This is a genomic window from Shinella sp. HY16 (assembly GCF_028534175.1).
Classification (GTDB): Bacteria; Pseudomonadota; Alphaproteobacteria; order Rhizobiales; family Rhizobiaceae; genus Shinella.
Genome location: NZ_JAHYXL010000001.1, coordinates 1,546,475 through 1,601,326, shown reverse-complemented (window position 1 = coordinate 1,601,326; position 54,852 = coordinate 1,546,475). Strand labels below are relative to the sequence as shown.

The window sequence follows — 54,852 nt, the reverse complement described above, 5'->3', positions numbered from 1 at the left end:
GGACGACCTGATGGGCACCAAGCCGGAAGCCCGCTTCCGCTTCATCCAGGAACGGGCCGTCTTCGCCGACAATCTCGACATCTGAGGTTGCGGCGCCATATTTTCGCGGCAATGCGTTCCTCTAACCGTCAGGAACAAACCCGGAAAGGACGGCCATGAAAGCTGCGCTCATCGTCATGACGATCATGGGCTGCGACGACAGCGCGACCCAGTGCCACTATATCGACACGGTCGGCAAGAGCTGGCAGACCGTGGCGCTGTGTGATGCGCAGGCCGAAACCTTTATCAACCGCCACCAGGACAAGAACTATCCGGTCATCGTGGCGGTTTGCGAAAGTTCCGGCGATCGGATCACCGCCGATGCTGCCGAACCGTCCCCCGACGAGATGCCGGCCGCGACCACGGCCGAGGTTCCCGTGCCCGCCCAGACCGCCGAGGCCAAGCAGGGCCTTGCCACCCGCGCCCTGAACTTCGTGAAGCAGGCCATTCCCGACAAGGCCGCCCTGAAGACCGCCGTCACCACCCCGGTGCGTTACGCCGAGGATGGTTATTCCTGGGTGGTCAAGCGCTTCGCCGATTAGAGCGATTCCAGCAAAAATGCCAGGCGAATTTTCGTCATTAACTGCGTAAAAACAATTGGTTATAACAATTCCCAGTTCAGGGAACTGCGGAAATACGCCGGGGATTTTTCGAATACCGCCCTGGCCTAAGCCGCTTCGCGTGCGGCGATGAGGGCGTAGCTGCGCGCCGTCTGGCGCTGCTCGGCGATGGCCAGCCGCTCGACGAGTTCCAGCATGGACTGGCAGGCGGCATCGTCCGCCGCGCGGGCTCGGGAGAGCAGGCGTTCGGAAACCGACGGCCCGTCGTCCTCGCCCTTCGCCTCGCGCCGCCAGAGCATCGTCGCCTCTGCAAAGAGTGCGCTGACGTCCCGGCCGAGGCCGGCGGTCTCGTAGAGGGCACGCACTGCCGCCTCGCGGCCGTCGGAAAGGATGGAGCGGACGCGCCGCTCCGCCTGGCCGGAGAGATCGGTGATGGCGGCCGCAAAGAACTCGACTCGCCCCGTGCAGAGCGCGTGCATCAGGAAGACCGGCGTCAGCCGGCCGGTCAGACGCAGGTGCTCGACAAGTGCCGGCATCTCGGCAGCCGGGACCTCGCCGGCCATGCCGATCGTCGCGACATCGCAGGCCTCGCGCGTGATGCGCTCGACACGGCTCGTGCCGACCGCCGCCTGGATGAGCCCGAAACCGGCCAGCGCCGTGCCGATCTTCTCCACCAGCGCATGGCGCGCATCGCTCGGCAGGTCGTCGCGGTCGAGCAGCAAGGCACGGATTTCCGCATCGTCGCCGAGGCGGTCCACGATGCGCGTCAGGCTGCGCCGGGAGAGCACGGCGCCCTCGTTCTCCAGCAGCGCCAGCACGTCGGCCCCATCGCCGATTTCCGCCAGCGCCGCCGAAACGGCGCGCGAGACAAAAGCACGATGGGCGATCAGCATACGCGTCGTCGCGCTGCCCTTGGCAGCGAGATCGACAAGGTCGGCATCCGTCAGCACCGACGAACGCAGGATGATATGGGCGGCGATTTCCGGCTGGTCTTCCGCCAGCGGCAGGATGACGGCGCGCGGCGCCTCCTCGCAGTCGGCAAGCGCTTCCGCGAGGGCCAGCCGTACCTTCGGCGCTGGATCGTCAAGCAGGAAGATCATCGCCATCTCCGCGCCGTGGCGGTCATCCGCCGAAATGCGCGCCCGTGCGTAAGCCCGCGCCAACACGCTGGCCGCCTTGGCCCGGTCGGCTGCCCGTGCGGTCTCGACCCAACGGAGAAAAGCATGAACGATCAATGGACGCCCCAAACGCCTGCAAAACGCTACTGGAAACACGCTAGCGCCAAAGTGTTTAAGATTGGTTCACCATACCCGTTAACCGGTTCGTCATTGCCATTCCCAGGCGCAAAGCCCTATGAAAAGACATGGTACCGCTGCCCCACGCCCTTTTCGAAGCGACCGAAACGCCCTTTCCCCTTCCCAAAGGGTGCGGCGTACTGGTGCGCGCCGGCGACTCACAGACAAAAGGCAACATCGTCATCGTCGATACGACGATCGATCTCGCAACCCTCCGCTACATCATCGGTAGCGGCGCTGCCGCCATCGCCCTCGCCGGCTGGCGAACCGGCGCTGACCTCCAGCGCCTCGCCGCCCTCCTGTCCGTCGCAGAAGCCGAGGAAGGCCGGGGGGACGGCGCCACCCCCGTCCTGGCGATCACCGACGGCATTCTGCCCGCCCCCGTCTCGCGCGAGGGCGTTGCGGGCAAAACCATGCGGCTTGCCGCCCTGGTTTGGGACCAGCGCGCGCTGAAGCGCACCCTCGGCGCAACCTGTGCCCTCACCGCATCAGACGAATGGATCGCCCCCTTCGCCGCAGCCCGCGCCGCAACCCTTCTCACCGCCGCTGTCGCCGGCGTTCCTGCCTTTGATTCGTTTCCGGATCTGACGGGAGCAGCACTGGAACGGGCCTGCGAACACTCACGAGACGAGGGCTTCTTCGGTGGTTTCGCGGTCGATACGGCGCAAGTTGCGCCGATCGGGACGATTTACGGCCGCAACCGCTGAGGCTCAGGCCTCACCCCGCCTTGGGCCGCATCATGGCAAAGACATCCGCTCCGCCGTCGCTATAATCCATATAGCCCATGCGGGCGAGCGGGCGCGCGGCGGCCATGTCGATCATGCCGTCGCGCAGGATTTCCGGGCTGATATGGATGCCGACCACCTGGCCGAACACCACCCAGTTGTCCGTCTCCCGCCCATCGGTATCGACGGGGCGGAAGGACTGCGTCATCCGGCACTCCAGCGCCGCATGGGCCTCGCCGACATAGGGCGCATCGACAAGGCGGCCGGTGACGGGCGTAAGGCCGGCGAGCGCGAATTCGTCGACGCCTCGCGGCACGGCAGCAGAGCTGGCATTCATCGCCTCGGCGAGATGCCGGCCGGCCAGCGAGCAGGTGAAGACGCCGGTTTCCTCGATGTTGCGCACGCTGTCCTTGTGGCCGCTCGAGGAGAACATCACCAGCTTCGGCCTGTCGCTCACCGCGTTGAAGAACGAATAGGGCGCCAGGTTGCGCCGCCCGTCCGCCGCCTTGGTGCCGATCCAGCCGATCGGGCGCGGCGCGACGATCGCCTTGAACGGATCGTGCTTCAGGCCGTGGGCGTTTTCCGCCGTCTCGTAGAACAGCGCGTCAGGTGTCATCGCCGACCCATGTGACGATCTCGGCAAGCTCCGGCCGCGGCCGCTCGGTCGGCGGCACGGTGGGCGTGCCGATATGGATGAAGCCGGCGACCTTCTCACCCTCGGCAACGCCGAGGATCGGATAGGCGCGTTCGTCGAAGGCGTACCATTCGGTCAGCCAGTTCGAGGCGAAACCATGTGCATTCGCCGCCATGACGAGGTTGAGGCAAACGGCGCCGGCCGACATCACCTGCTCCCATTCCGGGATCTTGAAATGCGGCGCGGCGCGGCTGACGACGGCGACCACCACCGGCGCGCGGCTGAGCCGTGTGTTCTCCACCTTGACCATCTCCTCGGAAAGGTCCGGCTTGTCCTCCATCGCGATCCTGGCAAGTGCCTCGCTGATGCGCCAGCGCGCCGCGCCGCGATAGACGATGAAGCGCCAGGGGGCGAGCTTTCCGTGATCCGGCACGCGCGAGGCGAGCGTCAGCATCGCCTCCAGCTCGCCCTTCGAGGGGCCCGGCTCGCTCATCTGGAAGGCGGGGATAGACCGGCGGGTCGAAAGATAATCGATCAGCTTGATTTCGGTTTTCATCGGGAGGGAGTTCCAATACCTTGGCGCGCGACGCGGCCTTGAAAATGCCATTAGCCGGGTCTCCAAGTGGAGCCTTACAGTCAGGAAGTCAACCGTCCCCATGCGCATGCCCCTCCCTCCCGCCCTTGTCGCGAGCCTTGCCGTGGCCGGCCTTGTCCTGTCGCTCGCCCCGGCCCGCGCGCAGGAGGCGCTGGACAGCTTTTCGCAGGTCACCACGCCCATGAAGGGCGGCAAGCTCACCTCGTTCAACCCGATCGTGACGGGCGAGGCGACGCCGGCGAACCTTCGGGACGTAACCTGCGAGGCGCTTCTGACCCGGGACGGCAGCCCCATGCAGCACGGGCTGACCTGGCGCGTCTTCTCGCCGATCCCCGGCGCCGACGGCAAACTGCCGCTGCTCGCCACCTCCGAGGGCGGCTCGGCCGCCTTCCAGCTGGTGCCGGGCGAGTATTTCGTCAACGTCGCCTTCGGCCGCGCCGGCGCCACCAAGAAGCTGGTCGTTCCCGATACGGGCGATGTCGACAAGCAGGTCATGGTGCTCGATGCCGGCGGCATCATGCTGAACGCGGTTTCCGGTTCGGACGTGCGCATTCCCCCGAAGGAGCTCAGCTTCTCGATCTTCGCCGCCGAGGTGCGCGAGGACGGCGAGCGCAACCTCGTCGTTGCCGAGGTGAAGCCGAATTCCGTCGTGCGCCTCAATGCCGGCACCTATCACGTCGTTTCCGACTACGGCACGGTCAACGCCGTCATCCGCGCCGACATCCAGGTCGAGGCCGGCAAGCTGACGCGCGCCACCATCCAGCACCGCGCCGCAAAGCTTACGCTGAAACTCGTCTCCGAGCCCGGCGGCGAGGCTATCGCCGATACGGCCTGGTCGATCCTGACCTCCTCGGGCGACACGGTCAGCGAAAGCGTCGGCGCGTTCCCGACGCTCGTCCTTGCCGAAGGCAGCTACATCGCCGTCGCCCGCAACAAGAACCGCATCTACCAGCGCGATTTCGCGGTAAAGGCCGGCGTCAACACGGATGTGGAAGTGCTGCTCGACGAGAACGCCAACGAGCAGAAGGCGGCGGCGGAAGACGTCGTGGACTAACCAGCGCGCCGCAAGAACGGCTTCTGCCGCGGCGCCATCGCGAACACGGCCTCGTAGAGCCGCGCGGTAATGTTCTTCCGGTCGCCCGCATCCAGCTCCGCCCAGGCAATGACGCCGCCGATGCGCGCGGCGATCGTCGAGCCCGAAAGCTTGCGGAACTCGCGGATCAGCAGCGACAGGCGCAACGTCAGCGAGACCTTGCTGACGAGGTGGAAGAGCCGCCCGTTCTGCCCCTCGAAATAGACGGGGATGACATTCGCCTTGGCCGACTGGATCAGCTTGGCCGGAAACATCTTCCACGGCAGGTCCTCCGCCCGCCCGAACACCTTCTTCGCCGTCGCAACGCCCCCCGCCGGGAACACGATGACCGTCGTGCCCTCCTTCAGGAGCCGCACCGCCTCCGCACGCGTCTTCATGTTGAGCGCCAGCGCCTCCTTCGTCTCCTCGAAGGAGACCGGCAGCGCATAGGGCTGCATTTCCGGCACTTTCAGGAGGTCGTTGTGGATCATCACCCTGAACGGCCGGCCGAGCTGTTCGGCAAGCGCCAGGACGGCAATGCCGTCGCCGATGCCGAAGGGATGGTTGGCGACGATGACGACCGGCCCCTCGGGCAGGTCCGGCGGCGGCCAGGAGCCCTCCACGCGCAGCCCGACATTGATGAGGTCGAGCATGTCGCCGAACACCCGCGCGCTCTGCCCGACGACGGAGCTGCGCCAGATGTCATAGAGCCGGGCGTAGCGGTTGCGGCCGCCAAGACCTTCCATGGAGCGGATGAACCACCGTTTGAGGCGCGGATCGTTTTCGTTGGCGTAGGAGAGTTCCCTGAACCGCACGGCGTTCCCCAAAAAAATAATCCCGCGCTTACTAGCACGGGATCATTGCAGTTTTCCGACAGTCCTTTTGGCGCGTCACGCCTTGCCGAGCTTGCGCTTGACGTCCGGCGGGGTCGCCTCCAGTGACAGCATCGCGATCGCCTCGTCGAGCGACATTGCCGTCTGGTTCTGCGAACCGAGGCGGCGGATGTTGACGGAGCGTTCCTCCGCCTCGCGCTTGCCGCAGACGACGATGACCGGCACCTTGGTCACCGAATGCTCGCGGACCTTGTAGTTGATCTTCTCGTTGCGGAAGTCGGTCTCGACGACCAGGCCGGCATCCCGCAGCTTTTCGGCCACCTCGCGGCCATAGTCGTCCGCCTCCGAGGTGATGGTCGCCACCACCACCTGCATCGGCGCGATCCACAGCGGCATGTGCCCGGCAAAGTTCTCGATGAGAATGCCGAGGAAACGCTCCATCGAGCCGCAGATGGCGCGGTGGATCATCACCGGCTGCGTCTTGTCGGAGTTCTGGTCGATATAGAAGGCGCCAAAGCGTTCCGGCAGGTTGAAGTCGACCTGCGTGGTGCCGCACTGCCATTCGCGGCCGATGGCGTCCTTCAGCGTATATTCGAATTTCGGCCCGTAGAACGCGCCCTCACCCGGCAGGATGCCGGTCTTGATGCGCCCGCCGGACTGCGCCTCGATCTCCTTCAGCACGTCCATCATGACGCTTTCCGCCCGGTCCCACAAAGCATCGGAACCGACGCGCTTTTCCGGCCGGGTCGAAAGCTTCACGACCACCTCGTCGAACCCGAAATCCTTGTAGACCGAGAGGATGAGGTCGTTGATGCGCAGGCATTCCGCCGCCATCTGCTCGTCGGTGCAGAAAACGTGCGCATCGTCCTGCGTGAAGCCGCGCACGCGCATCAGCCCGTGCAGCGCACCCGAGGGTTCATAGCGATGCACATTGCCGAATTCCGCAAGCCGCACAGGCAGTTCGCGATAGGACTTCAAGCCATGCTTGAAGATCTGCACATGCCCCGGGCAGTTCATCGGCTTCAGCGCGAAGACGCGCTCGTCGTCGGTCTCGTCGCCGGCAACGGTCACCTTGAACATGTTGTCGCGATACCAGCCCCAGTGGCCGGAGGTTTCCCACAGCGACTTGTCGAGCACCTGCGGCGCGTTCACCTCTTCATAGGTGCCGGCAAGCCGGCGGCGCATATAGGCGACGAGCGTCTGGAACATGCGCCAGCCCTTGCCGTGCCAGAACACGACGCCCGGTCCCTCCTCCTGGAAATGGAACAGGTCCATTTCGCGGCCGAGCCGGCGATGGTCGCGCTTTTCGGCCTCGGCGAGGATGTTGAGATAGGTGTCGAGCTCCTCCTGCGTGCGCCAGGCGGTGCCGTAGATGCGCGTCAGCATCGGATTGTTGCTGTCGCCGCGCCAATAGGCGCCCGCGACCTTCATCAGCTTAAAGGCCGTGCCGATCTGGCCGGTCGCGGCCATGTGCGGCCCGCGACACAGGTCGAACCAGTCGCCCTGGTAATAGATTTTCAGGTCCTGCCCCTCGGGGATCGCATCGACCAGCTCGACCTTGTACTTTTCGCCCTTGGAAGCAAAAACCTCCTTCGCCTTGTCGCGCGACCACACTTCCCGGGTGAAGGGCTTGTTGCGCTGGATGATCTCCTTCATGCGCTTTTCGATCTTCGGCAGATCGTCGGGCGTAAAGGGCTCGTCCTTGGCAAAGTCGTAATAGAAGCCGTTGTCGATGACCGGGCCGATGGTCACCTGCGTGCCCGGCCAAAGCTCCTGCACGGCCTCGGCCATCACATGGGCGGCGTCGTGACGGATCAGCTCCAGCGCGCGGTCGTCCTCGCGGGTGACGATCTCGATCCGGCCGTTCGAAACGGTCTCGGAGAGATCGCGCAGCTCGCCATCGAGCGCAATGGCGATCGCCTTCTTGGCCAGCGACTTGGAAATCGCCTCGGCCACATCACGGCCCGTCGAGCCCGCGGGATAGTCGCGGACGGAACCATCAGGGAAAGTGAGGGAAACGGGTGCAGACATCAAAAATCTCCTATCCAGTCCCGCCAACGAATGCGGGTGGTATGCGAGGGTAAGTGGCCGGATGCGCCGGCGCGTTGCGGAGGGCGGTATACGGGGATTTTTTGGGGATTGGAAGGGGCACGAAATAAAGGGAGTGGGGTGGCCCAAACCGAGCTTGGACTATTGCAAATTAGCTAATTGTGCATTCCTCAAAGCCAGAAAAACAACTGTACCTTCAAGCAAAATCTTCAGGTCATCATTATCAATCTCGCTTTTCGCAGTGAATCCTGTTTTTTTCAAACTGCGGCGGGCGCTCGAACAATGTAAGTAATTATTGATATTTTTTTGCGTAAAGAATGAATTTGGAAACATCACATCCAAGGATTTTCAGCGTAGTTTCAAAAGCCGTAAATCCACTCCATAAGGGCATTAGCTTGGTCGGGCGCACCCTTATCATCATCCGAGTAGACCAAAACCAAGACTGGTGATAGCGCCTTTGAAGTATCGCACTTAAACTGATCGTATTTTTTATATTCCAAAAAATTGTCATCACAACCATCTTCAGAGTAATCAGGCTGAAAGACAAATACATAATTCATGTATCCTCCAGGCCTGCCAAAATAACATGGCTCAGATACCTTAAAAGCATACCTAGCATGCCCCTCACCGATAGTTTCCGAACCGCAAAGATCCGGCATATCTTGGAATTTTATATCACCAAGATTGTAAAAATACTCATAATTCCCACGAATCTCCCTCCCCATGTTCAGCATCGGGACTCGTGCTTTGTCGAGCTTCTCGCTTGCGTAAACCGCCACCCAAGATATTTCCCCCGACTTTCCTTGGCTTACAAAAAAATCAACCTCTTTTCCTTCAAACCAATAAACGTCATCTATGAATTTTGCAGGGGCACCAAAGACCTCCCTTACCTTCTCAATAGTTGTAGTGAAATCAAACCTATCAAGAAAATTTCTTTGGATTTCAGCTTGCCCTTCACTGGGATTTGAGACGATCGATTTAATGCATTCGGTGTATAGACGGTAGCCTTCGAGTTTATCCTTCTCGGGTAGAAGCTCCATAAACCCGGTTTGCGTCTTAAGTTTTGCGAAACCTTTACTTTGCTGCCCTTGATAGAGCCCTTTTATTGAGCCTACGAGGTCAGCGTCAAACTCGGTGGATGCGCCGCTGGCACATGCAGTCAGCATGCCCATAAAAACTTCTGTATCAGGCATCTGAGCTGACACCTGCCGCACTACCATCAAGGATGGAATTATAAAAGTAAGAGCGAGGATAAGCCAGCGCATCGATCAACTTGCCAATAAATTACTTATACAGCCTAGATACTGTTTGTAATTATCACCATCCGGAAGATACTTCGCTATGCTGGGAATTATATCCTGAACAGCTTTTCCTTGTGTCGCTTCACCTTCATATAATGATTTTAGGGAGCCTTTGAGATTTGCGTCGATTTGCACAGAGGAACCAGCTCCACATACCGTCATCGCGTTCATAAAGTCCGCTGTACTTGGCGCAGCTATAATTTTATTAGGAGACAAGGCGACTGTGAGCACTATCAAAATCCTTCGGCTACTTAGCATTTGTTGTACCTCCACCCAGTATTGCCGAAAGTGCACCAACCAAAGCTGCAACACCTATTTTAAAGCCCTCAGTTGCAGCACCGACCAGATGGACGCTCGCGTTCGGTCCAAGAAAATCGCCGACAATGATGAGCGCAGCGCACAAAGAGATGATAATAAAAAAAATTGTCACAACTGATCGTTGCCTGCCGCTCACGCCTCCCCCCCCTTTATTAAGCACGCCTAGATTGAATAATATACTACGAGGGCGTATCGTCAATAGATACCATCAGTCGGCTTTGAGATTGAAATAAGAGATGCCCTTTTGGTCTACTTCCGAGAAAACCGGGAATTTAACGCTCGAAATCCGCTTCGATTTTCCCCACCCCCAAAACCCCGCATATCCTAAACCTCCTTCCGCCGCCGGACGGATCGCGTAACGTGTCGATGCGGGCGGGAGGAGGCGCTTTCGTTTTCGGCCGAAACGTACGGCAGGGGCGGAAGAGGCGCGAAACGCTGCGGAAATGCGAATTTCCGTCGTGACAGGCTTCCCCCTTCCCCGGGTCTTGCGGGGTCGGTTTGGGTCCGCCATGCAAGCAGGATGGCGGCGCATGTCCCCGAAAAGCGCCAACACACTGCGCAGCGAAGCCGTTTTGCGCCTGAAGGAGACCGGACCGTCTCCGAAGAACGCCTTGGGCCGCGCGAAAGCGATGCCGCACATCCCATATCCCTGAGGCATCGCTTTCGCGCGGTTCTCCGGACATGAGCAAACCCGAGGGAGCGCCTGCGGGGCGTTTTCGCACGCCCGCAGGCAAGGCCGGAATGGCCGCGACATGAAAGGCAGGAGCGATGGACGAGCTGAAGGACGTAGCGACCACGATGAGCGCGCTGGAGCGCCGGCACATACGGCGCGTCCAGCCGGAACTTCGCGCAGCGGCGACGGAAGCCGGCCACCACCGCACCTGCCGCCTGCCGAAATGCCGGCGGGCCAAGCGCTGCACCGGTTGCTATCCCGCCGACGAGATCGCCACGACCTTCTTCAAGACCTTTCCGCCCTGCGTGCGCGACGACGCCACGCAGGCGAGCCTGCTTGCCGGCTGGGAAGTGCTCTGCGAGCGCTACGAACAGGCAATGCTCGCCGCCGGCCATACGCAGGAGGCGCTGGACCGGCTCGGCGAAGAGCGAAACCGCGCCCTGGAGGAGGACGACGACTGGCCGGAGGATCCCCTCTGCCCGCCGCCCCGCAACGCCGTCGCGTGAGACGGGATCAGGAAACGCCGAGCGCTTCGGCGGAAATCCAGAAGACCGCGTCCTGCGATTGCTCCGTTTCCAGCCAGATGAACTCCAGATGCGGGAATTCCTCCTCCAGAATCTCGCGGCCCGAGCCGATCTCGCAGATCATGCCGCCGCCGGGATTGAGGTGATCGGCCGCCCCGGCAAGGATTCTTCGCACGAGGTCGAGCCCGTCTTCGCCGCCGTCATGCGCCATGACGGGCTCGGCGCGGAATTCCGGCGGGTAGCCGGCAAGCGCGTCATGGTCGACATAGGGCGGATTGGTGATGATGAGGTCGTAGGTGCGGCCGGAAAGCGGGGCGAAGAGATCGCCCTCAAGAAGCGTCACCTGGTCCTCGACGTCGTGTTCGGCAAGGTTGCGCTTGGCGACCTCCAGTGCATCGGCCGACAGGTCCACCGCATCGACGCTTGCCTGCGGGAAGAACTTTGCCGCGAGCACCGCAAGGCAGCCCGAGCCCGTGCAGATGTCGACGGCGCTTTCCACCAGCATCGGATCGGGCAGGAAGGACGAGCCGTGTTCGCCGAGATATTCGGAAAACAGGATCTCGCCGATATGCGAGCGCGGCACGATCACCCGCTCGTCGACAAAAAAGCGCACGCCCTGAATATAGGATCGGCCGGTGAGGTACGCCGAGGGCTTGCGCGTCGCAACGCGCGCCTCGATGCGGGACGCAAGCAGGTTCCGCTCGGCCGGCAGCAGGCGGGCGTCGAGGAAGGGATCGAGCGTGTCGATCGGCAGGTCGAGCGTGTCGAGAAGCAGGAAGGCCGCGTCGTCGCCGGCCGTCGTCGTGCCGTGGCCGTAGCTGAGCTCGGCCGCATTGAAGCGGGAGATCGCGTAGCGCCAGTAGTCGCGCAGCGTGACGAGTTCGGATGTGATGTCGTCCTGGGTCAACGGCGGCCTCGCTTCGGATATCCTGTTGGCGGGCGCAATTCCGGCAAAAACGTGCAACGGTCTTGTCTTTGGACTTGCGCAGGAAACGAACAGGGCCTTCCGCCAGCCGCGGGCGAGCGGAAAGGCTCTGGACGAACCCGGCTTTAGAATGGCATGGGCAGGCCGGTCAACCGCGACGATCAGGGGTTTTGCACGCAGCATGGCGAAAGACAGAGGCAAAGGGCAGAAACCGGCGCCCGCCCGCAAGGCAGCGGCCGCCCCGATGGCGCGCGCGCCCGCGCGACCCGCCGCCCCGCCCGCCGGCAAGCGTGCCACCCTGCCCCGCGCGCTTTCCAAGCTCGGCTTCTGTTCGCGCACGGAGGCGGAAGCGCTGATTTCAGCCGGCCGCGTCGCCGTCGCCGGCCATGTCGTCACCGATCCCGAAACCTGGATCGACCTTGCCGACGCGCGCATCACGGTGGACGGGACGGCGGTCCTTGCGGAAAAGCCGGTCTATCTCATGCTCAACAAGCCGCGCGGTCTCGTCACCACGCGCAGCGATCCCGAGGGGCGGCCGACGGTGTTCGACTGCCTGAAACATCTCGATCCCGCGCATCTCTCCCCCGTCGGCCGGCTCGACAAGGCGAGCGAGGGCCTTCTGCTCTTCTCCAACGACACGGACTTCGCCAACGCCCTGCTCGACCCGAAGACGCATGTCGCCAAGACCTATCACGTCCAGATCGACCGCCTCGCCGACCAGCCGATGCTCGACGCGCTCATCGCGGGCGTCCACCACGACGGCGAGTTTTTGCGCGCGAAGGCCGTGCGCAGGCTCCGGGAGGGCGAACGGAACGCCTGGCTGGAAATCATGCTCGACGAGGGCCGCAACCGCCAGATCCGCCGCATGCTGGAAGCGCAGGGCATCGCGTGCCTGCGCCTCGTGCGCGTCGCCATCGGTGACCTGGCGCTCGGCGATCTGGAAAAGGGCGCCGTGCGCGCGCTGACGGAGGCGGAGGTGAAGGGCCTCAGGCGGCTCGTCCGGCGCTGAGCGCGGCGACGGCTGTTTTCCCCGCACCGCCAGTTGGCCGCATACTGGGCGCGGGGCGCCGGCCTTGACTCTCCAGTCACTGGAGGTTGCAGACTGGTCGAGGCCAAGCCCGGAGATCCGACATGCCGTCCCTGCCCCTTCTTTCCGCGACCCTCATGGGCGTCTATCTCGCCGCCTTCCTCGCCCTGACGGCGCGTTCGGCGCGGGCAGCGGAGCGGCCGGCCTGGCTGTTCGGCCTCGGCGGGCGCCAGGGCCTGCCCGCCTTGCTCTTCCGCCTGAGTTTTGCCGGCGCTCTTGTCTATCCCGCGCTTCTGGCCGCAGGCCTGCCGCCGGCGCCGGCGCTTGTCGATCCGTCCTTGCCGGTCCGCCTCGCCGGCCTGCTGCTGGCGCTCGGCGGCGGCGCCTTCGCCGTCCATGCCCAGCACCATATGGGCACGTCCTGGCGCATCGGCTCAGCGGCGGGCCATTCCGGCGCCATCGTCGATACGGGGCCGTTTCGCCTGTCGCGCAATCCGGTCTTCGTCGGGCAGGTGATGCTCCTTGCGGGCTTCGCCATCACCCGGCCCGATGCGGTCCAGCTCGCGCTCACGGCCGTGCTGGTGCTCGCCGTCCGGCTCCAGGTGCGGGTGGAGGAGGATGTGCTGGCCCAGGATCTCGGCGCGGCCTATCGCGCCTACCGGCAGCGTGTCCCCCGGTGGCTGTGAGGTCAGGCGAGCATGGCCGCAAGGCCGTTGACCGTGTTGGCATTGCGCAGGGTGCCGATACCGAGCTTCTTCGTCGTCAGATGCGACAGGAGCCTCGTCTCGCTCGGCTTTTGCGAAAAGTCGATCCAGAGATCGCCGTCGACGATGGCGAGGCGGATGCCGGGCGCTGCAATGCCTTCGAGTTTCGGCAAGATCTCCAGCCCCAGCGGCTTGCGCATGACGCGGATGCCGACATCCGCTCCGTTGCCGTCGGCAAAAGGATTGCCGGCCGCGACGCGCCGCCAGTCCTCCGCGCTGCGCAGGATGATGTCGACATGTTTTCCGAAGCGCGCATGGAACGCCGTTTCCAGCTGCTCCTCGATGGCGGAAAGCGGCGCATCGTCGCCCTCGAAGATCAGGTTGCCGGTAGCAACCAGCGTGCGCGTGTTGCGAAAACCGAGGCCTTCCGCCATGGCCCTGAGATCGGCCATGACAAGCCGTCGGTCCGGGCCGAGCACGATGGAATGCAGGAGAGCGACATAGACCGTCATACGTGCCAGAACTCCCGTACGGCATGTGGCGGGCAGTCGATCACATGGGGATCGACGAAAACGGCGTCGAAATCGCGCGAGGCCTGGCGGTATTCCATCCGAACCGACATGGCGTCACCCTCTCCCGGCCGATATGCGCCACAGCCGCCACGGCGCCCACCAGCGCAAACGCGGCTCCAGCACCTCCGGTACGGGATCGAAACCATGGGTGCCGCCGGGGCCGCAGCGGGCAACGCGGAACAGCGCCAGGAAGCCACCCCGCCACAGGCCATGGCGGGCGACGGCCTCATAGCCGTATTCCGAGCAGGTCGGCAGGTGGCGGCAGGCATTGCCGATGAAGCCGGAAAGCGTCAGCTGGTAGAGGCGGATGAAGCCCATGCCGACGAGGCGGCCCGGCGTCCGGCGGAACGGCCCCTGCCAGTTGCGGCCCCGATGGACGGGCCGCGCGCCGGCATGCCGGCAGTCGGGCGCATCGCACATCGCCTGTCACCCGGCCTTTTCCAGCCGCTTCGCCTCGATCTGGCCGATGGCGTCCACCACGGCGTCGAATGTCAGCATGGTGGAGGCATGGCGGGCCTTGTAGTCCTTGACGGGTTTCAGGAACCGCATGTCCTCGAAGCGACCGTCCGGCCCCTCGCCGTCGGCCTTCAGCATGGCGAGCATCTTTTCGCGCGCATCCCGGATTTCCGCCGCCGTCGCGCCGATGACGTGGCGCGCCATGATCGAGGAGGAGGCCTGGCCGAGCGCGCAGGCCTTTACCTCATGGGCAAAATCCATGACGCGGTCGCCCTCGAGCTTCAGGTAGACCTTGACGCGCGAGCCGCACAACTTGGAATGGGCGCCCGCCTCGCCATCGGCATCGGCAAGCGTGCCGATGCGTGGAATGTTGCCGGCGAATTCGAGGATACGGCTGTTGTAGATATCGTCCATCATGGCCCCGTTTTCCGCATTTTTTGCGGAATCTTCAATGATCCGAGGAGATTATTCCGGCCTCGTCGGTAAAAAAGCACCGCGTGTCGTCTCAAGCCTCTTTCGCAGGCCTCGCTCGATACTATATGATAACTCGTATTGGGGTGAGCGTTTTGCAAGAAGCGGGCAATTCCAGGGAAAGCGTGAAGCGGTTTTCCGTCTGGAATTGCAAGAAGCAAAAAGCAGATCGTTCACCTGTTGTTTGGGAAACCGTGCCGGATGGTCATACGCACTGAGAAGCGAAGACCCGAAAGCCCCGGAGCCCGCCAACGGAACCCAAGCCTGCAGGGTTAGGCGAATGGCCAGTGGCGAGTCCGATAAACACGTCAGGTAACCTGCAGAAAGGTCAATGGGTCCATGGACGCCATAGTCACCAATTTTCCGCGTGTCGACGATCCGTCGGGCCGTCCTTCGCAAAAAGAGGCGGAGGATGCCGTTCGCGTCCTGCTTCGCTGGGCGGGCGACGATCCGGAGCGTGAAGGACTGCTCGATACGCCCAAGCGTGTCGCAAAAGCCTATCGCGAACTGTTCTCCGGTTATGACCTCGCCGCCGAAGACGTGCTCGGCCGCACCTTCGAAGAGGTCGCTGGCTATGACGACATGGTGCTGGTGAAGGACATCCCGTTCTTCTCGCATTGCGAGCACCACATGGTGCCGATCATCGGCAAGGCGCATGTCGCCTACCTGCCGAACGGCCGGGTGCTGGGCCTCTCCAAGATCGCCCGCGTGGTCGAGATCTACGGTCGTCGCCTGCAGACGCAGGAGACGATGACGGCGCAGATCGCCAGGTCGATCGACGAGACGCTGAACCCGCGCGGCGTCGCCGTGATGATCGAGGCCGAGCATATGTGCATGGCGATGCGCGGCATCCAGAAACAGGGCTCGACAACGCTCACCACCACCTTTACCGGTGCCTTCAAGACCGAACCGACCGAGCAGGTACGGTTCATGACGATGATCCGGAGCTAGGCGAGGCCGGCTCCCTTTCGACGGAGCCGACCGCCATGCCGATCACCTTCCAAAGCCCCTCCAAGGACAAGGCCGAGCTCGAAACGGGCCCGGCCTTCACGCCGCGTTTCGACGAGCACGGCCTGGTGACGGCCGTGGTGACGGATGCGAAGGACGGCGAACTGCTGATGGTCGCCCACATGAATGCCGAATCCCTGGCCCTGACCATCGAGACGGGCATCGCGCACTATTGGAGCCGTTCGCGCAAGGCCCTGTGGAAGAAGGGCGAAACCTCGGGGAACCTGCAGACCGTCGTGGAGCTGCGGACGGATTGCGACCAGGACGCCGTGTGGCTGAAGGTCTCGGTCGCCGGCCATGACGCGACCTGCCACACCGGCCGCCGCTCCTGCTTCTACCGCACCGTCTCGAACGGCCCGGACGGCGCCGTGCTGGCGATCACCAGCGGCGCGCCACAATTCGATCCGGCGTCGGTCTACGGGAAAAATTAAGCATCCCGGCGAAATCCGTCCGGTTTCGGCACGGATTCATCAATTGGCAACCGGTGGCGACGCCTAATGCCCCCCATGGCGGCCTCTACCCCCGCCATTGGATCAGGACATGGAACCCTATCGCTCTCGTGCGTCACGACCGGTTTCCAAGGCCACCCTCACCGGGGTGCCGATCCTGCGGGCAAAGGCCCTCCTCCAGCTGCGACCGGACGCACACGGGACAACCCGCCGGGAGATTATCTTCGGCAAAGTTCCCCGCGTCACAGAGTGCTTCTATCCTGTCATCTATTGTGTTGCCGAGGGTGCCGAGGCACCGGAACGGATTGCCTCGCTGCGAATTCCTCTTGGTAATGGAGGTCCGGAATGTTGAACTGGAGTTTCAATCGTAGTCTCGTAACGGCGGATGCATCCGACCCCGGCGGCCCTTCCATGAACGACATGTCCCATATTCCCGCGCCGGCCACGCCGCGCAAATCCAAGATCGCGCTGGCGCTGGGCGGCGGTGCTGCCCGCGGCTGGGCCCATATCGGCGTGCTCCGGGCGCTGGACGAGGAAGGCATCGAGGTCTCGATGATCGCCGGCACCTCGATCGGCGCTCTCGTCGGCGGCTGTTATCTCGCCGGCAAGCTAGACGAACTGGAGGCCTTCGCCCGCTCGCTCACCATGCGGCGCATCGCCAGCCTTCTCGATTTCACCATTCGCGGTTCCGGCCTCTTCGGCGGCATGCGGCTGACCAGACGCATGCAGGAGCATCTGGAGAATCTCTCGATCGAGAGCCTCGACCGCCCCTTCGTCGCCGTCGCCACCGAGGTCAACAGCGGCCACGAGGTCTGGATCAACAGCGGCGCGCTGATCACCGCCATCCGTGCCTCCTATGCCTTGCCCGGCATCTTCGAGCCGATCAAGTGCAACAACCGCACGCTGGTCGATGGGGCGCTGGTCAATCCGGTTCCGGTGTCGGTCTGCCGCGCCCACGAGGAGCCGCTGGTCGTTGCCGTCAACCTCAATTACGACCTTTATGGCCGCTCGGCAGTGATCAAGCACAGCGCCAGCGAACAGAAGATCGACGAGCACAAGCAGGAGGACAGCGCTGCGCGCCTCGGCCTGACGAGCGTCATGGTACAGTCCTTCAACATCATCCAGGACCGCATTTCACGCGCGCGCCTTGCCGGCGACCCGCCGGATCTCGCGCTGCACCCCAAACTGTCGGATATCGGCCTGTCGGAGTTCCACCGCGCCGGCGAAGCGATCGACCGCGGTTACCTGGAGGCAAAGGCCCGCATAACCGAGATCAAGCGCATGCAGGAAGTCGTGCTGATGCGCTGAGAGAAGCTAGCTTGTAAAAACACCGGAGCGGGCGGAGCGACACATCGCTCCGCCCGAAACCGTTCGGGAGACCTGCAATCAGCCGGCGATATAGGCCTTGATGGCATCCGCCTCGTGCTGGATCGCCCGGATATGGGATTTCACCACGTCACCGATCGAGATGATACCGACGAGCCTGCCGTCCTTCTCCACCGGGATATGGCGGGCGCGCAGCGTGCTCATCATTTCCATGAGTTCATCGACGGTCTGGTTCTCGCCGCAACGATGGACGTTACCCCACATGATGGAGGAAATGGGTTTGTCCAGGCATTCGGCCCCGTTGCGGGCCACGGCGGCAACGATATCGCGTTCGGTCGCAATGCCGGCGATGCGGTCGTTTCGGTCGAGGATGACGATGGCGCCGATGTGATTTTCATGCAGATAGACGGCAGCTTGCCTGACGGTGAGCTGCGGGCCGCCGGTGACGACGTTGCGGCCTTTTTCGTCCAGTATCGTCTTTACATACATGCGTACCTCCCGTGTGCATCATGAACGCAGAGAGGCGGGACACCCGCGCAGGGATGCCCTGCCAGTACCGGCGACACCCGCTTCCTCCTGCACAGTGTCGCCCCGTTCCGGTGTGCATGTGCGAACCGGAACACAACCATGGTGCGCCACGAAGGAGGCGATTGCAAGACCGCTAATGGACTATCGTTAATCCCGGCGGCTTTCCGACGTTGCCACATCGAACAGCGGGAAGAACAGGAAGCCGAACAGGAAGCCGCCGATATGGGCTTCCCAGGCAATGGCCCCGCCGGCATCCGAGCCGAAGATCTGGCCGAATCCGATCAGGAAGTTCGTCAGGAACCAGATGCCGGAAAAGACCAGCACGGACCGGTTGGACAGCGCCTCTGCGATCGTCAGGCGGCGGTTGAGATGGGCGAACTGCCGGCTGATGCGCCCGCTCGGCGAGAAGACGAAGCGGGCCGCTGCCCCCATCAGGCCCGACACGACGCCGGAGGCGCCGACGACGAGGATCATCGCGCCCCAGTGCAGGGCCGTATGAAAGGCAACGGCCGCGACGGCCGAAAGGCACCAGAACAGGAAGAAGCGCGTGACACCGATGCGGCGCACCACCGGCGCCCCGAAGGCGACCATCCAGAAGGCGTTGAAGATCAGGTGTTCCCAGCTGCCATGCAGCAGCGAATAGGTGACGGGCCCCCAGAGCCAGCCGAGATCCTGCTCGGCGAAGGGAATGGCATAGCGCCCGGGAATGAAGGCGAAATGCAGGAGCACGTACTCGTCCGCAGAGGCCGAGAGAAGATAGGTGCGGATCACATGAATTGCGGTCAGGAGTGCCAGGACCGCGACGAGGCTGCCCGGCAGGTTGAAGGCCGGCTCTCGCTTGCGGATATCCGCACTGCCATCCCGCGCGTCAACGCCGTCGTTGCTCATGACCGATCCACCAAACTTATAAAATACGAATCGCGCTTATACAGAGAAAAGAAAGGCCGTGCAGCTTTCGCTGACGGCCGGCGCCCCCAATCCCCGGGGCTGAAATCGATGTGCAGTAAACCATTCCCTCGTGGAGGGATGCCCGGATGTTCTCCCATGCCGGCCGCAAGCGCAATCGAAACCAATCGTTAACCTTAACGGCGCGCTGGCACGAAACTCGCTCCTTCCCTGGCATGACCACCATATGCCCGGCCTTTCGTGCCGGAACGGAACAGAACCGATTGGAAATGAGCATGCAGACGAAGGCCATCACGGCCCTTTACGATTACTGGACGCGCCAGCGTGGCGATCGCCGCGTTCCGCTGCGAAGCGCTATCGAGCCCGCCGACATCGCGCCGATCCTCCCGGATGTCTTCATCCTGGAACACAGCCGGCTGCACGATCCGCGTTTTCGCCTGGCGGGCACGCGCCTCTGTGCGCAGTTCGGCCGGGAACTGAAGGCGACCGGCTTCGACACGCTCTTTGCGCCCGACCAGCGCACCCGCATCGCGCGGATCACCGAGAATGTGATGGCGCATGCGGCACCCGCGGTCCTGCAGGTCGCACTCGTCGATGGCAGGCTGGAGACCACCGAGGCCGAGATCGTGCTGCTGCCGCTCGCCAGCAACGGCAAAGTGGCCGATCGCATCATCGGCGCCTTCTCCCCCCTGCCCGGCCAGCGCCAGCCGCTGAGCGCCTTCCGCTATGCGACACTCGGCGCACTTTCGGTCATCGACCCGAGCCGCGCGCGCACCCTCGAGGGCAACCGGCCCGCCGTTCCCATGCCCACCTCCATCATGGCCATGCGGCCGGTGGGGCTTGGCCAGACGGTGAACCGCGTGCTGCATCTTCGCATCTTCGAAGGCGGCCGCCAGACTGACGATACGTGAGGCTGACGGCACAACTACAATCGAGGGCGCTTCATAGTTGTTGACGGATGCGCGTGTGACGACTTTTCCACGGCGCAACGAACCTTCTGTTAACCCCGAAAGATTAAGAGTTGGAAAGAGATAGGATCATCAGGCCCGCGCGCACATGTACTCATTCCAGCAAGCATCGCCCGCCGCCCGCAAGCCGCAGCCCGAGCAGCGCAGCTTTCAACGCGTCTCGGTGACCCTGCCCGGCCGGCTGATGCTGCCCAATCACGATGAATACGAGTGCACGGTGCTCGACATGTCGCCCGGCGACGCCAACTTCATCTGTGCCGCCCGCCCGCGCATGGGCGAGCGCATCATCGCCTATGTCGATCATCTCGGCCGCATCGAGGGCAGCGTCGCCGCCCTCAACGACAACGGCTTTGCCATTCTCCTTACCGCCACGGACCGCAAGCGCGAAAAACTCGCCGCACAGCTGACCTGGATCGCCAACAAGCATGAACTGGGCCTGCCGGAAGACCGCCGCCACAACCGCCTGACGCCGCGCAACACCCGCACCGAGCTGTCGCTCGACGACGGCCGGCGCTATCCCTGCCGCATTATCGACCTGTCCCTCTCCGGCGCCGCCGTCGACATCGACGTGCGCCCGGCCCTGGGCACCCCCATCCAGCTCGGCAACATGAAGGGCCGCGTCGTGCGCCACTTCCAGGAGGGCGTCGCCATCGAGTTCTCCTCCGTCCAGTCGAAGGAAGCCCTGACCGCTTTCCTGTAACATTTCAGGACGGCATGACACCGACCTGTTCCACAAGGGCCCCGCGGGGCCCTTTGCTGTTTCAGGACGAAACAGATCAATCTGCGCAAAAATAAATTCAAAAAAATTTTGTCCGTCGAAAGCGTTTTTCTGACGCTAGCAGTGTTTCCCCTGGCTTTCCGCGCACCCGCTCCGCACCGCATGTGGCTCCCCATCCCCGCCGCCGGCACGCTCAGCCGGAAAACAACCCTCCGGCAAATCGGGGAGGAATCGAAAAATATCCTTTTAAACCAGCTAATTACGCCACAAGCAGCGCCCCCGGAGCAGGTGGAAATTCGTTCAAATTTTAATCAAATACATCTCAAATACAGATCAAAACAAACTCAAATTCTATTCTTATTTTATGCTTATGCGATCTTGATTTGAACTAAGTTATACTTCGGCTTTTCGCGTAAGCTCAAAACATAGCTGTCATTGTGACCTCATCAAACGGGGACGAACACAATGACAAAAACGATCAAGACAGGGACGTTTGCATTCCTCTTCTCTCTCGCCGCCGCCGGCGCCGCGATGGCGCTGCCCGCGAACATTCCGCTGGCCGGCGCGACCAACCAGCCCATCGGGCACTATGAATTCTGCAAGCAGTACAGCGACGAGTGCGGCTCGAACGGCAAGGATGCCGGCCCGCTCACGCTGACGCAGGAAAACTGGAAGACGATCCTCAACGTCAATTTTTCGGCCAACACCGAGTTCGCACCGCTGACAGACATGGAAATCTACGGCGTCGAGGAACAGTGGACCTACCCCAACGGCGCGGCGGACTGCGAGGACTACGTGCTGATCAAGCGCAAGCGCCTGATGGAAGCCGGCATCTCGCCGTCGAACCTCCTCATCACCGTCGTGCTGCAGCCGAACGGCGAAGGCCATGCCGTGCTGACCGTGCGCACCGACCGCGGCGACTTCGTGCTCGACAACATGCGCAACAAGGTCCTGCTCTGGTCGCAGACCGAATACCGCTACCTGAAGCGCCAGTCCTCGGCCAATGCCGGCAAGTGGGTCAAGCTTCAGGACGGTCGTGCCGACGCCGTCGGTAGCGTCAAGTAACCTCCGGCCGCCGCAAGGCGCTGTATGACGAGACTGCCCGGCGACCCCGCCGGGCGCGAGAAAGGGCCCGGTCAGTCCCCCAATCCCCGTCCCCGACCATGGCCCTGCGGCCGGTTCTGCTGTCCCGGAACCGGCCGCGCTCTATTTGGCCCGCTGCTCGGCCCGGAGCTTGAGCGGGCTGGCGCCGAAGTGATTGCGGAAGGCACGCGAAAAGGCGGAAAGGCTGTCGAAGCCACTGCGCAGCGCCACATCCTGGATTGAAAGCGACGTATCGCGCACCAGCCGCTGTGCTGCCGTCAGCCGCAGGCGCAAATAATATTTTCCCGGCCCGATGCCGAGGCCCGTGGCAAACAGCGTCTCCAGCTTGCGCGTGGAAAAACCGAGACGCCTTGCGAGCGCGGCAATGGTCAGCGGCCTGTCGATCGTGCGTTCCATGAGGCGGATCGCTGCGGCGAGGTCCGGCTGATGTTCTCCCAGCCGGCCGAGCGAGACGAGCGGCTGCGCATCCGTCGCGGCATGCACCTCGTCATAGACGAAGACGCTCGCCACATCGAGCGCCACTGCCGAACCGAATCGCTCGCGCACCAGATGCAGCATCATGTCGAAGGTCGGCGAAGCGCCACCGGAGGTCCAGAGCGGCCCGTCTGTGACGAAGCGGTCGGCCCGGACATTGAGCGCCGGAAAGGCCGCCGCAAAATCCTCCAGCTCCTCCCAATGCGCCGTCGCATCGCGCCCATCGAGCAGGCCGGAGCGCGCCAGCAGCCAGCAACCCGATTCGATGCCGGCCACCACGTCGAACCGCCGCGCCACCTTCTTCAGCCGCGACACGAAGGTCCGGTCGGCATGGCGCTCCTGGTTGAAACCGGCGATGACGAGCAGCGCATCGCCGCTCGTGACATCGGCAAAGGCGCCGTCCACGCGGATTTCCACACCGCAGGTCAGGAGCACCGGCTTGCCCAAAGGCGACAGGATCGTCCAGCGGAAGACCGGCTCCGGCACAACACGATTTGCCGCGCGCATCGGATCGAGCGCCGAGGCGAGCGACATGATCGACGACTCGGGCAGAAGCACGATCGTGATGTCGAGCGGCCCCTGCCGCGGCGCTTGTTTGCTCATGTGGAAATTATCAAAAAAGATGCGCATTCTGTCAATCGGCAAAATCGCATTCGGGCATGATCGCTCACACAGGAGATCTGGAGATGCAGCCGGATTGTGGTGAGAACCCCTGTACCCGAACACCCTGATCCGCATTTTACCGGAACGGGTTGGCGAGCCGACAAGGCGGACCAACCCGTTTTTTTTTGACGTTTTTCCTTACGGAATCATGGCTTTTGTCAGGTTTTTGGAACCACACCGCCCTTGCCGCGTTCTTCTTCGGAAGAAGCAGGAAAGGTTTTTGCCATGTTGAATTTGAAGACTGGTCTTGCCGCAGGGGCGCTTTCCCTCGCGCTCGCGCTGACCTCCGTCATCCCCGCCCAGGCCGTGACCTTCGCAAGGGTGCCCGTGCCGGAAGCTGCTGCCGTGGAGAAGGTGCAATATCGCTATGAGCGCCGCGATCGCCGGGACCGGTATGAGCGGCGCGCAGACAGGCGCTGGCACGGCCACCGCGGCTATCGGGACTATCGCCCGGGCTATCGCCGCCATTCGGACGGCTGGTGGTATCCTCTCGCCGCTTTCGGCCTCGGTGCTGCAATCGGCGGTGCCATCGCCAATCAGCCGCAGGCGGGTGGCGGATCGCACCAGAGTTGGTGCGCCAACCGCTACCGGTCATACCGCGCCTATGACAACACGTTCCAGCCCTACAACGGCCCGCGCCAGCAGTGCGTCTCGCCTTACTCGTAACGAACGCACAACAGGCAAAACAAGGGGCGGCCGTTTGGCTGCCCTTTTTTGCATGGACCGCGAACAGGCGCCGGCAGCGGAAGGTCAATCCGGCCTGTATTGACAAAGGCGATACATCCGTTATTCTGGATATATGGAAATCTCTTCATCCGTAAACACCCTTGCAGCGCTCGCCCAGGCAACACGCCTTGAAACCTTCAGGCTTCTCGTTCGGCACGAACCTGCAGGGGTACCGGCGGGCGAGCTCGCTCGATTGCTCGACGTTCCCCAGAACACGATGTCCGCGCATCTGGCCACCCTGTCGAGAGCCGGCCTCGTCAAAAGCGAGCGACAAAGCCGCTCGATCATATACAGAGCCAATCTGGATGGCCTTCGCGAACTGATGCTCTTCCTTCTCAAAGACTGCTGCGGCGGCTCCGCTGCGCTTTGCGCCCCGTTGATCGCGGAACTTACGCCGTGCTGCAAACCGCAAGAGCGACCCACATGACCACGAACCCGATCTCCGAAAGGTATCCGGCGCTCAAGCGCCTTTCCGCAAAACCTGAGTCTGAGATCTAGGCGACGGATTCAGCCATGGCCGACAGAATCTCCTCCGCGCCCTTATGCGCGCAGGCAACCCCACACTGCCGTTCTCACCCTTCACCTTTCCCGATAAATCGGCGCTTGAGCTGGTGTCGCGTGAAATCGGCAAAATGGATGGCACGGCAGCTGCTCCTGCAAGGGAAAACTGATGTCCACCTTTGAACGATATCTGACCGTCTGGGTCCTTCTCTGCATCATCGTCGGTGTTGCTCTCGGGCATGGGGCGCCAGACGTGTTTCAGGCCATCGCCTCCATCGAAATCGCGAAGGTCAACATTCCCGTCGCGGTCCTCATCTGGCTGATGATCATCCCGATGCTGATCAGGATCGATTTTCGATCCATGACAAAGGTCGGGACATTCTGGCGTGGCATCGGGGTGACGCTGCTCGTCAACTGGGCGATCAAACCATTCTCGATGGCGATCCTGGCATGGCTCTTCATCGGCTGGCTGTTTCGACCGTATCTGCCTGCGGACCAGGTCGATTCCTACATCGCCGGCCTGATCATCCTTGCTGCGGCCCCCTGCACCGCAATGGTCTTCGTCTGGAGCAACCTCACCCGCGGCGAGCCATTGTTCACCCTGTCGCAGGTCGCCCTCAACGACGCGATCATGATCGTGGCCTTCGCGCCCGTCGTCGGCCTGCTGTTGGGCCTGTCGGCGATCTCCGTTCCCTGGGATACGCTTGCGATCTCCGTCGTCCTGTACATCGCCATACCGGTCGTCATCGCTCAGCTTGTGAGGAACAGGCTGACCGCGGATGGCAGCTCTTCGCGGTTGAGCGGCCTGCTGGAGACGCTGCAACCGGTCTCCCTCGTCTCGCTGCTGGCGACCCTCGTCCTGCTGTTCGGCTTCCAGGGGGAGCAGATCATCGCGCAACCCGCGGTCATCGGCCTGCTCGCCGTGCCGATCCTCATTCAGGTCTACCTGAATTCCGGCCTTGCCTATGTGCTGAATCGCCTATCCGGCGAGCAACACTGTGTCGCCGGGCCGTCCGCCCTGATCGGCGCCAGCAACTTCTTCGAACTGGCGGTCGCCGCCGCCATCAGCCTGTTCGGATTTCAATCCGGGGCCGCGCTGGCCACCGTCGTCGGCGTCCTCATCGAAGTCCCGGTGATGCTGTCGGTCGTCTGGATCGTGAACAGGTCGAAGGGCTGGTACGAGGCCTCACCCGCCGTCTCCCGAAACATATCAACGGAAAGAGCATGACCATGGATGTTACCATCTATCACAATCCCGCATGCGGCACCTCCCGGAACGCCTTGGCCATGATCCGCAATGCCGGGATCGAACCCAGGGTGGTCGAGTACCTAAAGACGCCTCCGACACGCGCGCAGCTTGCCGGGATGATCGCCGGCGCAGGTCTCACCGTCCGAGCTGCTGTCCGCGAGAAGGAACCGCGCTATGCCGAGCTCGGGCTCGACAATCCGGCGCTCACGGACGACGAGCTGCTCGATGCCATGCTGCGAGACCCCATCCTGATCAACCGTCCCTTTGTCGTTTCACCCATGGGGACGCGCCTTGCCCGCCCGTCCGAAACCGTTCTCGATATCCTTCCCGACACGCACCGGGGCTCCTTCGCGAAGGAAGACGGCGAACAGGTTCTCGATGAAAAGGGTCGGCGCCTTGTGTGAGCCATTGTCTGCGGCCTCGCCGGACCATCTGCGCAAGCCCGATCCGGCCGCTCTTCGGCCGCCGTTTTCGACGCACCGCCCCCGCATCCTGATCCTCTACGGCTCTCTGCGCGACATATCCTACAGTCGGCTCCTCGCCTTTGAAGCGCAGCGCTTGCTGGAGCATCATGGTTGTGACGTCCGATTGTTTGATCCTAGAGGCCTGCCGTTGCCGGACGAGGCACCGGTCGATCACCCGAAGGTCCGGGAGCTGCGTGAACTGTCGGCATGGTCCGAAGGGCAAGTCTGGATCAGCCCGGAGCGCCACGGCGCGATGACCGGGATCATGAAGGCGCAAATCGACTGGATACCGCTGTCCGTCGGCTCGGTCCGCCCGACCCAGGGCAAGACGCTGGCCGTCATGCAGGTTTCCGGCGGCAGCCAGTCCTTCAATGCCGTGAACCAGCTTCGTATCCTTGGCCGCTGGATGCGGATGATCACCATTCCGAACCAGTCGTCGGTTGCCAAGGCCTATCAGGAATTCGATGCGGAGGGGCGAATGAAGCCTTCATCCTACTATGACCGCGTCGTCGACGTCTGCGAGGAGCTGGTGAAATTCACGCTTCTGACCCGTGACGCCTCTTCCTACCTCACCGATCGCTACAGCGAGCGGAAGGAGGACGCCGCCAAGCTGGAGCAGCGGGTGCGGCTGACGTCGATCTGACATACGGATGTCGCCGGACAACATCCGCCGCATTTCGCCACCCCCGACGGCTAAGGCGACAATGGCCGAGAAGCCAAGGTTGCGGACTGTCGACGCCATTGATTTTCCTGCTTATTTCGGTGAGCGCAAGATCGTCGACGTTCTCCAGGCTGACAAGCGGCGGGACAGCCGCGACCGGGTGACAAGCTTGTTGTACGGCAAAGCGGCACGGTACACTGCAAGCCGTGAATCCTGCAGGATTTCAAACACGAAATGGAAGGAGAGAGTGGCACGCCCTAGGGGAGTCGAACCCCTCTTTTCAGAATGAAAATCTGACGTCCTAACCGATAGACGAAGGGCGCGTGCGGTGGGCGTTATCTAGTCGGGACCGAATGGATTCGCAAGACGAAAAATCGCGTAGACGCGAAGTTTTTCACAGGCGGGAGTGAAGGATAGGAGCCAGCGCATTTCGAGGGAGCTCCGCCTGCCGGACGCCCGAGCCACGCCTTGCCGCCCAGCCAGATTTGACCACTGGCAATTCTGCATCGGCCTTCCCATATCTCTTCTGCTGAGGACCTGAGGTTGCCGCCGTTGACCCTCCCGGCGTCGCCCGTTGGCTCGGCTTCGTTGCCCCGTCGGCAACACGCAGCCGCTCGTCCGGCAAGCTGGGCCGGGCGGGCGGCGCGACCCAAGCGGTTCGAGACCCCGGAGCGCTGGGCCAAGCTCGACGGGGCCTCTCGCCCGACCGCGTAAGATGGCAGCCGTGACGGTTAAACGTTCTGAGCCATGCTTCGTTCCGAAAGGCGTGCGGAAACGACACACCAAAGCACGGCATCGCTTGTTTTTTTACGGTAAGTACAGGAGAGAGTGGCACGCCCTAGGGGAGTCGAACCCCTCTTTTCAGAATGAAAATCTGACGTCCTAACCGATAGACGAAGGGCGCGTGCGGTGGGCGTCTTATAGAAGGGCATCCTGCCTTCTGCAAGCCGGAAAAAGCTGTTGTGACAAAAAAATGAAGAGCCGCCCCGAGGGCGGCTCTCCACGCGAAAAAGTATCGATCACAGAGGGTTAGAGACACCGCCTACTTGCGTCGGCGGCAGCGCCAGTTCCAGTCGCGTTCAGGACCGACATCGATATGCACGGATTCGGTATGGCAATAGGTGCCGACGCCGCCGCGGCCCGGCATGGTGCGCAGATACTCCGCCAGCTCCCATTTGCTGACGCCGGAAATCTGGATGTCGGCCGCTTCGCAGCGCGTGTGCAGCGACTGCTTCGTCCGGTTGACCTTCAGGTCGCGCAGGCCCGAGGTGACGATGATCGGCTTGTCGTAGTGGGTCTCGATCGTCTTCAGCACCTGCAGCAGCTCCGGCTTGAAACAGCCGGTGCGCACCTTGTCCGTCTGCAGCCACAGGCCGTTCGGTGCAAGGCGGGCAAGGCCGGCAAGCGAGGCGACTTCCTTGAACTGCGGGCCGTCATCCTCGACCTCGTCGGCCTCGGAGTGATCCGTCGAGAACATGGCGCTCGCCATCGAGACGCCCGGCAGCGTGCCGAGCGAGGCCTTGCGGGTGGTGTTTGCGCTTTCCCGGTTGAGCACGCGGCGCGGTTGCTCGGCAAAACGGTCGCCATCGAACTGCTGCTTGGCCTCGCGCTTGCCCGCGAAGAGCGAGGCGAGCGTCACGGTCTTTCTCGGCTCGTCCTTCTTGATGCCGGTCGCGCTCATCTGATCCGTGGTGCCGGGCAGCACGGCCGCTGCGCTATCGTCCACCGGCGTCGCAAGCGCAAGTTCGGCCGCATTGCCGGTTGCGGCTTCCGCCGCAAGAGCCGTTCGCGCGGTCTTGGGAATCGGCCCGTTTTCCGGCAGCGTGATTTCCGCCTGCTCGTCGCCGAGCGTGGCGAGGGGCTGCTGGCCGGTTGCCCCGACCGGCGGCATGTCCTCGACCGGCAGACGGCCGGACTGGTCTGCCGCCTGCGCGGCACCGGTATTGGCATAGAGGCTGTTGACGGAGGCATTGGCGCCGGCGGTCTGCGTCGCATAGGCATTGCCGGTCGCGACGGCCTGGCTGCCGTTACCATAGATGCTGGCTTTGCCGGCATTCAGCGTCGTCGGCTGCATCACGAGGCCGGCCCGATCACCGGTTGCCTCGCCCGCGACCTGCTGGTCCGCCGCAGCGGCGGCCGCGATATCGACGGCGGCGGAAGAATCTGCGTTCGAAGCACCCGCGCTCACCACGGGCGTGGTGGTCTCGTCCGTGCTGCCTTCGGCGACCGTGTCTTCGCTTTCCTGCGCAGCCTTGTTGTCCGCGCGCATATCCGTGGAGACTGCGGAAACGCAGCCCGAGAGCGTGGCGACCGACACGGCCAGCAGCAATCCATACCGCAGCGCCTTCAGGCCTGGCCACTTTCCCTGCATGTCCTGCAAAGGCTTTCCCCCGCTTTCGACGTTCACACCCTCGGTCTTGCCGCCGATAGGGCCATTTCTTCAAACAGTCGCAACCGCAATCGAGAAAAGCCATAGGGCCAGGCTGCGGTTGCTGCGATGTTAGCGTTTCGGCCGGTGGTGTAAAGGCCGAAGCGCGTGAAGCCGTGAAACGCAGAACGGGAGGCTATCCGGCCCAAATCGGCCAAAGCACCCTCTCGCTGGCGATCGACCGGATGGGCAAGAGATTTCCGGTCAAATACGGCGGAACGATGATCGTTGCACGGATCTATAGGATGCAAGCTTTGCCTGGAGCTTGCGTCCGGCATTTGCCTACCAGGCGCCGGTGTTGCCCATGGAAACCCAGGGTTCGGCCGCCGGCAGACGCTCGCCCTTCTGCAGGATTTCGATGGAAATGCCGTCCGGCGAACGCACGAAGGCCATGTGGCCGTCGCGCGGCGGGCGGTTGATGGTGACGCCATTGTCCATCAGCCTCTGGCAGAACGCATAGATGTCGTCGACCTCGTAGGCGAGATGGCCGAAATTGCGCCCGCCGGCATAATCCTCGGTGTCCCAGTTGTAGGTGAGCTCGAGGCAAGGGGCGGCATTCGCCCGCGCAGCTTCGACATCGTCGGGCGCGGCCAGGAAGATCAGCGTGAATCGGCCCTTTTCGTTCTCGTAGCGGCGAACTTCCGTGAGGCCGAACAGCGTCGAATAGAAATGCAGGGACTGGTCGACGTCTTTGACGCGGACCATCGTGTGGAGATAACGCATTGGAATATCCTCTGAATGTGGAATCGTCCGGAAGAGTAGGGTTTTGTCAGCCTCAGGCAAGCCTTGCAGCCTACCAATGGGACCGGCAAAACTTTCAAAGGGGCTTGCGCATTCGCATCGGGACAATGTTATTCTGGTTATCAAGAATCAGTTAACCGTAACTCATGTGACGCGTAAACGAGGGGCTGGCAGGTCATGGCGGATAGGGTGTCTTCAAAGGAAATCACTGATCGTGATGACCAGAGCAACGACGCCGTCGATCTCGTCGAGATCACCGGGGTCATCAAGTGGTTCGACGTCGCCAAGGGTTTCGGCTTCATCGTACCCGACAACGGCATGCAGGATGTGCTGCTGCACGTCACCTGCCTTCGCCGAGACGGCTACCAGACGGTTCTGGAGGGCACGCGCGTCGTCGCGCTGATCCAGAAACGCGACCGCGGCTACCAGGCCTTCCGCATCCTTTCCATGGACCAGACCACGGCCGTTCATCCCTCGCAGATGCCTCCGGTGAAGACCCATGTGCAGGTCACGCCGTCGAGCGGACTGGAGCGCGTTCTGGTCAAGTGGTTCAACCGCACGAAGGGCTTCGGCTTCCTGACGCGCGGCGAAGGCACGGAAGACATCTTCATCCACATGGAGACGCTGCGCCGCTTCGGCCTGGCGGAACTGCGTCCCGGTCAAGTCGTGCTGGTCCGCTTCGGCGACGGCGAGAAGGGCCTGATGGCAGCGGAAATCCACCCGGACATGCCGGTTCCCGGCAACAGGCCCCACTGATGGGCCTTTTCGCGCGGGCGGCCGGTTTCGCGCGCCTTGCTAGCGCCGCCCTGGCGCTTTTCTTCTGTTTTTCCCTTTCGGCCTTCGCGGCGGAAACATTCGACACACAGCCGCTGACGATCGTCACGAAGGACGGCAAGAGCCATGCCTTCACGGTGGAGCTCGCCATTACGCCGCGCCAGCGCGAACAGGGGCTGATGCACCGCCGCGAGATGGCGCAGGACCGCGGCATGCTCTTCGCGTTCGGTGAGACGCGGCAGGTCTTCATGTGGATGAAGAACACGTACCTGCCGCTCGACATGCTGTTCATCGCCAAGGACGGCAAGGTGCGCGCCATCAAGGAAAACGCCGAGCCGCACTCCGAATCGATCATCGATTCGCAAGGGCCGATCGACTATGTGCTGGAGCTCAACGGCGGCACGGCCAAGCGCCTCGGCATCCGCGCGGGCAACCGCGTCGAGAGCGAATTGATGGATTCGCTGCGCAAGGCGAAGTAAGCCTGCATTTCCTGCGACAAGCGCTTGAAAACGCCCATTTGCTGTTGCGGCGGGGGGCGGATGCGTGTATCTCCCCATCGCCGGGACGGACGGAGTGTAGCGCAGTCTGGTAGCGCATCTGGTTTGGGACCAGAGGGTCGGGAGTTCGAATCTCTCCACTCCGACCAGTCCGGCGGGCGTTTCGATGCCAAATGCGCGTTCGGTCATTCCCCCTTTACGGAATCCGGGTTATGCATTCTCGAACGCGCGCCGGCGGAACGGTGCGCCTTTATGCGAGAATTCTGGAGCCGCTTCGATGACCGCGAAGATCTATCGTCCCGCCAAGACCGCCATGCAATCCGGCAAGGCCAAGACCAATCTCTGGGTTCTGGAATTCGATGCCGAGAAGCCGCGGACGATCGACCCGATCATGGGCTATACCAGCTCCGGCGACATGTACCAGCAGGTCAAGCTCACCTTCGAAACCAGCGAAGAGGCGGTCGCCTATGCGGAACGCAAGGGCATCGACTACCGCGTGATCGAGCCGAAGGAATCGACCCGCAAGCGCGTCGCCTATCCGGACAATTTCCGCTTCAACCGCATGCAGCCCTGGACCCATTGAGGTTTCGCTGGCCCTGCCAGCCCCGGCCCCTTAGCTCAGCTGGATAGAGCATCTGCCTTCTAAGCAGAATGTCGCAGGTTCGAGTCCTGCAGGGGTCGCCATTCCCGGCGAACAATTGAAGAGGAATGTTCCCGGTTCGCGGCGGGGTGGAAGCCTTTGGCGTTTTCGCAGCCTGCAGAAAGCGGAAACATCAAACGGAAAAAACTGAAAATTCCTGCATTTAGGGCTTGCGCAAATCAGCGGTCCCGACTAGATAACGCCCACCGCACGCGCCCTTCGTCTATCGGTTAGGACGTCAGATTTTCATTCTGAAAAGAGGGGTTCGACTCCCCTAGGGCGTGCCACTCTCTCCTTCATTTTCCGGAATAACGTTGTTTCAGAATGCCTTTGCGGCATCGAGAACACGGAATTGCATGCGCCGGCTGCCCTGCCAGCTGTCGGCGGAAAGCGTGCCAGCGAGATGCACCGCTTGGCCGCGGTGCTTCATCAGGAAAAGACCGAGATCGGCCTCCGCCGCGCGGAAGGCCATGGCGCCGAGGCGGCCACCATCGGGGCCTTCGAGTTCGAGACGCAGGTGATTGACGCCGACGGGCCTGATGTCGCGTACGCGGTGCGCAGGCAGCGCGAAGATCGGCTGCGGATGCCCCGAACCGAACGGGCCGGCCTGCTCCAGCTGGTCGGCAAGCGCCAGCGTCGCACCGCTTGCGCTCAACGCACCGTCGATCTTCAGCGTTTCCACGGCCACCAGATCGCGCACGATGCGCTCGGCGCGCTCCTCGAAGAAGCCGCGCAGGCGGCCGAGATTCGACCGCTCCACCGTCAGCCCCGCCGCCATGGCATGGCCGCCCCCCTTGACGAGAAGGCCCTCGTCGACGGCGGCGCGCACCATGCGGCCGAGATCGAAGCCGCTGATCGAGCGGCCGGAGCCGGTGCCTTTACCCGAGGGATCGAAGGCGATGGCGAAGGCGGGTCGGCGGAAGCGATCCTTGAGGCGCGAGGCGAGCAGGCCGACGACGCCCGGATGCCAACCCTCGCGGGCCGTCAGGATGACGGAGGCGCCTTCACCGGTGCCGTATTCTGCCTGTGCCTCGGCCTCCGCCTCGGCCAGCATGGCGGCCTCCATGGCCTGACGCTCGCGGTTGAGGTCGTCGAGCTGCTTGGCGATTCGCTCCGCCTCACCCGGTTCGTCGATCGTCAGGAGGCGGCTGCCGAGCGCCGCATCGCCGATACGCCCGCCGGCATTGATGCGCGGGCCGACGAGAAAACCGAGATGATAGGGCGTGACGGGCCCGCCGATGCCCGCCTGCTTCAGGAGCGCCGTCAGGCCGGCATTGCCGAGATGGCGTGCCGCGACGAGGCCCTTGACCACATAGGCGCGGTTGAGCCCCTTCAGCGGTACCACGTCACAGACGGTGGAGAGCGCCACGAGATCGAGCATGGCGAGCAGATCGAAGGTTTTCGCCCGCCCGTCGCCCCTTTCCCGCAGGACGCGCTGCAGGGCGACCAGGACGAGAAAGACCACGCCGGCGGCCGACAGATGCCCCTGCCCCGACAAATCGTCCTCGCGGTTCGGATTGACCAGCGCATGGGCCGACGGCAGCGCCTCGCCCACCTGGTGGTGGTCGATGACGACCACGTCGATGCCGCGCTCCTTCGCGACAGCCAGCGACTCGTGGCTGGTCGAGCCGCAGTCGACCGTGACGATAAGCTCTGCACCACGCTCGATAAGCTGGGCGATGGCATTGGGGTTGGGGCCGTAACCTTCGAAGATGCGGTCGGGAATGTAGATTTCCGCCTGCACGCCGAAATGCGCGAGGAAACGATAGAGGAGCGCCGAGGATGACGCGCCATCGACGTCGTAGTCGCCGAAGATCGCGACGCGCTGACGCTTTTCGATGGCGCGCGCCAGCCGTTCGGTAGCCGCCTCGCAGTCCATCAGGCTGTAGGGTTCGGGCATCAGGCGGCGCAGCGTCGGGTCGAGGAATTCCAGGGCGCCTTCAAAGGGCACGCCCCGCCCCGCCAGAACGCGCGCGATGAGATCCGGCAGGCCATGGCTCTGGCTCATCGCCAGCGCCCGGTTCTCGCCCGCCTGATCAAGCCGCGCCACCCAGCGCTGGCCGGTCACCGAGCGTTCGACATTCAGGAAGGCCCGGCTGACGGGATCGGCGTTTTCCAGCATGCTCATGGCGGCTCCGGCAACGAGAGCTTTTCCGCTTTTCCCCGAATCGCGAAAACGCTCTATCTCCTTGTTTTGCCGCATTTCCGGACGCAAAACCGCTTCGCACTTTTGCTGGAAATGCTCTACACTGCAGACAAAGTCGCGAAGACCTCTCCCTCAAAAGCCCCTCGTTATTCATCCTCGGGCTTGCGCCGAGGATCCGCCGTCGCGAGTGGCGCATAAATCCTCGGCCCAGGGCCGAGGATGACGAGGGCGGGTGTGGCAAGGTTCATTGATCCCTTGATACCACGCCACGCCGAAGAAACGAAAAGATCAGGTCGTCTTCGGCCGCTCGATGCGGATCACCTGCGGTTCGCCGACAAGGTACCCCTCGCCCTTGATGGAGGCGACCGCCTTGCGGACGGAATCCTCCATCGTCGCATGGGTGACGAGGATGATCGTCTTCGGGTCAGTGGTCTCGGCGCTCGCCTGGGCGCGCTGCACGATGGATTCCAGCGAGATGCCGTTCTCCGCCATGTGCTTGGCGATGCTGGCGAAGACGCCGGTGCGGTCTTCCACCGAAAGGCGGATGAAATAGCCGCCGTGGTGCTTGCGGATCTGCGCGCGCTTGTAGGGGGAGAGAGAGGCGGCCGGGCGGCCGAGCGCCGGCACGGTCTGCGCACCCGGACGGCTCTTGGCAATGTCGGCGATGTCGCCGAGCACGGCCGAGGCCGTCGCGTTGCCGCCGGCGCCGGGGCCGACCATCAGCAGTTCGCCGAGAATGTCCGATTCGATCGCAACGGCATTCGTCACGCCGTCCACCTGCGCGATGACGCTGTCGAGCGGCACCATGGTCGGGTGCACGCGCTGTTCGACGCCCGTATCCGTCTTCTGTGCGACGCCGAGCAGCTTGATGCGGTAGCCGAGGTCGGCGGCGGCACGGATGTCGTCGATGGAGATGTTGGTGATGCCTTCGAGATAGATGTCGTCGGCCGCAATCTTCGTGCCGAAGGCGAGCGTCGTGAGGATCGACAGCTTGTGCGCCGTGTCGTTGCCCTCGATGTCGAAGGCGGGATCGGCTTCGGCATAGCCGAGACGCTGGGCTTCCTTGAGGCACGCCTCGAAGGAAAGGCCTTCCTTCTCCATCTTGGTCAGGATGTAGTTGCAGGTGCCGTTCATGATGCCGTAGACGCGCGAGATCGTGTTGCCCGTCAGGGATTCACGCAGCGCCTTGATAACAGGGATGCCGCCGGCGACAGCCGCCTCGTAGTTGAGGATGGCACCGTTCTTTTCCGCGATGCCGGCGAGCTCCACGCCATGGGCGGCGAGCAGCGCCTTGTTGGCCGTCACGACATGCACGCCGCGCGAAAGCGCCGCCTTGACGGCGGCACGGGCCGGATCGCCGGAGCCGCCCATCAGTTCCACGAAGACGTCGATCCTGGCCTCGCGGGCGAGCGCGACCGGATCGTCGAACCATTCGGCTGCCGAAAGATCGACGCCGCGGTCGCGGCCCTTCGAGCGGGCGGTCACGGCGACGATCTCGATCGGCCGGCCGCACGTTGTCGTGAGCATGTCCCTGCGTTCGACGAGAATCTTCGCGAGCGAGGCACCAACGGTCCCCAAGCCCGCAATGCCGATCTTCAGGGCATCAGCCATGGTCATGTCCTAACGTTTTGGAAGAAGGCCCTCCGCAGATGCGCGGAGGGCGGATTTTTCAGCGATGGGCGTTCAGCGAGATGACGTTGTGCATCGTCTCGTCCGCCGTGGAGAGGAACTTCTTGATGTTGCGCGCCGCCTGGCGGATGCGGTGCTCGTTCTCGACCAGCGCGAGGCGGACGTAATCGTCGCCCTGCTCGCCGAAGCCGATGCCCGGCGCGACCGCGACATCCGCCTTCTCGACGAGCAGCTTGGAGAATTCCAGCGAGCCGAGGTGGCGGAACTTTTCCGGGATCTTCGCCCAGGCGAACATGGTGGCCGCCGGCGGCGGCACGTCGAAGCCGGCCTTGCCGAAGGTATCGACCATCACGTCGCGGCGGCGCTTGTAGACGTTGCGCACTTCCGCGATGTCGGCGCCGTCGCCGTTCAGCGCATGGGTCGCAGCGACCTGGATCGGCGTGAAGGCACCGTAGTCTAGGTAGGACTTCACGCGGGTCAGCGCAGCGATCAGCCGCTCGTTGCCGACGGCAAAGCCCATGCGCCAGCCGGGCATGGAGAAGGTCTTCGACATGGAGGTGAACTCCACCGTCACATCAATCGCGCCGGGCACTTCCAGAACGGACGGCGGCGGCGCGTTGTCGTCGAAGTAGATTTCCGAATAGGCAAGGTCGGAGAGCACGATGATGTCGTGCTTCTTCGCGAATGCGATGACGTCCTTGTAGAAATCGAGCGTGGCGACATGCGCCGTCGGGTTCGACGGATAGTTGATGATGAGAGCGAGCGGCTTGGGGATCGAGTGGCGCACGGCGCGCTCGAGCGGCGGGAAGAAGCTTTCGTCCGGCTCGACCGACATGGACCGGATCACGCCGCCGGCCATCAGGAAGCCGAAGGCATGGATCGGATAGGTCGGATTCGGGCAGAGGATGACGTCGCCGGGCGCGGTGATCGCCTGCGCCATGTTGGCAAAGCCTTCCTTGGAGCCGAGGGTCGCGACGACCTGCGTTTCCGGATTCAGCTTCACGCCGAAGCGACGGGCATAATAGGCGGCCTGGGCGCGGCGCAGGCCGGGAATGCCCTTGGACGAGGAATAGCGATGGGTGCGCGGGTCCTGGACCACTTCGCAAAGCTTGTCGACAATCGCCTTGGGCGTCGGCAGGTCGGGGTTTCCCATGCCAAGGTCGATGATATCGGCGCCACCCGCTCGCGCGCTTGCTTTCAAACGGTTGACCTGTTCGAAAACATACGGCGGCAGACGCCGGACCTTGTGAAACTCTTCCATCTTTAACCCCGTTAGGCACGGAGCCCCTCCGGCGGCTTTGCCGGACGGCGTAAAACTCCGTGCGAATCAAGAAATCGGATACGGACGAAAGCGTTCGAAATGAAGGCACTCCGCCCGGCCGACGACCAACTGGCCGTCATCCGCTTTGCTGCCAAACGGCAAGAAACGCAAGCGCTAATTCGTCTTCTCGATTTCGGAAAGCGTCGCCTTGCCGTGACCGTCGCGCAGCGCCTGCAACTCGGCAAGCTTGCGGCGGTATTCGGCTTCCGAAATCGCGCCCGAACGGCGACGGCTGGAGAGTGCCGTCAGGCGTGCGCTGTAGCTGGCGGCTTCCTCGTCGCTCATCTGCTGCGTCTCGGCGCTGACGATCGCCGTGATATCAGGGTAGACATCGGCCCGGTTCGCGCCGGCATTTACCGTCGCGGTCGATCCGGTCTCGCTCGAGGCACAGGAAGCGAGCGCCACCGTGGCGGCAGCCATGAGGAGAGCGGCGCGCAAGCGCCTGATTTCGAACGCCATGTGGCTGTATGCTCCTGTCGAAACGACCGGTTCCCGATAATGCCGTATGCGGCTGTCAGGCCCTTGTAATCTGTTTCGTAGAGAATGTAAAAATACAAAAGTAACAATAAAATCGGGAGGGAACCATGGCCGATGAACGCAAGGCGAATGAACGCGATGCGGCCGGAAACAAGCCCGGTTTCCAGCCCTTCGACCCCGCGACGATCGAGCCCTACATCGTCAAGGATCCCGAGGCGCTGACGGTCAACTTCGCGCGCACCGTCGAACAGCTCGGCAAGGCCGCCTCCGCGTGGCTCGCCCCGCGCGAAAGCGGCGAGAAGGTCGACACGGTTTCCGAGCCGATGGTCGACATGGTGAAGACCCTCTCCAAAGTCTCCGAATACTGGCTGACGGACCCGCGCCGCACGCTGGAGGCGCAGACGCTGCTGCTCGGCAGCTATTTCAACATCTGGTCGCGCACGCTGGGGCGCCTTTCCGGCGAAGAGCAGGATGCGGCACCCGATCCGCACGGCAAGGACAAACGCTTTGCCGATGAGGACTGGGTGAAGAACCCGTTTTTCGATTTTCTGCGCCAGGCCTATTTCGTGACCTCCGACTGGGCGGAGAAGCTCGTCGCCGATGCCGAAGGCCTCGACGAGCACACGCGCCACAAGGCGGGCTTCTATGTGAGACAGATCGCCAGCGCGATCTCGCCGACGAACTTCGTCACCACCAATCCGCAACTCTACCGCGAGACGGTCGCCTCGAACGGCGCGAACCTTGTGCGCGGCATGAAGATGCTGGCCGAAGACATCGCCGCCGGCCGCGGCGACCTGAAGCTGCGCCAGACCGACACGAGCAAGTTCGCTATCGGCCAGAACATGGCGCTGACGCCGGGCAAGGTGCTGGCGCAGAGCGACGTCTGCCAGGTCATCCAGTACGACGCAACGACGGACAGGGTGCTGAAGCGCCCGCTTCTCATCTGCCCGCCCTGGATCAACAAGTTCTACATCCTCGACCTCAACCCGGCAAAATCCTTCATCAAGTGGGCCGTGGACCAGGGTCACACGGTCTTCGTCATCTCCTGGGTGAACCCGGATGAACGGCATGCGGCCAAGGACTGGGAATCCTACGCCCGTGAGGGCGTCGGCTTCGCGCTCGACACGATCAAGCAGGCGACCGGCGAGGACGAGGTAAACGCCATCGGCTATTGCGTCGGCGGCACGCTGCTCGCGGCGACGCTCGCCCTGCACGGCCAGGAAGGCGACAAACGCATCCGCACGGCGACGCTCTTCACCACGCAGGTCGACTTCACCCATGCCGGCGACCTGAAGGTCTTCGCCGACGAGGAGCAGATCGACCTCATCGAGCGCGGTATGAAGGCGACCGGCTATCTCGACGGCTCGAAGATGGCGACCGCCTTCAACATGCTGCGTGCCTCCGAGCTGATCTGGCCGTACTTCGTCAACAACTACCTGAAGGGCCAGGATCCGATGCCCTTCGACTTGCTATACTGGAATTCAGATTCCACGCGAATGCCCGCCGCCAACCATTCGTTTTATCTGAGGAATTGTTATCTCAACAACACCCTCAGCAAGGGCGAGATGCAGCTCGCCGGCAAAAAGCTGTCGCTGAAGGACGTCAAGATCCCGATCTACAACCTCGCCACCAAGGAGGACCATATCGCGCCGGCGAAATCCGTCTTCGTCGGCAGCAAGTTCTTCGGCGGCAAGGTGACCTATGTGATGGCCGGCTCCGGCCACATCGCCGGCGTCGTCAACCCGCCAGACAAGATGAAATACCAGTACTGGACAGGCGGGCCGGTAAAGGGCGAGTTCGAGGACTGGGTGGAAAAGGCGAAGGAGGCGCCGGGCTCCTGGTGGCCGCACTGGCACGACTGGATCAAGGCGGAGGACGATCGCATGGTGCCGGCACGCAAGACCGGCGGCACCATGAACTCGATCGAGGAAGCCCCCGGCTCCTATGTGCGCGTGCGCGCCTGATCGCCGAACCGCCATGAAATTCGATCCGCCGCTCGTTTCCGGCACTCTCGTTCAGCGCTACAAGCGCTTCCTGTTCGACGCCATCCTCGATGATGGATCGGCGATAACAGGCTCCTGCCCCAACACCGGCTCGATGCGCGGCCTGACGGCGCCCCGTTCGCGCATCTGGATGTCGGAGAGCGACAGCCCGACGCGCAAGCACCGCCACCGGCTGGAACTGGTGGAGGCCGACGACACCGTCGTCGGCATCAATACAGGCCTGCCGAACCGGCTGGCGGAGGAAGCGATCCACGCCGGTCTCGTTTCCGATCTCGGCAGCTATCCCGTTCTTGAACGGGAGAAGAAATACGGCCGCAACTCACGCATCGACATCCTGCTCTCCGGGCCGGACCGGCCGCTTGCCTATGTCGAGGTGAAAAACGTGCATTTCCGTCGCACCGCCGGCCTTGCCGAATTCCCCGACACGGTGACCGAACGCGGCGCAAAACATCTCGAAGAACTCGGCGACATGGCCGAGGCCGGCTGCCGCGCGGTCATGCTTTATCTCATCCAGCGGGAGGATTGTTTGCGGTTCCGCATCTGCGCCGATCTCGACCCCGCCTATGCGGCCGGGTTCCGCCGGGCGATTTCTCGCGGCGTCGAGGCCTATGCGGTCAAATGCGCCGTTACATCCCAGCAAATCCGGCCTGTGGCATCGATCACCATGGACGAACCCGGTATGGCTGTTTTATGAACATGCGGAAAGACTAGCGAAAGTTCGACCATGGTGACCTATATCGACGCGTCCTCCGCGCCGCTGAAGAACACGGGCGTGATCCGCCTCTACGATGCAGAAGCCTTTGCCGGCATGCGCAAGGCCTGCCAGCTGACGGCGCGCTGCCTCGATGCACTCTATCCGCTGGTCAAGCCCGGAGTCGCGACCGACGCCATCGACCGCTTCGTGTTCGAATTCGGCATGGACCACGGCGCCCTGCCCGCGACGCTGAACTACCGCGGCTACACCAAGTCGAGCTGCACCTCGATCAACCACGTCGTCTGTCACGGCATTCCGAACGACAAGCCGCTGCGCGAGGGCGACGTCGTCAATATCGACGTCACCTTCATCCTCGATGGCTGGCATGGCGATTCGAGCCGCATGTATCCGGTCGGCGAGATCAAGCGCGCCGCCGAGCGCCTGCTTGAAGTGACGCATGAATGCCTGATGCGCGGCATCGCCGCCGTCAGGCCCGGGGCGCGCACCGGCGCCATCGGCGAGGCGATCCAGGCCCATGCGGAGGCCGAGCGCTGCTCGGTGGTGCGCGATTTCTGCGGCCACGGCGTCGGCCGCCTCTTCCACGATGCACCGAACATCCTGCATTACGGCCGCGCCAACGAGGGGCCGGAAATGCGGGAAGGCATGATCTTCACCATCGAGCCGATGATCAATCTCGGCCGGCCGCATGTGAAGGTGCTGTCCGACGGCTGGACGGCGGTGACACGCGACCGCTCGCTCTCCGCCCAGTACGAACACACGGTGGGCGTCACGGCCGACGGCTGCGAGATCTTCACGCTTTCGCCCGGCGGCCTCGACCGCCCCGGCCTTTCCGCCTAAGGCCGCCATGACAGGATCGCGCGGCCGAACGGACAAGACCTCCCCCGCCGAGACGGGCAACGATCCGACGACCGCCGACGATCTTTTCGACACCCTCGACGAGCGGGGCCACTTCTTCGAGCGCCCCGCCCGCACGACGCCCGCCAAGGCGATTCCCCCCGCCGAAGACAAGCACTACCACGGCCATCGCGAGCGGCTTCGCCTGCGCTTCCGCGACAGCGGCGACGGCGCGCTGGCCGATTACGAGATCCTCGAACTCCTCCTCTTTCGCCTCATCCCCCGGCGCGACACCAAACCGGTGGCAAAAGCCCTGCTCGAGCGGTTCGGCACGCTTGCCGGCGTCTTCGGCGCCACATCGGCGCTGCTGCAGGAAGTGAAGGGCATCGGCGAGGCGGTGGCACTGGATCTGAAACTCGTCTCCTCCGTCGCCCAGCGCACGCTGAAGAGCGAGATCCTCAACAAGACCGTGCTCGCCTCCTGGTCTTCGGTCATCCAATATTGCCACGCCGCCATGGCGCACGAGCCGCGCGAGCAGTTCCGCATCCTCTTCCTCGACAAGCGCAACACGCTGATCGCCGACGAAGTGCAGGGCCACGGCACGGTGGACCACACGCCGGTCTACCCCCGCGAGGTGGTGCGCCGCGCGCTGGAACTGTCGTCCACGGCGATCATCCTCGTCCATAACCACCCGTCCGGCGACCCGACGCCGTCGCGGGCGGACATCGATATGACGAAGACGATCGTGGAGACCGCCCGGCCGCTTGGTATCACGGTGCATGACCACATCATCATCGGCAAGGACGGGCATGCCAGCCTGAAGGGGCTGAGGCTGATCTGAAATCAAGGGGCGCACCCTGCGGGGAAGCGCCGAATCGCGTTACAAAACAACGAAATCGGGTGAGCGTTCCTTCATCCGATTGAAACGGTTTGCTGCCACATTCGATTGACGAAAACTTGCACGGCGAAGACAATTGCTGCATCGCAATATGATTCTTCCCGCAAAAGGCTGGGGCCATCTCACATGCAGGAATATGATCTCGTCGTCGTGGGCAGCGGCCCCGCAGGCCGCCGCGGCGCCATCCAGGCAGCCAAGCTCGGACGCAAGGTCCTTGTCATCGAACAGGGAAAACGTGTCGGCGGCGTTTCGGTGCACACCGGCACGATTCCCTCCAAGACGCTGCGCGAGACGGCGCTGAACCTCTCCGGCTGGCGCGAGCGCGGCTTCTACGGCCGCGCCTACCGCGTCAAGCAGGAGATCAGCGCGGACGACCTGCGCCGCCGCCTGCTGATCACGCTTGATCATGAGGTGGAGGTTCTGGAGCACCAGTTCGCCCGCAACCGCGTGCAGCACATCCGCGGCAAGGCGAAGTTCGTGACGGCGGATACGATGGAGATCGCCAAGGACGACGGCGAGACCATCCACGTCCAGGCCAAGAGCATCATGCTGGCCGTCGGCACGAAGCCGTACCGTCCCGAGAGCATCCCCTTCGACGGCGTCAGCGTTCTCGACAGCGACGAATTGCTCGATATCAAGGAACTGCCGCGCTCCATGGCCGTCATCGGCGCGGGCGTCATCGGCATCGAATATGCCACGATCTTCTCCGCGCTCGACACGCAGGTCACCGTCATCGACCCGAAGCCGACGATCCTCGATTTCATCGACAGGGAAATCGTCGAGGAGTTCATCCACGATCTGCGCGACCGCAACATGAAGCTCATCCTCGGCCAGAAGGCCGACAAGGTGGAAAAGCTCGACAACGGCAAGTGCGAGATCACGCTGGACAACGGCCGCCGCGTCACCTGCGACATGGTGCTCTATGCCGCCGGACGCGTCGGCGCGACCGACAGCCTCAACCTGCCGGCTGCGGGCCTGACGGCCGATTCGCGCGGCCGCCTCAGCGTGAATCCGGAAACCTTCCAGACCGACGTGCCGCATATCTACGCCGCCGGCGACGTCGTCGGCTTCCCGTCGCTCGCCTCGACCTCCATGGAACAGGGCCGCATCGCCGCCCGTGTCGCCGTCGGCGCCATCGCCAAGGAGCCGCCGAAATATTTCCCCTACGGGATCTATGCCGTGCCGGAAATCTCCACCTGCGGCCTCACCGAGGAAGAGGTGAAGGAGCGCGGCATTCCCTATGAATGCGGCATGGCCCGTTTCCGCGAGACCTCGCGCGGCCATATCATGGGCCTCAATTCCGGTCTCTTGAAGATGATCTTCTCGCTGAAGACGCGCCGCCTGCTCGGCGTTCACATCGTTGGCGAAGGCGCGACGGAGCTCGTCCATATCGGCCAGGCCGTGCTCAACCTGAAAGGCACCGTCGAGTATTTCGTCGAGAACACCTTCAACTATCCGACCCTCGCCGAAGCCTACAAGATCGCCGGCCTCGACGCCTGGAACCGCATGGGCGACCTGTCGCAGGCTGGCTGATCCTTCGCCGGCGAACAAGGCAGGTCTGACCACCGAGCGAACCGGCCTGTTGCGCCCAGAATCGCAAAAAACGCGGGAGGAGCAGCGCGCATGAAGATCCTGTCGCTGAACGTCTGGGGCGGCATGCTGCATGCGCCGCTCCTTGCCTATCTCGCGGATGTCGATGCCGACGTCTATTGCCTGCAGGAGGTACCGCGCGCCATCGCCGCGCGCTCGGCCTTTCTGACCTATCGCGACGGCGCGGTGGAGCTCCAGCAGCGCGCCAATCTCTACCGCGACATCGCCGCCGCCCTGCCCGGCCATGACGGTTTCTTCGCGCCGGCCATGCGCGGCGAGCTGATGGACGGTGCCCATCCCTGCTGGCAGGAATTCGGCCTCGCCACCTTCGTCCGGCAAGATGTCTCCGTGATCGGCCAGGCGCTCGATTTCGTGCACGGCGCGTTCTCCCCGCACGCTTTCGGCCCGCATCCGCGTCCCCGCAATGCCCACGCCTTGCGCCTCTACGACTATGCCGCGGACCGCGCGCTCACCGTTGTGCAGCTCCACGGCCTGCGGACCGTCGACGGCAAGGGCGACACGCCGGAGCGTGACGCGCAGGCCGACGCCCTGACCGCCCTTGTCCAGCGTTTGCACCGCCCGGACGAAGGCCTCGTCCTCTGTGGCGACCTCAACCTTCTGCCGGAGAGCAGGACGTTCGGGGCGCTCTCCCGCCTCGGTCTGACCGATCTCGTCACGACCCGTGGCTTCACGGACACGCGGACCTCGCACTACACGAAACCCGGCCGCTACGCCGACTACATGCTGGTGAATGCGACGGTGCCAGTCGCCGGATTTACCGTCGTCGAATCACCGGAAGTGTCGGATCACCGGGCACTGCTTCTGACGCTCGGCCAGGGCGCGTCCTCCACGCACGCGGAACGAGCGCCGCGCCACTGACAGTTTTCTCTTTCCGCGTCCCCTTCCTTCTGCAAACATTGCACCGCATGGCATGAGCGGGGAGACGGGCATGAACCTGACACTTCATTTGCTGGAGGCGGAGGGCTCTCTTTCCGCCTGGCGCGATACGCTTCGCTTACAGACGATCGACATCGGCAGACGGATAGCCGCCCGCGTGCCCGCCGATCTCTGCCGCCATCCGGTGGATATTCTCGTACAGAACTTTCCCGAGGGCACGGTCCCGGAAATGGCGATGGGTGGGTCGTGCTTCCGGCGTGGCCTCGTGACGATCAGTCTGGCACCGGACAACCCAGCCTTCGAAGCGCATGTCGCTGGCGGGGTTTTCCAGCAGATGCTGGCGCATGAGCTGCACCACGCCATGCGCTGGAACGCCTGCGGCTATGGGGAAACACTCGGCGAGGCAATCGTGTCGGAAGGATTGGCAGATGCCTTTGCCGAGATGCTGACCGGCCTTGCTCCACCGCCCTGGACCGCGGCGCTCGATCATGAGCAGCTTCCCGGCATCCTCGCCCAGGCGAACACGGAACTCGAAAATCCCTATTATGACCATGCCGAATGGTTCTTCGGGGCCGGTGCGGTGCCACGCTGGGCCGGCTACACCCTCGGCTACCGGCTGGCACGGCTTTGCCATGAGCGAGATCCCGATCAGGTGCGGTCGGGCTTCATCGATATGCCCGCTTCTGCGGTTCTTTCCGGCTGGCCGCTGCTCGCATCCATCGAGAACGCATAAAAAATCGCCCGCGGCCAGAGCCGCGGGCGACGAACAGTGTCAGATCAGGCCGTCGTGGCCCTATCCCAAATTATTCGGCGTCGCCTTCAGCGGCCTTCTTCTTGGCCGGGGCCTTCTTCTTCGGAGCGGCGTCTTCGCCTTCCGCAGCGTCGGCCTTGGCAGCAGCCTTCTTCTTCGGCGCAGCCTTCTTGGTTTCCTTTTCGGAACCCTCTTCGTCGTCTGCCATCAGCTCGTCCTTGGAGACGGTCTTGTCCGTCACCTTGATCTCGCCGAGCAGGTGATCAACGACCTTCTCTTCGAAGATCGGCGCGCGCAGCGAAGCGGCGGCGCCCGGGGTCTTCTGGAAGTATTCGAGGATCTGCTTTTCCTGGCCCGGGAACTGGCGGAGCTGCTGGTAGAGCGACTGCTGCATTTCCTCGTCGCTGACCTGGACGCCGGCCTTTTCACCGATTTCCGAGAGAACGAGGCCGAGGCGGACGCGGCGTTCGGCAAGCTTGCGGTATTCTTCGCGGGCAGCCTCTTCCGTCGTGTCTTCGTCAGCGAAGGTCTTGCCGGACTGCTGGAGGTCCGTGTTGATCTGGCGCCAGATGTTTTCAAATTCGGCTTCGACCAGACGTTCCGGCGTGTCGAACTTGTACATCTCGTCGAGCTGGTCGAGGATCTGACGCTTGACCTTCTGGCGGGTGACCGAGCCGTACTGGCTTTCGATCTGGCCGCGAACGATTTCGCGCAGCTTGTCGGCCGATTCGAGGCCGAGCGTCTTGGCGAGGTCGTCGTTGATCTCGACGTCGGCGGGAGCGGCGACATCCTTGACCTTGATGTCGAAGGTGGCTTCCTTGCCGGCGAGGTTTGCGGCCGGGTAGTCAGCCGGGAAGGTGACCGTGATGACCTTCTCTTCGCCAGCCTTCAGGCCGACGAGCTGCTCTTCGAAGCCGGGGATGAAGCGGTTGGAGCCGAGAACGAGTTCTGCGTCCTCGTCCTTGCCGCCGTCGAAGGCTTCGCCGTCGACCTTGCCGAGATAGTCGATCGTGACGCGGTCGCCATTGGCGGCCTTGCCCTTCTTGGTCTCGTAGGTGCGGGCGCTTTCGGCGATCTTGAGGATCTGCTCGTCAACCTCGGACGCGTCGACCTCGACGACTTCGCGCGTAACGGCGATGCCGGAATTGTCCTTCAGGGCGATGGCCGGGATCACTTCATAGGACAGCGTGAATTCGAAATCGGCCTGACCGGCGAGGATCTTCTCCGCTTCAGCCTGGTCTTCGGTCATCGCGATTTCCGGCTGCGTCGCAGACTTTTCGCCGCGCTCGGAAAGAATGGCCGACGGACGGTCGCGGACGATCTCGTTGACGAGTTCGGCCATGATGGACTTGCCGTACATCTTCTTGAGATGCGCGAAGGGCACCTTGCCCGGACGGAAGCCGTTGATGCGGACACGGCCCTTGGCGTCTTCAAGACGCTCGTTCATCTGAGCTTCCATGTCCTTGGCCGGGATGACGACCTTGATTTCGCGCTTCAGCCCTTCAGCGAGCGTTTCGATAACCTGCATGTTCAAACCTTCATTTCGAGTTGGCGATGCTCAAACCGGCCTGCCGGTTATGGCGAGCACCCCGCCGGTCCATTTGCCGGCAGTGGCTTTACTGAATTCGGTGGCCTTTTGGCAAGCAAAATGGCGCTCTCGACAGCGCCGCGCGCCATTTACGGCGCGCAAAGGACGCTGTCGCACTCTAGAATCTACGACACAATTCCTTAAATCGCCGCCGATTTAAGGAATTGTGTCGCTGTGCTCCACGTCACGCGGAAACCTCCTGTCTCCGCGTTTGGTGGCTCTGGTGCGGGTAGAGAGACTTGAACTCCCACGCCTTGCGGCACCAGAACCTAAATCTGGCGTGTCTACCAATTTCACCATACCCGCGTCTCAGAAACCGCTTTGCCACGGGCAGCGCAGCTGCGCACCGTGGCGCCTTCCGAGCGCGGCGTCTCTATATCACCCGTTTCCGGAGGATCAAAGGAAAAATGCGGGAGCTTCCGGGCGCTCCCATCAATAGAGCGGTTCGTCATAGATTGGCTCGCCGCGAAGGATCAGCCGGGCGATCTGCGGCGTACCGTCCGCGGAAACGCGGGCCTCCACCTCCAGCTCCTCCTGGTTGCGGGCATCCTCCAGCACTCTGCCCTCGCCCTCCGGCACATAATAGCGCTCAAGGCCATAGCTCACGAAGAGGGTGTCGGGCAGGCTGCCGTCGCCGGCGGAATAGTAATCGAAGGGCAGCGTGCGCAGGATGACGCTGCCCTCTTCCGGCGCAAGATCACCGAAGCGCGCCTCGTTCGCCGTCCACAGGCCGTCCGCGCCGGGCTTCAAGCGCACGGCGAGGCGTACACGGCCGCTCGCCTTCGGCACATCGCCGGTGACGATCGCCTTGGGGATGGTCGAGATCGGGTAGGACAGGATGACATAGTCGCCGCGCAGGAGATCACGCGGATCGACCGGCAGCGTCTTCAGCTTGATATCGGCGCCGCTGCGCAGGATCGACGCGCGGCTTTCGACCATGTAGCCGAGCACGGCCGTCTGCAGCGCGGCGGCAAGGATACCGGCGACGAGCGGCGGCACGCGGAGAAAACGGGAAAGGGTCATGGGTCAGGCCTCCGCCTTCGTTTCAGCCTTGGAAAAGCGCCGCTCCAGCGCGATCACCGCCCAGGCGATCAGCGCCACCACGAGGCCGGACACCAGGAAGAAGCCGGATGTGCCGATGATCGAGCCGATCGTTTCGGAGGCCAGATAGAGCGTCTCGGCGGCAAAGGTCGCATAGCCGAGGTAGCGCACCGCGCCGTTCTCCTTGCCCGACAGCGCAATGCCGGCAATGGCGGCCGCGAGCGTGATGATGCCGAGGAACAGGCGGTTCGCCATATTGTCGAATTCGGCATGCAGCACGAGAAGGCCGACCACCAGCACCAGATAGGAATAGAAGGCGGGTGCAGCACCGGCGCTGCGGGCAAACGCATGCAGCGGCGATTGCGGCACGGCGGCGAGGAGATAGGCGATCGCGCCGAAGCCGGCGATCGCGATGGCGGTCTCGGGCGTCTCGTATTCGCTATAGATGAAGGCAAGCCAGGCGACGAGCAGCAGATAGGCGAGATGCCGCACCCGCGCCGCGCCGGTATAGCGCACCAAGAGGATGACGATGACCGCCATCAACGGCATCAGCCAGAGCAGCACCGTCTCGTCGACATTGTAGGACGACGTCCAGTCGGCGCCGGAAACGACGAAGGCAAGGACACCGGCAATGGCCGTGACGGCACCCGAGCGGAAGAGCGCGGCAGCCACGACCGCCCCTGAGAACCAGACGAGCATCGCCTGGAACGTATCGCCGGAAAGATGATACATCTGGCCGACGAGGGCGATCGCGCCGCCGAAGGCGAGCGTGCCGAAGACAAGGAAGGCGGACGCCAGCCGCTCCGCGCCGCGGGTGATCAGCACCGCGCCGGCAATATAGGCACCCCAGATCAGCCCGACGATGCCGACGAGCCGGACGAGCCGCGGGATCGCCTCCCAGTTGGCCGCGACGAGCAGCAGCACCGCGGCCGAAACGAGCAGCGCCGCGATGATCATCAAAACCCGGCCGAGGCTGAAGGAACTGGGGCGGGAATCGTATTCCTGCAGCAGGCGCCCGGCCGTCGGGGCATCGAGCAAGCCCTGTGCCGTCCAGCGTTTGAGGTCGCGCTCCAACCTGCCCCTGTACATCCGTTCCTGCTCCGTTCGAAAATGCCTGCGGTTCGCGCCGATTCCGGCGCTGTCAACAGGAACGATACAGGGCCGCTGGAAATTCGCAATCGGAGCAAAAATCCGAAAAAAGAGCATTTATTCGACACTTCTGCCCTTGAAGGCGGGCTCGCCACCACCAAGATTAACGGGAAATAGAGAAAGGCCTGATAAAACTAGCCTCAACAGGTCGATTGGACCGGTGGTTTCGGACATGCAGTTGGCGCATATCATCCATGCTCATATTGCACTGCACAAAATCAACGGTCGAGGCTATAGTTCAGACATCGGATCAGAAGCGATCCGGCCCGCAAATCAAGGCGCCGCGTAACGTAGGGCGACAGAGGAACGGGAAAGGCGGACTGGTCGAACGCCCGGCATGATGCCGACCGACCCGAGCCCTGGAAACAGGGATCGACATAGAATTCGGAACGACGCACTCCTCCTCCCAGTGTCGTTTCGATACGATTGGCAACACTCCTCCTCCCAGTTGCCAATCACTCATAGTGACGCCCGCTGGACCTCCTCCCCCAGCGGGCGTTATTGTTTGCGCCAGACGCATGCGCAGCCGCGCCAAAGCGGCCAAACACCTCGACACGATCGACCGCTCCGCTCAAAATCCGGGCAGAAAATCCTGCTGCACGATCACAGGCATGCACCACATGCATTGGTGCCATTCCCATCCTGCGCTTCAACGCAAGGCTCGAACGGTCTATATCATTCCCATCGGTCGGGCGGCGATCTCCTCCTCCCAACGTCCCCGACAGGATTGGCGGCCCTCCCTCCTCCTCCCAGGCTGCCAATCGATATCAGCAAAGCCCGCCGGATCTCCTCCCCCGGCGGGTTTTGTTTTTTTGCACCGCACCCAACCTCTGACGCATAGCGATCTTAACCCTTGTGGCCAAAAGCCCGAAATTTGGCCAGAATTTTGCCGAAATTTCCGCTTGACATGTTCAAAACGCATAGGTGCCGTGCTGTAACAGCGCTGTTCTTTTCGGCGGCGCAGCGTATATTCCAATTCATCAGATCGGGGCGGCGCCAAGGACGAGCGGCCGCCCAGTAGGAAGCCCAAGAAAGGGGTAAGAACATGAACCTGGCACGCTCTTTCAACAACTGGCGCAAGTACCGTCAGACCGTCAACGAACTCGGCCGCATGTCGGACCGGGAACTCCGCGACCTCGGCATCGGCCGCAGCGATATTCCGTACATCGCTCGCAAGGCTGCCAACTAAGCCGAACGACCGTTAGCGGTCCTGTTTCGAACGCCCTCAGGCTTCCCGCCTGGGGGCGTTTTTGTTTGCCTGTCTTTTTGCGCCGCACAATGTCGCAATTTCCCCCCATGCGACATTCGGCAGAGAAGCCGCCCAGTACGATGAAGCTTTCTATCTGCCTGGAATAGCGGCATTTTCTGCGTGCTTTGCCCGCAGCAAAATCACCTGCCCGATTGGTGGTCGTCTTATTGCACAAATGCATAGCAGCTGCATTTTCTTTGCACTGCACATTAATAAGGGTATCGCCTATATAGAGCTCACACACCGGTGAGACAGACCTCCCGGCCAACCCTTCGAGGAGAAGACGATGAACCCGATCCGCATTGCAAAGAACTGGATTTCCTACCGCCGCACGATGAACGAACTCGGCAACCTGTCGAACCACACGCTGTCCGACATCGGCCTGACCCGTTACGACATCCGCGACATCGCAGCCCGTTCCTTCCGCTAAGACATAGCCGGTTTCCACCGCTGCGGCCGGAAACGGCGACGCGCGAGGAACGCTTCAAACGGCACCATCTGGTGCCGTTTTTGATTCGGGCTTTTGAATCTCCGTGATGGAAAGCAGCCCGCGGGCATGGTAACGAACCGCCCATGACACAGACCTCTTCCCTCGCTCCCATCCACGTCATCGGCGGCGGCCTTGCCGGCTCGGAAGCCGCATGGCAGATCGCGACCAGCGGCGTACCCGTCATCTTGCATGAAATGCGCGGGGTGCGCGGCACGGATGCCCACAAGACGGACGGCCTTGCCGAACTCGTCTGCTCCAACTCCTTCCGCTCGGACGACGCGACGAGCAATGCCGTTGGCGTGCTGCACGCCGAAATGCGGCTCGCCGGCTCGCTGATCATGCGCGCGGCCGATAGCAGCCAGGTGCCGGCCGGCGGTGCCCTCGCCGTCGATCGCGACGGCTTTTCCGCCGCCGTCACCGCCGCACTCGAAGGCCACCCGTTGATTTCCATCATACGCGAGGAGGTCACCGGTCTGCCACCGGAGGCTTGGGACCAGGCGATCATCGCCACCGGGCCGCTCACCGCCCCGTCGCTCGCCGAAGCGATCCAGGCCCGCACCGGCGCCGATTCGCTCGCCTTCTTCGACGCCATCGCGCCGATCGTGCACACGGCCAGCATCGACATGGACATCTGCTGGTTCCAGTCGCGCTACGACAAGGTCGGCCCCGGCGGCACGGGCAAGGACTATATCAACTGCCCGATGGACGAAGCGCAGTACAACGCCTTCATCGACGCGATGATTGCCGGCGATACGACAGGCTTCAAGGAATGGGAGGGCACGCCCTATTTCGACGGCTGCCTGCCGATCGAGGTGATGGCGGAGCGCGGCCGCGAAACGCCGCGCCACGGGCCGATGAAGCCGATGGGCCTCACCAATGCGCACAACCCGACGGTCAAGCCCTATGCCGTCGTGCAGCTGCGGCAGGACAATGCGCTCGGCACGCTCTACAACATGGTCGGTTTCCAGACGAAGCTGAAATACGGCGCCCAGGCCGAGATCTTCCGCCTGATTCCCGGCCTCCAGAATGCGGAATTCGCTCGCCTCGGCGGCCTCCACCGCAACACCTACATCAATTCGCCGACGCTGCTCGACCGCTCGCTGACGCTGAAGGGTCGCCCGGGCCTGCGCTTTGCCGGCCAGATCACCGGCTGCGAGGGTTATGTGGAGAGCGCCAGCATCGGCCTGCTCGCCGGCCGGTTCGCGGTTGCCGAACGACGCGGCGAAACGCCCTCACTGCCGCCGGAAACCACAGCCTTCGGTTCGCTGCTCGGCCACATCACCGGCGGCCATATCGTCTCGGACGACGAACCGGGCAAACGTTCCTTCCAGCCGATGAACGTCAACTTCGGCCTGTTCCCGCCGCTGGAGCCGGGCACGGTGACGAAGCCGGACGGCGTCAAGCGGTTCCGTGGCAAGGACAAGGCCCTCGCCAAGAAACAGGCGACGGCCGCACGGGCGCTCGAAGACTGCGCCCGCTGGCTCGGTCGCTGATTCTCCGGACGGCTACCCCTCGGCCGCATCGTCAAAATGCAGGATAGCACAGGAGGCCGGGAGCACGCCTCCTGCCCCTTCTCCCCTGCGGGGAGAAAGTCGCGGCAGCGGGATGAGGGGGCTAGGCGGAAGCCGTCGCACGCGCCCCTCATCCGACCCTTCGGGCCCCTTCTCCCCGTTGAGGAGAAGGAAAAGGACGCAACGTCGTTCCACGGGCGATTGGCCCCGCCTTTTCAGTTTTGTTGGCCTGCGGTCTCGGCCCCGCGCCCGGCCACGGCCGGCATGAAGCTGCCGAGCAGCCAGAGCGAGACCTCCGCGGCCTCCCGTTCGTCGCGGAATTCGAAGACGCCGCCCTCGAAGGCGGCATTGGCAAATTTCACGGCGAGGCGCTTCGGGCCGGCGCTTTCGACGCGCACGGTGCCGGGCTCGATCCTGTGGCAGGAATAGTGGTGACCATGGGCATGCATGCATCCGGCCTTGCCGTCATGCAGGCGCAGGAACACCGTGCGGCTGTCCGCGGTGGTGATGACCTCGCGAATCGCCTCGTCGGGAAAGGCACGGCCGAATTCAAGGATCGCAAGCCCCGCATCCTCGCCGGCCATCTCCTGCTCCTCATCCCGGCGAAACACCTGACGGAAGACGAGGCCGGCCAAAAGCAGGCAGGCGATGGTGATGGTCCAGAGCATCGGCGCGATTCCTCCGCGAAAAACGTCCTGCCGCTGTAGCGGACAAGGCTTGCGCCAGTTTTGCGTCTTGTCAGGCGCCCAAGAGGCAGCGCCGACCGGACACCGCAATTTTACGCGACACGCGAAGAAACGGGAACCCCGCCGAGTTAGAACGGGCCGCGGCGCAGCGCACGCCACATCCACCATTGCCGTCGCCATTGGGCGGGCTGGAGGGAGCGCTCAAGCACCGCTTCGCCGGCCTTCTCCGCAGCGCCCAGCACAGGCGGAACGAGCGCGACGGGCAGAAAGGCCGGGCGGTTGGCCGGCGAAACGCCGCCAGCGGCCCGTGCCTTGGCAAGGTGCTCCCGGCCGAGACCGACAAAGGCATCCACCGCCCGCGCCGCCGCGGCCGTATCGTTGCCGGCAAGCAGGGCTTCCGGTGTCAGGCCCGTGGCGGCAAGAAGATCGGCCGGCAGGTAGACCTGGCCGCGCCGCCGGTGGATCGGCAGCATCAGCAGGGTGCCGGCGACGGTCTGCGCCACGCCGGCATGGCCGGCAGCCTCCGCCGATTCGGGCGCCCTTGCCGGATCGAGGATAAGGCTTGCAAGCTGGATCAGCGCCGAGGCGGTTTCACCGGCATAGCCTTCGAATGCCGCGCGGCTTTCCATCGGGTCGTTGTAGACGTCGAAGATGCGCGCCTCTGTCATGTCCGTCAGCACGGCGACCGGCAGCCGATGTTCCTTCACGCAGGCCATCAGGCCGGCAGCGAGCGGATTGGCCATGGCATCGCCCTCGGCCGTACCCTCGAGCACGTCACGCCACCATTGCAGGCGGATCTCGCCGGGCAGCGCCTCGCGCACCACGTCGCGCACGCGGGCAATCTCGGCATTGAAGGCATAGAGCGCGGCAAGCGCACCACGCTTTTCCGCCGGGGCCAGCAGGCAGGCGAGGTAACGGTCGCGGTCGGTGTCGCGGAGCATCGCCAGACAGTGCGCATAAGGGTCTTGCCGCATATCGGTCATGGCAAAATTCACACCGCGATCAGCGCTGCGGCGACGGCCCGGCTTTCGGCCAGCATGACATTGAAGGTGCGTACGGCAGCGCCCGTGCTCATCGGATCGGAACGCACCTTGCGCTCCGTCAGCGCTGCCTTGATCTCGGCCGAGAGCGGACGGATCTCCTTGCCCGTGCCGACGAGCAGCACCTCGATCTCGCCCGCCTCGTCCAGGACGCGCTGGAGGTCGGCCAGCGTCAGCGGCGCGCCCTCCTCCTTGTCCCAGCCATGGATGCCCGAGGGCAGGCAGAGGATGGAGCCGCGATGCGACATGTCGGCAAAGCGGAAGCCGCCGTTGCCATATGCGTCGATCGGCGCACGGCCGGGGAAATGCGCCTCCCGGATTTCGATGCCTTTAGCCATTGGCTCCCGTCGCTTCCGGAGCCGCGCCCTTGCCGCCCTTGCCCGGGCGGTAGCGCTCCGGCTGGAGGCGGAACAGGATAAGGACCGGTCCGGCGATATAGATAGAGGATATGGTGCCGATCGCCACCCCGAAGAGCAGCGTCAGCGCGAAGGTGCCGATTGCCTCACCGCCGAACAGCGCAAGCGCGGCGAGCGCGATCAGCGTCGTCGCCGAGGTGAGCACGGTGCGCGAGAGCGTGCGGTTGATCGCGTCGTCGATGAGGATCGGCAGCGGCATCTGCTTGAAATGCCGGAGATTCTCGCGAACACGGTCGTAAACGACCATCGTGTCGTTCAGCGAATAGCCGGCGACCGTCAACAGCGCCGCAACGGCGCTGATGTTGAACTCGATCTTGGCGAGCGCGAGGAAACCGAGTGTGAAGAACACGTCATGCGCCAGCGAGATGATCGCACCGATGGCGAAATGCCATTCGAAGCGGATCCAGATATAGGCAACGAGCGCGAGCAAACCGACGACGAAGCCGAGGGTCGCGGTATCGATCAATTCGCCTGAGATCGCCGGGCCGACCACCTCGACACGGCGAAAATCATAATCGTCCTCCAGCTCGCCGCGGGCAATCAGCACGGAGGTCTGCTCGGCGTTCTCGCCCTCGCCCGCCGATGTCATCCGCACCAGCGCGTGCCGCGCATCGCGTTGCTTCGTGACGTTCAGCACATCGACGCCGGCATCGTTCAGGCGGGCCGTGATGTCGTCGAGATCCACGTTGCCGGCCTTCGCCTGCACCTCCAGCGCCGCGCCGCCGGTAAAATCGATGCCGAGCTTGAGCTTGCCGGCGACCAAGAGGCCCGCGATGGCGAGCGACAGCACCGCCGTCAGCAGGAAGACGCCATTGCGCACCGC

At 63.2% G+C, this 54,852-nt stretch carries 59 protein-coding genes and 6 tRNA genes (2 of these 65 only partly in view); 34 read left to right on the top strand and 31 right to left on the bottom strand.

What is annotated here, in order from left to right; all coding sequences use genetic code 11:
- Positions 1-85: the 3' end of a DNA topoisomerase IV subunit B gene (gene parE, locus K0P03_RS08215; protein WP_130516045.1), read on the top strand. The gene continues 1,973 nt to the left of window position 1, outside the view; only the last 85 of its 2,058 coding nucleotides appear in the window; the start codon falls outside the window, past its left edge; its stop codon occupies positions 83-85.
- Positions 86-155: 70 nt separating this feature from the next.
- Positions 156-581, top strand: a complete 426-nt coding sequence (locus K0P03_RS08210; protein ID WP_023515155.1) for a hypothetical protein — start codon at positions 156-158, stop codon at positions 579-581.
- A 125-nt stretch (positions 582-706) separates the two neighbouring features.
- On the opposite strand, the gene K0P03_RS08205 is transcribed toward K0P03_RS08210, so the two are convergent.
- Positions 707-1,834, bottom strand: a complete 1,128-nt coding sequence (locus tag K0P03_RS08205) for a DUF2336 domain-containing protein (protein ID WP_037407658.1) — start codon at positions 1,832-1,834, stop codon at positions 707-709.
- A gap of 128 nt (positions 1,835-1,962) precedes the next feature.
- Between K0P03_RS08205 and K0P03_RS08200 the strand changes: the two genes are divergently transcribed.
- On the top strand, positions 1,963-2,601 hold the full coding sequence (locus tag K0P03_RS08200) for a hypothetical protein (protein WP_272789333.1): 639 nt from the start codon (positions 1,963-1,965) through the stop codon (positions 2,599-2,601).
- Between the two features lie 10 nt (positions 2,602-2,611).
- On the opposite strand, the gene K0P03_RS08195 is transcribed toward K0P03_RS08200, so the two are convergent.
- Positions 2,612-3,220 carry a flavin reductase family protein gene (locus K0P03_RS08195; RefSeq protein ID WP_272790459.1) on the bottom strand — a complete coding sequence of 203 codons (609 nt, stop codon included), beginning with the start codon at positions 3,218-3,220 and terminating at the stop codon, positions 2,612-2,614.
- A gap of 4 nt (positions 3,221-3,224) precedes the next feature.
- Entirely contained in the window at positions 3,225-3,809 is a 585-nt protein-coding gene (locus tag K0P03_RS08190) for a nitroreductase family protein (RefSeq protein ID WP_272789332.1), read from the bottom strand.
- Positions 3,810-3,909: 100 nt separating this feature from the next.
- Between K0P03_RS08190 and K0P03_RS08185 the strand changes: the two genes are divergently transcribed.
- Entirely contained in the window at positions 3,910-4,902 is a 993-nt protein-coding gene (locus K0P03_RS08185; protein ID WP_050743896.1) for a hypothetical protein, read from the top strand.
- On the opposite strand, the gene K0P03_RS08180 is transcribed toward K0P03_RS08185, so the two are convergent.
- From K0P03_RS08180 to K0P03_RS08160, 5 genes are all read right to left on the bottom strand, one after another.
- Entirely contained in the window at positions 4,899-5,735 is an 837-nt protein-coding gene (locus K0P03_RS08180; RefSeq protein ID WP_272789331.1) for a lysophospholipid acyltransferase family protein, read from the bottom strand. The two genes, K0P03_RS08185 and K0P03_RS08180, sit on opposite strands and share 4 nt — an antisense overlap.
- A 75-nt stretch (positions 5,736-5,810) precedes the next feature.
- Positions 5,811-7,784 carry a threonine--tRNA ligase gene (gene thrS, locus K0P03_RS08175; protein ID WP_023515098.1) on the bottom strand — a complete coding sequence of 658 codons (1,974 nt, stop codon included), beginning with the start codon at positions 7,782-7,784 and terminating at the stop codon, positions 5,811-5,813.
- A 377-nt stretch (positions 7,785-8,161) separates the two neighbouring features.
- Complete coding sequence (locus K0P03_RS08170) at positions 8,162-8,995, bottom strand: hypothetical protein (RefSeq protein WP_156031964.1); 834 nt, start codon at positions 8,993-8,995, stop codon at positions 8,162-8,164.
- Positions 8,996-9,070: 75 nt separating this feature from the next.
- The gene (locus K0P03_RS08165; RefSeq protein WP_156031962.1) at positions 9,071-9,334 is read right to left on the bottom strand and encodes a hypothetical protein; all 264 of its coding nucleotides are present in this window, start codon (positions 9,332-9,334) and stop codon (positions 9,071-9,073) included.
- A 16-nt stretch (positions 9,335-9,350) separates the two neighbouring features.
- Complete coding sequence (locus tag K0P03_RS08160) at positions 9,351-9,557, bottom strand: hypothetical protein (protein WP_156031960.1); 207 nt, start codon at positions 9,555-9,557, stop codon at positions 9,351-9,353.
- A 632-nt stretch (positions 9,558-10,189) separates the two neighbouring features.
- Here K0P03_RS08160 and K0P03_RS08155 point away from each other — a divergent pair.
- Positions 10,190-10,600, top strand: a complete 411-nt coding sequence (locus tag K0P03_RS08155) for a hypothetical protein (RefSeq protein WP_229545406.1) — start codon at positions 10,190-10,192, stop codon at positions 10,598-10,600.
- Positions 10,601-10,607: 7 nt separating this feature from the next.
- Here the strand turns inward: K0P03_RS08155 and prmB are convergent, their stop codons facing one another.
- Positions 10,608-11,525 carry a 50S ribosomal protein L3 N(5)-glutamine methyltransferase gene (gene prmB, locus K0P03_RS08150; protein ID WP_272789330.1) on the bottom strand — a complete coding sequence of 306 codons (918 nt, stop codon included), beginning with the start codon at positions 11,523-11,525 and terminating at the stop codon, positions 10,608-10,610.
- Between the two features lie 262 nt (positions 11,526-11,787).
- Here prmB and K0P03_RS08145 point away from each other — a divergent pair, with 262 nt between their 5' ends.
- Positions 11,788-12,552 (top strand): pseudouridine synthase, encoded by a 765-nt coding sequence (locus K0P03_RS08145; RefSeq protein ID WP_272790458.1) that lies wholly within the window; start codon positions 11,788-11,790, stop codon positions 12,550-12,552.
- 122 nt (positions 12,553-12,674) lie between these two features.
- On the top strand, positions 12,675-13,256 hold the full coding sequence (locus K0P03_RS08140; RefSeq protein ID WP_023517152.1) for a methyltransferase family protein: 582 nt from the start codon (positions 12,675-12,677) through the stop codon (positions 13,254-13,256).
- 2 nt (positions 13,257-13,258) lie between these two features.
- Here the strand turns inward: K0P03_RS08140 and K0P03_RS08135 are convergent, their stop codons facing one another.
- From K0P03_RS08135 to K0P03_RS08125, 3 genes are all read right to left on the bottom strand, one after another.
- A complete protein-coding gene (locus K0P03_RS08135; protein WP_023517153.1) occupies positions 13,259-13,786 on the bottom strand; it encodes a DUF1697 domain-containing protein in 528 nt (175 codons plus the stop codon).
- A gap of 114 nt (positions 13,787-13,900) precedes the next feature.
- Positions 13,901-14,266, bottom strand: a complete 366-nt coding sequence (gene yidD, locus K0P03_RS08130; protein WP_023517155.1) for a membrane protein insertion efficiency factor YidD — start codon at positions 14,264-14,266, stop codon at positions 13,901-13,903.
- Between the two features lie 6 nt (positions 14,267-14,272).
- The gene (locus K0P03_RS08125; RefSeq protein WP_023517156.1) at positions 14,273-14,719 is read right to left on the bottom strand and encodes an iron-sulfur cluster assembly scaffold protein; all 447 of its coding nucleotides are present in this window, start codon (positions 14,717-14,719) and stop codon (positions 14,273-14,275) included.
- Between the two features lie 393 nt (positions 14,720-15,112).
- Between K0P03_RS08125 and folE the strand changes: the two genes are divergently transcribed.
- From folE to K0P03_RS08110, 3 genes are all read left to right on the top strand, one after another.
- Positions 15,113-15,724, top strand: a complete 612-nt coding sequence (gene folE / locus K0P03_RS08120; RefSeq protein ID WP_024270818.1) for a GTP cyclohydrolase I FolE — start codon at positions 15,113-15,115, stop codon at positions 15,722-15,724.
- A gap of 35 nt (positions 15,725-15,759) precedes the next feature.
- Entirely contained in the window at positions 15,760-16,212 is a 453-nt protein-coding gene (hisI, locus tag K0P03_RS08115; RefSeq protein WP_272789329.1) for a phosphoribosyl-AMP cyclohydrolase, read from the top strand.
- Between the two features lie 363 nt (positions 16,213-16,575).
- A complete protein-coding gene (locus K0P03_RS08110) occupies positions 16,576-17,538 on the top strand; it encodes a patatin-like phospholipase family protein (protein WP_023516451.1) in 963 nt (320 codons plus the stop codon).
- A 78-nt stretch (positions 17,539-17,616) separates the two neighbouring features.
- Here K0P03_RS08110 and K0P03_RS08105 read toward each other — a convergent pair whose 3' ends face one another.
- On the bottom strand, positions 17,617-18,045 hold the full coding sequence (locus K0P03_RS08105) for a CBS domain-containing protein (protein WP_023516762.1): 429 nt from the start codon (positions 18,043-18,045) through the stop codon (positions 17,617-17,619).
- A gap of 186 nt (positions 18,046-18,231) precedes the next feature.
- Positions 18,232-18,972 carry a rhomboid family intramembrane serine protease gene (locus tag K0P03_RS08100; protein WP_023516763.1) on the bottom strand — a complete coding sequence of 247 codons (741 nt, stop codon included), beginning with the start codon at positions 18,970-18,972 and terminating at the stop codon, positions 18,232-18,234.
- 293 nt (positions 18,973-19,265) lie between these two features.
- Here K0P03_RS08100 and K0P03_RS08095 point away from each other — a divergent pair, with 293 nt between their 5' ends.
- From K0P03_RS08095 to K0P03_RS08085, 3 genes are all read left to right on the top strand, one after another.
- Positions 19,266-19,901, top strand: coding sequence for a PAS domain-containing protein (locus tag K0P03_RS08095; RefSeq protein ID WP_165909332.1), 636 nt, complete (start codon positions 19,266-19,268; stop codon positions 19,899-19,901).
- A 145-nt stretch (positions 19,902-20,046) separates the two neighbouring features.
- A complete protein-coding gene (locus K0P03_RS08090) occupies positions 20,047-20,658 on the top strand; it encodes a PilZ domain-containing protein (RefSeq protein ID WP_023516765.1) in 612 nt (203 codons plus the stop codon).
- A gap of 483 nt (positions 20,659-21,141) precedes the next feature.
- Complete coding sequence (locus K0P03_RS08085; RefSeq protein ID WP_023516323.1) at positions 21,142-21,741, top strand: transglutaminase-like cysteine peptidase; 600 nt, start codon at positions 21,142-21,144, stop codon at positions 21,739-21,741.
- 141 nt (positions 21,742-21,882) lie between these two features.
- Here the strand turns inward: K0P03_RS08085 and K0P03_RS08080 are convergent, their stop codons facing one another.
- Complete coding sequence (locus K0P03_RS08080) at positions 21,883-22,857, bottom strand: GlxA family transcriptional regulator (RefSeq protein WP_037407892.1); 975 nt, start codon at positions 22,855-22,857, stop codon at positions 21,883-21,885.
- 288 nt (positions 22,858-23,145) lie between these two features.
- Here K0P03_RS08080 and K0P03_RS08075 point away from each other — a divergent pair, with 288 nt between their 5' ends.
- From K0P03_RS08075 to arsH, 5 genes are all read left to right on the top strand, one after another.
- Complete coding sequence (locus K0P03_RS08075; protein ID WP_443020574.1) at positions 23,146-23,583, top strand: BA14K family protein; 438 nt, start codon at positions 23,146-23,148, stop codon at positions 23,581-23,583.
- A 133-nt stretch (positions 23,584-23,716) separates the two neighbouring features.
- The gene (locus K0P03_RS08070) at positions 23,717-24,070 is read left to right on the top strand and encodes an ArsR/SmtB family transcription factor (protein ID WP_272789327.1); all 354 of its coding nucleotides are present in this window, start codon (positions 23,717-23,719) and stop codon (positions 24,068-24,070) included.
- Between the two features lie 243 nt (positions 24,071-24,313).
- Entirely contained in the window at positions 24,314-25,372 is a 1,059-nt protein-coding gene (arsB, locus tag K0P03_RS08065; protein WP_272789326.1) for an ACR3 family arsenite efflux transporter, read from the top strand.
- 2 nt (positions 25,373-25,374) lie between these two features.
- Entirely contained in the window at positions 25,375-25,797 is a 423-nt protein-coding gene (gene arsC, locus K0P03_RS08060) for an arsenate reductase (glutaredoxin) (RefSeq protein WP_272790457.1), read from the top strand.
- Positions 25,772-26,500 carry an arsenical resistance protein ArsH gene (gene arsH, locus K0P03_RS08055; protein WP_272789325.1) on the top strand — a complete coding sequence of 243 codons (729 nt, stop codon included), beginning with the start codon at positions 25,772-25,774 and terminating at the stop codon, positions 26,498-26,500. The genes arsC and arsH overlap by 26 nt, the downstream gene beginning before the upstream one ends.
- A gap of 266 nt (positions 26,501-26,766) precedes the next feature.
- On the opposite strand, the gene K0P03_RS08050 is transcribed toward arsH, so the two are convergent.
- The 4 genes from K0P03_RS08050 to gloA all read right to left on the bottom strand — a co-directional run bounded on the left by K0P03_RS08050 (position 26,767) and on the right by gloA (position 29,669).
- Positions 26,767-26,841 (bottom strand) — tRNA-Glu (locus K0P03_RS08050).
- Between the two features lie 506 nt (positions 26,842-27,347).
- Positions 27,348-27,422 (bottom strand) — tRNA-Glu (locus K0P03_RS08045).
- A gap of 138 nt (positions 27,423-27,560) precedes the next feature.
- Positions 27,561-28,889: a YcbK family protein gene (locus K0P03_RS08040; protein ID WP_272789324.1), complete on the bottom strand. Its 1,329-nt coding sequence runs from the start codon at positions 28,887-28,889 to the stop codon at positions 27,561-27,563.
- 339 nt (positions 28,890-29,228) lie between these two features.
- Positions 29,229-29,669: a lactoylglutathione lyase gene (gene gloA / locus K0P03_RS08035; RefSeq protein ID WP_023516788.1), complete on the bottom strand. Its 441-nt coding sequence runs from the start codon at positions 29,667-29,669 to the stop codon at positions 29,229-29,231.
- A gap of 195 nt (positions 29,670-29,864) precedes the next feature.
- On the opposite strand from gloA, the gene K0P03_RS08030 reads away from it, so the two are divergent.
- The 6 genes from K0P03_RS08030 (at position 29,865) to K0P03_RS08005 (ending at position 31,885) form a co-directional block, all read left to right on the top strand.
- Positions 29,865-30,443, top strand: a complete 579-nt coding sequence (locus tag K0P03_RS08030; protein ID WP_024270461.1) for a cold-shock protein — start codon at positions 29,865-29,867, stop codon at positions 30,441-30,443.
- Entirely contained in the window at positions 30,443-30,940 is a 498-nt protein-coding gene (locus K0P03_RS08025; protein WP_023517361.1) for a DUF192 domain-containing protein, read from the top strand. The genes K0P03_RS08030 and K0P03_RS08025 overlap by 1 nt, the downstream gene beginning before the upstream one ends.
- Before the next feature lie 90 nt (positions 30,941-31,030).
- Positions 31,031-31,107, top strand: a tRNA-Pro gene (locus K0P03_RS08020).
- 128 nt (positions 31,108-31,235) lie between these two features.
- Positions 31,236-31,541, top strand: coding sequence for an ETC complex I subunit (locus K0P03_RS08015; RefSeq protein ID WP_050743877.1), 306 nt, complete (start codon positions 31,236-31,238; stop codon positions 31,539-31,541).
- Between the two features lie 24 nt (positions 31,542-31,565).
- Positions 31,566-31,642, top strand: a tRNA-Arg gene (locus tag K0P03_RS08010).
- 168 nt (positions 31,643-31,810) lie between these two features.
- A tRNA-Glu gene (locus K0P03_RS08005) sits at positions 31,811-31,885 on the top strand.
- A gap of 32 nt (positions 31,886-31,917) precedes the next feature.
- On the opposite strand, the gene recJ is transcribed toward K0P03_RS08005, so the two are convergent.
- The 4 genes from recJ to K0P03_RS07985 all read right to left on the bottom strand — a co-directional run bounded on the left by recJ (position 31,918) and on the right by K0P03_RS07985 (position 37,153).
- Complete coding sequence (gene recJ / locus K0P03_RS08000) at positions 31,918-33,720, bottom strand: single-stranded-DNA-specific exonuclease RecJ (RefSeq protein WP_443020573.1); 1,803 nt, start codon at positions 33,718-33,720, stop codon at positions 31,918-31,920.
- A 312-nt stretch (positions 33,721-34,032) separates the two neighbouring features.
- Positions 34,033-35,355, bottom strand: a complete 1,323-nt coding sequence (locus K0P03_RS07995) for a homoserine dehydrogenase (protein WP_023511914.1) — start codon at positions 35,353-35,355, stop codon at positions 34,033-34,035.
- A 58-nt stretch (positions 35,356-35,413) separates the two neighbouring features.
- Entirely contained in the window at positions 35,414-36,634 is a 1,221-nt protein-coding gene (locus K0P03_RS07990) for an LL-diaminopimelate aminotransferase (protein WP_023511915.1), read from the bottom strand.
- 174 nt (positions 36,635-36,808) lie between these two features.
- Complete coding sequence (locus K0P03_RS07985; protein ID WP_023511916.1) at positions 36,809-37,153, bottom strand: SHOCT domain-containing protein; 345 nt, start codon at positions 37,151-37,153, stop codon at positions 36,809-36,811.
- A 125-nt stretch (positions 37,154-37,278) separates the two neighbouring features.
- On the opposite strand from K0P03_RS07985, the gene K0P03_RS07980 reads away from it, so the two are divergent.
- The 7 genes from K0P03_RS07980 to K0P03_RS07950 all read left to right on the top strand — a co-directional run bounded on the left by K0P03_RS07980 (position 37,279) and on the right by K0P03_RS07950 (position 44,841).
- Positions 37,279-39,135 carry a PHA/PHB synthase family protein gene (locus K0P03_RS07980; protein WP_023511917.1) on the top strand — a complete coding sequence of 619 codons (1,857 nt, stop codon included), beginning with the start codon at positions 37,279-37,281 and terminating at the stop codon, positions 39,133-39,135.
- Positions 39,136-39,148: 13 nt separating this feature from the next.
- Complete coding sequence (gene sfsA, locus K0P03_RS07975) at positions 39,149-39,868, top strand: DNA/RNA nuclease SfsA (RefSeq protein WP_272789322.1); 720 nt, start codon at positions 39,149-39,151, stop codon at positions 39,866-39,868.
- A 30-nt stretch (positions 39,869-39,898) separates the two neighbouring features.
- Entirely contained in the window at positions 39,899-40,726 is an 828-nt protein-coding gene (map, locus tag K0P03_RS07970; RefSeq protein ID WP_023511919.1) for a type I methionyl aminopeptidase, read from the top strand.
- A gap of 7 nt (positions 40,727-40,733) precedes the next feature.
- The gene (gene radC, locus K0P03_RS07965; RefSeq protein ID WP_272789321.1) at positions 40,734-41,564 is read left to right on the top strand and encodes a RadC family protein; all 831 of its coding nucleotides are present in this window, start codon (positions 40,734-40,736) and stop codon (positions 41,562-41,564) included.
- Between the two features lie 183 nt (positions 41,565-41,747).
- Entirely contained in the window at positions 41,748-43,154 is a 1,407-nt protein-coding gene (sthA, locus tag K0P03_RS07960; RefSeq protein WP_023511921.1) for a Si-specific NAD(P)(+) transhydrogenase, read from the top strand.
- 90 nt (positions 43,155-43,244) lie between these two features.
- A complete protein-coding gene (locus K0P03_RS07955; protein WP_272789320.1) occupies positions 43,245-44,090 on the top strand; it encodes an endonuclease/exonuclease/phosphatase family protein in 846 nt (281 codons plus the stop codon).
- Between the two features lie 70 nt (positions 44,091-44,160).
- The gene (locus tag K0P03_RS07950) at positions 44,161-44,841 is read left to right on the top strand and encodes a DUF2268 domain-containing putative Zn-dependent protease (RefSeq protein ID WP_272789319.1); all 681 of its coding nucleotides are present in this window, start codon (positions 44,161-44,163) and stop codon (positions 44,839-44,841) included.
- Between the two features lie 70 nt (positions 44,842-44,911).
- On the opposite strand, the gene tig is transcribed toward K0P03_RS07950, so the two are convergent.
- The 4 genes from tig to K0P03_RS07930 all read right to left on the bottom strand — a co-directional run bounded on the left by tig (position 44,912) and on the right by K0P03_RS07930 (position 48,577).
- On the bottom strand, positions 44,912-46,387 hold the full coding sequence (gene tig, locus K0P03_RS07945; protein ID WP_023516067.1) for a trigger factor: 1,476 nt from the start codon (positions 46,385-46,387) through the stop codon (positions 44,912-44,914).
- A gap of 281 nt (positions 46,388-46,668) precedes the next feature.
- Positions 46,669-46,753, bottom strand: a tRNA-Leu gene (locus tag K0P03_RS07940).
- Between the two features lie 126 nt (positions 46,754-46,879).
- Positions 46,880-47,470: a GDYXXLXY domain-containing protein gene (locus tag K0P03_RS07935; protein WP_272789318.1), complete on the bottom strand. Its 591-nt coding sequence runs from the start codon at positions 47,468-47,470 to the stop codon at positions 46,880-46,882.
- 3 nt (positions 47,471-47,473) lie between these two features.
- A complete protein-coding gene (locus K0P03_RS07930) occupies positions 47,474-48,577 on the bottom strand; it encodes a DUF2157 domain-containing protein (RefSeq protein ID WP_272789317.1) in 1,104 nt (367 codons plus the stop codon).
- A 1,105-nt stretch (positions 48,578-49,682) separates the two neighbouring features.
- On the opposite strand from K0P03_RS07930, the gene K0P03_RS07925 reads away from it, so the two are divergent.
- From K0P03_RS07925 to trmFO, 3 genes are all read left to right on the top strand, one after another.
- Positions 49,683-49,826: a DUF1127 domain-containing protein gene (locus K0P03_RS07925; RefSeq protein WP_024270460.1), complete on the top strand. Its 144-nt coding sequence runs from the start codon at positions 49,683-49,685 to the stop codon at positions 49,824-49,826.
- Between the two features lie 346 nt (positions 49,827-50,172).
- Entirely contained in the window at positions 50,173-50,316 is a 144-nt protein-coding gene (locus K0P03_RS07915) for a DUF1127 domain-containing protein (protein ID WP_023511883.1), read from the top strand.
- 143 nt (positions 50,317-50,459) lie between these two features.
- Positions 50,460-51,869: a methylenetetrahydrofolate--tRNA-(uracil(54)-C(5))-methyltransferase (FADH(2)-oxidizing) TrmFO gene (trmFO, locus tag K0P03_RS07910; RefSeq protein WP_050743869.1), complete on the top strand. Its 1,410-nt coding sequence runs from the start codon at positions 50,460-50,462 to the stop codon at positions 51,867-51,869.
- A gap of 233 nt (positions 51,870-52,102) precedes the next feature.
- On the opposite strand, the gene K0P03_RS07905 is transcribed toward trmFO, so the two are convergent.
- The 4 genes from K0P03_RS07905 to secD form a co-directional block, all read right to left on the bottom strand.
- A complete protein-coding gene (locus tag K0P03_RS07905; RefSeq protein WP_023511881.1) occupies positions 52,103-52,555 on the bottom strand; it encodes a hypothetical protein in 453 nt (150 codons plus the stop codon).
- A 146-nt stretch (positions 52,556-52,701) separates the two neighbouring features.
- Positions 52,702-53,556 (bottom strand): phytoene/squalene synthase family protein, encoded by an 855-nt coding sequence (locus tag K0P03_RS07900; RefSeq protein ID WP_050744029.1) that lies wholly within the window; start codon positions 53,554-53,556, stop codon positions 52,702-52,704.
- A gap of 8 nt (positions 53,557-53,564) precedes the next feature.
- Positions 53,565-53,951 carry an Mth938-like domain-containing protein gene (locus K0P03_RS07895; RefSeq protein ID WP_023511879.1) on the bottom strand — a complete coding sequence of 129 codons (387 nt, stop codon included), beginning with the start codon at positions 53,949-53,951 and terminating at the stop codon, positions 53,565-53,567.
- Positions 53,944-54,852, bottom strand: the end of a protein-coding gene (gene secD / locus K0P03_RS07890; RefSeq protein WP_272789316.1) for a protein translocase subunit SecD. Its footprint extends 1,599 nt past the window's final position; 909 of the gene's 2,508 nt are visible here — the last part of the coding sequence; the start codon falls outside the window, past its right edge; the stop codon is at positions 53,944-53,946. The genes K0P03_RS07895 and secD overlap by 8 nt, the downstream gene beginning before the upstream one ends.

Bases quoted from the DNA above. Each gene is read 5' to 3' on its own strand.
- K0P03_RS08210 (WP_023515155.1), top strand. From the start codon at position 156: ATGAAAGCTGCGCTCATCGTCATGACGATCATGGGCTGCGACGACAGC.
- K0P03_RS08200 (WP_272789333.1), top strand. From the start codon at position 1,963: ATGGTACCGCTGCCCCACGCCCTTTTCGAAGCGACCGAAACGCCCTTT.
- K0P03_RS08190 (WP_272789332.1), bottom strand. From the start codon at position 3,809: ATGAAAACCGAAATCAAGCTGATCGATTATCTTTCGACCCGCCGGTCT.
- K0P03_RS08185 (WP_050743896.1), top strand. From the start codon at position 3,910: ATGCGCATGCCCCTCCCTCCCGCCCTTGTCGCGAGCCTTGCCGTGGCC.
- thrS (WP_023515098.1), bottom strand. From the start codon at position 7,784: ATGTCTGCACCCGTTTCCCTCACTTTCCCTGATGGTTCCGTCCGCGAC.
- K0P03_RS08170 (WP_156031964.1), bottom strand. From the start codon at position 8,995: ATGCCTGATACAGAAGTTTTTATGGGCATGCTGACTGCATGTGCCAGC.
- K0P03_RS08155 (WP_229545406.1), top strand. From the start codon at position 10,190: ATGGACGAGCTGAAGGACGTAGCGACCACGATGAGCGCGCTGGAGCGC.
- K0P03_RS08145 (WP_272790458.1), top strand. From the start codon at position 11,788: ATGGCGCGCGCGCCCGCGCGACCCGCCGCCCCGCCCGCCGGCAAGCGT.
- K0P03_RS08140 (WP_023517152.1), top strand. From the start codon at position 12,675: ATGCCGTCCCTGCCCCTTCTTTCCGCGACCCTCATGGGCGTCTATCTC.
- K0P03_RS08135 (WP_023517153.1), bottom strand. From the start codon at position 13,786: ATGACGGTCTATGTCGCTCTCCTGCATTCCATCGTGCTCGGCCCGGAC.
- yidD (WP_023517155.1), bottom strand. From the start codon at position 14,266: ATGTGCGATGCGCCCGACTGCCGGCATGCCGGCGCGCGGCCCGTCCAT.
- K0P03_RS08125 (WP_023517156.1), bottom strand. From the start codon at position 14,719: ATGATGGACGATATCTACAACAGCCGTATCCTCGAATTCGCCGGCAAC.
- folE (WP_024270818.1), top strand. From the start codon at position 15,113: ATGGACGCCATAGTCACCAATTTTCCGCGTGTCGACGATCCGTCGGGC.
- hisI (WP_272789329.1), top strand. From the start codon at position 15,760: ATGCCGATCACCTTCCAAAGCCCCTCCAAGGACAAGGCCGAGCTCGAA.
- K0P03_RS08110 (WP_023516451.1), top strand. From the start codon at position 16,576: ATGTTGAACTGGAGTTTCAATCGTAGTCTCGTAACGGCGGATGCATCC.
- K0P03_RS08105 (WP_023516762.1), bottom strand. From the start codon at position 18,045: ATGTATGTAAAGACGATACTGGACGAAAAAGGCCGCAACGTCGTCACC.
- K0P03_RS08100 (WP_023516763.1), bottom strand. From the start codon at position 18,972: ATGAGCAACGACGGCGTTGACGCGCGGGATGGCAGTGCGGATATCCGC.
- K0P03_RS08095 (WP_165909332.1), top strand. From the start codon at position 19,266: ATGCAGACGAAGGCCATCACGGCCCTTTACGATTACTGGACGCGCCAG.
- K0P03_RS08090 (WP_023516765.1), top strand. From the start codon at position 20,047: ATGTACTCATTCCAGCAAGCATCGCCCGCCGCCCGCAAGCCGCAGCCC.
- K0P03_RS08085 (WP_023516323.1), top strand. From the start codon at position 21,142: ATGACAAAAACGATCAAGACAGGGACGTTTGCATTCCTCTTCTCTCTC.
- K0P03_RS08080 (WP_037407892.1), bottom strand. From the start codon at position 22,857: ATGAGCAAACAAGCGCCGCGGCAGGGGCCGCTCGACATCACGATCGTG.
- K0P03_RS08070 (WP_272789327.1), top strand. From the start codon at position 23,717: ATGGAAATCTCTTCATCCGTAAACACCCTTGCAGCGCTCGCCCAGGCA.
- arsB (WP_272789326.1), top strand. From the start codon at position 24,314: ATGTCCACCTTTGAACGATATCTGACCGTCTGGGTCCTTCTCTGCATC.
- arsC (WP_272790457.1), top strand. From the start codon at position 25,375: ATGGATGTTACCATCTATCACAATCCCGCATGCGGCACCTCCCGGAAC.
- arsH (WP_272789325.1), top strand. From the start codon at position 25,772: ATGAAAAGGGTCGGCGCCTTGTGTGAGCCATTGTCTGCGGCCTCGCCG.
- K0P03_RS08040 (WP_272789324.1), bottom strand. From the start codon at position 28,889: ATGCAGGGAAAGTGGCCAGGCCTGAAGGCGCTGCGGTATGGATTGCTG.
- gloA (WP_023516788.1), bottom strand. From the start codon at position 29,669: ATGCGTTATCTCCACACGATGGTCCGCGTCAAAGACGTCGACCAGTCC.
- K0P03_RS08030 (WP_024270461.1), top strand. From the start codon at position 29,865: ATGGCGGATAGGGTGTCTTCAAAGGAAATCACTGATCGTGATGACCAG.
- K0P03_RS08025 (WP_023517361.1), top strand. From the start codon at position 30,443: ATGGGCCTTTTCGCGCGGGCGGCCGGTTTCGCGCGCCTTGCTAGCGCC.
- K0P03_RS08015 (WP_050743877.1), top strand. From the start codon at position 31,236: ATGACCGCGAAGATCTATCGTCCCGCCAAGACCGCCATGCAATCCGGC.
- recJ (WP_443020573.1), bottom strand. From the start codon at position 33,720: ATGCTGGAAAACGCCGATCCCGTCAGCCGGGCCTTCCTGAATGTCGAA.
- K0P03_RS07995 (WP_023511914.1), bottom strand. From the start codon at position 35,355: ATGGCTGATGCCCTGAAGATCGGCATTGCGGGCTTGGGGACCGTTGGT.
- K0P03_RS07990 (WP_023511915.1), bottom strand. From the start codon at position 36,634: ATGGAAGAGTTTCACAAGGTCCGGCGTCTGCCGCCGTATGTTTTCGAA.
- K0P03_RS07985 (WP_023511916.1), bottom strand. From the start codon at position 37,153: ATGGCGTTCGAAATCAGGCGCTTGCGCGCCGCTCTCCTCATGGCTGCC.
- K0P03_RS07980 (WP_023511917.1), top strand. From the start codon at position 37,279: ATGGCCGATGAACGCAAGGCGAATGAACGCGATGCGGCCGGAAACAAG.
- sfsA (WP_272789322.1), top strand. From the start codon at position 39,149: ATGAAATTCGATCCGCCGCTCGTTTCCGGCACTCTCGTTCAGCGCTAC.
- map (WP_023511919.1), top strand. From the start codon at position 39,899: ATGGTGACCTATATCGACGCGTCCTCCGCGCCGCTGAAGAACACGGGC.
- radC (WP_272789321.1), top strand. From the start codon at position 40,734: ATGACAGGATCGCGCGGCCGAACGGACAAGACCTCCCCCGCCGAGACG.
- sthA (WP_023511921.1), top strand. From the start codon at position 41,748: ATGCAGGAATATGATCTCGTCGTCGTGGGCAGCGGCCCCGCAGGCCGC.
- K0P03_RS07955 (WP_272789320.1), top strand. From the start codon at position 43,245: ATGAAGATCCTGTCGCTGAACGTCTGGGGCGGCATGCTGCATGCGCCG.
- K0P03_RS07950 (WP_272789319.1), top strand. From the start codon at position 44,161: ATGAACCTGACACTTCATTTGCTGGAGGCGGAGGGCTCTCTTTCCGCC.
- tig (WP_023516067.1), bottom strand. From the start codon at position 46,387: ATGCAGGTTATCGAAACGCTCGCTGAAGGGCTGAAGCGCGAAATCAAG.
- K0P03_RS07935 (WP_272789318.1), bottom strand. From the start codon at position 47,470: ATGACCCTTTCCCGTTTTCTCCGCGTGCCGCCGCTCGTCGCCGGTATC.
- K0P03_RS07930 (WP_272789317.1), bottom strand. From the start codon at position 48,577: ATGTACAGGGGCAGGTTGGAGCGCGACCTCAAACGCTGGACGGCACAG.
- K0P03_RS07925 (WP_024270460.1), top strand. From the start codon at position 49,683: ATGAACCTGGCACGCTCTTTCAACAACTGGCGCAAGTACCGTCAGACC.
- K0P03_RS07915 (WP_023511883.1), top strand. From the start codon at position 50,173: ATGAACCCGATCCGCATTGCAAAGAACTGGATTTCCTACCGCCGCACG.
- trmFO (WP_050743869.1), top strand. From the start codon at position 50,460: ATGACACAGACCTCTTCCCTCGCTCCCATCCACGTCATCGGCGGCGGC.
- K0P03_RS07905 (WP_023511881.1), bottom strand. From the start codon at position 52,555: ATGCTCTGGACCATCACCATCGCCTGCCTGCTTTTGGCCGGCCTCGTC.
- K0P03_RS07900 (WP_050744029.1), bottom strand. From the start codon at position 53,556: ATGACCGATATGCGGCAAGACCCTTATGCGCACTGTCTGGCGATGCTC.
- K0P03_RS07895 (WP_023511879.1), bottom strand. From the start codon at position 53,951: ATGGCTAAAGGCATCGAAATCCGGGAGGCGCATTTCCCCGGCCGTGCG.